We start from the raw sequence: 57671 nt of genomic DNA on the forward strand, positions 1-57671 counted from the left end.
CCGGGTCGGCCTTGGCCGTGGGGCACAGCGCCCAGGAGCGGCCGAGGAACAGGTCGGCGCGGGCGGCGCTCGGGCCGTGCTTCTCCCGGCCGCCCATCGGGTGGCCGGGGACGAACGTGGACATGTCGCAGCCGCGCCGCACGGCCTCGGCGATCACGCCGTCCTTCACGCTGGCGGCATCGGTGTAGACGTGGGCCAGGCCGCGGCGCTGCGCGTCGGCCACGACCTCGGGGACGGCCGCGGGCGGTGCCGCGATGATCGCGATGTCGGCGGGGCGTTCACCGGCGTCGGAGTCGAGCGGCCGACCGGCACCCAGGTCGCAGGCGAGCCGGAGCGACGCGGAGTCCGGGTCGGTGAGGCGCACCTCGACACCGCGCTCCCGCAGCGCGAGCGCGATCGATGTGCCGATCAGCCCCGCGCCCATCACGACGGCGCGCTCGATGCCGGTCACCGGCCACTCCCCCTGTTCGTTCCCCGGGCCTGGATCCCTCCAGCCTAGAGCAGGCGGCCAGACACCGGCGCCCCACGCACACGGGGCGGGATGTGGGGCCTGCGCAGGGTAATCATCTGCTCAGCGGCCGAGACGAGCCGAGAAGCGCACCGGAGCACGCCGCGACGCCGCCGCCCCACACCGGAGACTCAGCGGCAGGAAAGACGAACCGGAAAGCAACCGGGGGCCGGGATTGCGTGCCTGCGCCGCCGATCGGCACCAGTGCCGATCGGCGCGGCTACCGGGGTGGGCCGGTGCCGGAAACCGCGCGCCGAGACCCGGGCACGGCCGGGGAGCCATACCGCGAAACACACGGGGCGGGCGGGACACGTGGTGTTCGTGTCCCGCCCGCCCGTCGCACGAGTGGGGGCCGCTACTGCGCGATGTCCAGGCGCAGGGCCTGGGCACCGCGCAGGTAGACGTGGTGGAGGTCGGCGCGCGGCCGGTCGGTCTCCACGTGGGCCATCAGCCGGACGACGCGCGGCAGCGCGTGCGGCACGGCGATCTCGGTGGCGCACATCAGCGGCACGTCGGCGAATCCGACCTTGCGCGCGGCCAGGGCCGGGAACTCCGAGGTCAGGTCGGGCGTGGCGGTGAACAGCACGCTGACCACGTCGTCGGTGGTCAGGTCGTTGCGCCGCATCACCTCGGTGACCAGCTCTGCGGTCGCCTCAAGAATCAGGTCGCGCTCGTCAGCGTCCACCTGAACCGCGCCGCGAATCGCACGTATGGCCACGTCACACCCGTCCTTGTCGCCCATTGCGGAAACCTGCCGGGAGCATCCCCCTTCGCGGAGACTACATGCCCGCGGCGGAGTACAGCTCGCTGACCTCCTTGGCCGTGAGCGCCCGCATGGTCCCCGGCTTGAGCGCGTTCAGGTCGATCGGGCCGACCTGGGTGCGGGCGAGGTCGGAGACCGGGTGGCCCACGGCGTCCAGCAGGCGCCGCACGATGTGCTTACGGCCCTCGTGCAGCTGGATCTCGACCAGGGCCTTGGGCTCCATGTTGTCGACCACGCGGAAGGAGTCGACCTTGACGAAGCCGTCCTCCAGTTCGATCCCGGACCGCACCTCGCGGATGACCTCGCGCGGGACCGGCCCCGGCACCTTGGCGATGTAGGTCTTCTTGACCTTGTAGCGCGGGTGGGTGAGCCGGTTGGCGAGCTCTCCGTCGTTGGTGAGCAGGATCAGGCCTTCGGTCTCGGTGTCGAGACGGCCCACGTGGAACAGGCGCTCCTCGGTCTGGCCCGAGTAGTCGGCCAGCGTGGGGCGCCCCTCGGGGTCCCACATGGTGCTGACCACGCCGCGCGGCTTGTTCAGCGCAAAGTAGAGCAGGTCGGGAGCGGTGGCGACGAGCATGTCGTCGACACGGATCTCCGACTTCTCCGGGTCGACTCGGGCGCCGAAACGCCGGACGACCTGGCCGTCGACGCTGACACGCCCGGCCATGATCATCTCCTCGCTGGCGCGGCGGCTGGCCACGCCGGCCTGCGCGAGCGCCTTCTGCAGTCGGATACCCCCCGGCACGTCGACGTAGGTGTCGCGCGGGGTGTCGCTCCGGTCGTCATCTCTCGGGTCGTACTCGGCGCGCAGCGCTTCGAGCCGCATCCGCGCAGCGACCGACAACTGGTTCTCGCTCTTGCGCCCGGACGCGTGGTTCTCGCGCCGGACCGGGCTCCGGCCGGTGGAGCGGGCCTCCTTGCGCCGCTTGGGCGCGCCGCCGGAACGGGGCTGCTCGGTACGGCGGTCATCGCGGCCGCGGTCACGGTCGTGCCCGCCGCGCTCGGGGCGGCCGGGTCCCTGCCCCCGGCGGTCGTCACGCCGGTCATCGCGACGGAACGGGCCGCGGTCATCACGGCCGCCCGCGCGGGCGGGGCGGCGGTCGTCACGACGATCATCACGCCGGAACGAACCACGGTCATCACGACGGTCGTCCCGCCCACGGCCACCGTAGCCGCCGCGGTCATCACGCCGGTCGTCACGCCGGTCGTCACGCCGGTCATCGCGCCGGTCATCGCGACGGAACGGGCCGCGGTCATCACGGCCACCCGCACGAACAGGCCGACGGTCGTCACGACGATCATCACGCCGGAACGAACCACGGTCATCACGACGGTCGTCCCGCCCACGGCCACCGTAGCCGCCGCGGTCATCACGCCGGTCGTCACGCCGGTCATCGCGACGGAACGGGCCGCGGTCATCACGGCCACCCGCACGAACAGGCCGACGGTCGTCGCGGCGGTCGTCACGGCGGTAGGGCGTCCGGTCGTCTTGCCGGTTGCCGTACCGGTCGTTGCGGTCGCCTCGGCCGTCGCGGTCGTCGCGGCGCTGGAAACCCTGGCCGCGGCGGTCGTCGCGGTCGCCGGAGCGGTAGGAGCCCCGGTCGTCCCGGCGGAACCGGTCGCGCCCGCCGCCGCGTCCCGTCTGTCGTCGGTCGTCGTACTGGCCGTCCCGGCGCGGGCCGGAGCGGTGGGAGCCACGCTCACCGCGCGGCCGGTAGGAGTCGCCGCGCTCACCGCGCGGGGCGTCGTCCCGCGCACCGCGGGACCGTGCATCATTACGAGGTGTGTTCACCGGTGTCGTCTAAACCTTCGATGTCGTCAGGCAGGAAAGGTGCCAGATCGGGAAGTTCGTCGAGGCTGCGGAGGCCGAGGCGCTCCAGGAAGTAGCTTGTGGTCCGGTACTGCAGCGCACCCGATTCCGGGTCGGACCCGGCCTCTTCGACCAAGCCTCTCAGTACGAGGGTACGCATAACCCCGTCGCAGTTCACACCGCGCACGGCCGAGACCCTGCCCCGGGAGACCGGCTGGCGGTAGGCGACCACCGCCAGGGTCTCCAGCGCAGCCTGGGTGAGCCGCACCTCCTGGCCCTCCTTGAGGAAGTGCTCGACCACGTCGGCGCACTCCGGGCGGGTGTAGATCCGCCACCCCTCGGCGACCTGGCGTAGATCGAAACCCCGGCCCTGGGCGGTGTATTCCTCGGACAGCCCGGTGAGCACGGCCTCGATGTCGCGCACCGACCGGTCGAAGGCGCGCGCGAGGTCGTAGGCGGCGACGGGCTGGTCGACCACCATCAGCACCGCTTCGAGGTCGCGACGCAGCCGGGCGTGGGCATCGTCACCCTCCGGACGCGCCGCCTCAACCGCTACCCCCGGCACCGCCGCTGTCGGAGTGTCCTCGCTCACACTCACGTGCCCTCCCCGCTCTCCTCGTTCTCACGGTCGTTCTTCGCCTGCTTGGCCTGTTCGTACTCGTCGGCGACCGCCACCTCGCCGTCGTGCGAGCCGGTCCAGGTCACGGTGAGCCCGGCGAGCGGCTCGGGCTGGTCGAAGCCGACGTTCTCGGCGCGGTACAGCTCCAGCAGGGCGAGGAACCGCGCAACGATCTCGAAGGTACCGGTGCAGTCGGCCGTCAGTTCGGCGAACGTGAGCGTGCCGTGCTCCCGCAGCGCCTCCACCACCAGCGCCCCCTGCTCGCGCACGGAGGTCGTGCTCTGGTGGATGTGCGCGACCGGGACGCTGGGCGGCTCCTTGGGCGTGAACACCCGCGCCGCCAGCACCGCGAACTCCTGGGGGCCGAGCTTGATGAGGACGTCGGGCCGCGACTCGGCGAACCGCGGTTCGAGCCGCACCGCGCGGGCGAAGCACCGACCCTGTGCGCTGATGCGCCCGGAGAACAGCGCCGCGACCTCCTTGTAGGCGCGGTACTGCAGCAGTCGAGCGAACAGCAGGTCGCGGGCCTCCAGCAGGGCGAGGTCGGCTTCGTCCTCGACCTCGCCGCGCGGCAGCAGCCGCGCCGCCTTGAGGTCCAGCAGTGTGGCCGCCACCAGCAGGAAGTTGCTCGTCTGTTCGAGGTCCCAGTTCTCACCGTGCGCGGTGATGTGCGCGATGAACTCGTCGGTGACCTTCGACAGCGACACCTCGGTGATGTCCAGCTTGTGCTTGGAGATCAGGCCCAGCAGCAGGTCGAAGGGGCCTTCGAAGTTCTCCAGGCGCACCTGGAAGCCGCTCTCCTCGACCTCGTCGGCCACCGCCTGCTCGCCCGGGGCCGGTGCCGTGCTGCTCATGGCACCGGGGTCGGGTTGGTTGTGCTCATCCCCCCAGGGTGTCACCGATCCGCACCTGCCCGGTCCGCCTCGTCCGATGCCGCCAGCGGCTCCTCCCCCGGGGCGCGCCGGTGCACGCGGCGCTTCAGTCCGATTCCGTGTCGGCCAGCAGCCGCTGCACCAGCATGCTGGACTCCCCGTGCTCCTCGAAGTCGGCGAGCAGCACCGCCACGGCCTCGCGGACGATCCGCCCGCGGTCGGCCGTCAGCCCGTGCTCGGCGCGCAGCGTCAGTCGGGTCTGCTCCAGGGCGAGGAGTTCGGGTGCGGAGATGTACACCGTGATCTTCTCGTCGTGGCGCTGGCGCCCGCTGGGCTGCGGCGCGCGCTTGCTCCGCTTGCGAGGGCGGGGCGGGGCCGGTTCCGCGGGCGCCGGGGCTTCGTCGGCCCGGCCGTCGCGGGCGGCCGGCGGCTCCGCGGGCGGGTTCGGCGGTGCAGGAGGTGCGGGCTCGGCCGCGGCGGTGTCGGACGGACGGAAGAAGAGCTCGTCCGCGCCCGGCAGGGTCACACGTCGTGACCGCTGTGTTGCCACCGAGCCAGCACCTCCTTGGCGAGTTCCCGATAGGCGTTGGCACCGGCGGACGACGAGTCGAACCGAGTGATGGGCTCCCCCGCCACCGTGGCGTCAGGGAACCGCACCGTGCGGTTGATGACGGTTCCGTACACCTTGTCGCCGAAACCGTCGATGATGGTCGCCAGCACCTCGCGCGCGTGCAGGGTGCGCGGGTCGTACATGGTTCCCAGGAAGCCCTCGATCACCAGGCGCTCGTTGAGCCGCTCCTGGACCTTCTGGATGGTGTCCATGAGCAGCGCGACCCCGCGCAGCGCGAAGAACTCGCACTCCAGCGGCACGATGACGCCGTCGGCGGCGGTGAGCGCGTTGACCGTGAGCAGGCCCAGCGACGGCTGGCAGTCGATGAGGATGACGTCGTAGTCGTCCATCACCGGGCGCAGCGCGCGGCCCAGCATCTGCTCCCGGGCCACCTCCCCGACCAGCTGCACCTCGGCCGCCGACAGGTCGATGTTGCTCGGGATCAGGTCGAGCCCGTCGACATCGGTCTTCAGCAGCACGTCCGACACGGTGACGTCGCGCTGCATGAGCAGGTTGTAGACCGTCAGGTCGAGCTCACGCGGATCGAGTCGGCCCAGCCCGACGGAGAGCGCCCCCTGCGGATCGAAGTCGACGAGCAGCACCCGTCGCCCGAACTCCGCGATGGCGGCCCCGAGATTGATGGTGGTGGTCGTCTTTCCGACGCCACCCTTTTGATTGCAGAGTGCGATGATCCGAGCGGGGCCGTGGTCCTCCAACGGCTCCGGCTCGGGAAACCGCACTTTCGGTCTGTTCGATTGCAGAGCCGCCCCCGTGCTGCGCGTTTCCCCCCAGGGGTTGATCGCCGATCTCTCCGAATCGCCCTCGTCGGTGCGGGCGTCGCCCGGCACCTCCGCATCATCGTGCTCCGACCAGCTCACAACCCTTTGACCTCCCTACGAACCGGCCGTGGCCGGACGTTTCATCCGTACCGGTTGACCGGCCGTCGGAAAAACTCAATATGTCGACAGCGACGAACCGTCGTGCCCGCGACTCTAAAACGTCGGCACAGGATCATTCAACGCGACACTCTACGGTGTCATCGATGCGTAACACCGCGGTTGCGTCTCAGCGCACCGCATTGGCACGGGGGTGGCTGGCGGCGTAGACCTCGCGCAGCCGGTCCACGGTGACCAGGGTGTACACCTGCGTGGTGGTGACCGAGGCGTGGCCCAGCAGCTCCTGGACGACGCGCACGTCGGCGCCGCCGTCCAGCAGGTGGGTGGCGAAGGAGTGCCGCAGGGTGTGCGGGGAGACCTCGCTGAGGCCGGCGCGATCGGCGGCGGCGCGCAGCACCGCCCAGGCGCCCTGCCGGGTGAGGCGCCCGCCGCGGGCGTTCAGGAAGAGGGCGGGTACGCCCCGGCCCGATGCGGCCAGGACGGGCCGGGCGCGCACGAGGTAGGCGTCGATGGCGGTGCGGGCGAACCGGCCGACCGGGACGAGGCGCTCCTTGCCGCCCTTGCCGCGGAACCGGACGACGGTGACGTCGGTGTCGACGCCGTCGGTGGTGTCGGCAGAGTCGGCGGCGCCACCGAGGCGGCCGACGTCGTCGACGTCCAGGCCGATCGCCTCGGAGATCCGCGCCCCGGTTCCGTACAGCAGCTCCAGCAGGGCGCGGTCGCGCATCGCGCGCGGGTCGTCGGCCGAGCCCACCGCGTCGAGCAGCGACTCCACGGCGTCCAGGGACATCGCCTTGGGCAGGCGGCGCGGCGGCGCGGGCGGGCGGACCTCGCTGGCCGGGTCGCCGGAGGTGATGCCCTCCCGTTGGGCGAAGCGGTGCAGGCCGCGCACGGCCACCACCGCGCGTCCGGCGGAGTTGAGGCCGAGCGGGGGGTGGTCGTCGTCGCCCTCGCGCAGGCGGCGGAGGAACTCGGCGACGTCGTCGGCGCCGACCTCGCCGAGCGAGGCCACCCCGCGGTCGGCGAGGAACTCCAGGTAGCGGCGGAGGTCACGGCGGTAGGAGGTGAGGGTGTTGGCGGCCAGGCCGCGTTCGACGGTGAGGTGGTCGAGGTATCCGCCTACCGCCGACACCAGCACGGGGGGTGCCGCGTCCTCGACTGCCATCGCATCCCCGATCTATCGCAACGTGGGCGTTCTCATCCGCCGGAACGGGCCGCGCGGGGTGGGCCGGGCACCACTGGGCGGGGCCGGGCCGGCGCGACCGCCGTCGGCCGCGCGGCACCGGGTCGGCCCGCCGCGGAGTGGGGCCGGGACGGGCGCGCGGCGGTCGTCGGGATCCCCGCAACCGCGGTCGTTTCCGAGCGCGATGATGCCACAGGACCAAGGGCCGCAACGTCACGACACGGCGATATCACCGCTATCTGCGGACGATCCGGATGATCGCCCCCGATTTCCCGAGATTCCACGCGCCCCGGCGCAGAGCGAAATGCCGCCTGGGACCCGCGGGTCCCAGGCGGCATTTCGCCGGTGAGAAGCGGCCCCGGTCCCGGAGCCGCCGAAGAGGGCCGGCTACACGGCCGGGCGCAGCCCGGCGAAGCCGTCGCGCGCCGCCGTGGCGGCGGCGAGGATGCCCACGACGGTGGCGCCGTTGTGCAGCCGCCCCTCCTGGACGGCCGTCACCGCTTCGTCCAGCGGCACCCACGCCGCGATCATGTCGGCCTCCTCGTGGACGCGTTCGAAGGCGATCTCCTCCGGCGGCACCTCGCTCAGCCCACGGGCCAGGAACACCTTGATCCGCTCGGTGGAGAAGCCCGCCGACGGGAAGAAGTCGGCCAGCTCGTACCAGTACTCGGCCCGGTACCCGGCCTCCTCCAGCAGTTCCCGCTGGGCGGTGCGGACCGCCGTCTCGCCCTCCTCGTCGCGCAGTCCCGCCGGAAGCTCCCACAGTCGGTGCCCCACGGCGTGCCGGTACTGGCTCAGCAGCAGCACCCGCTCCCGGTCGTCGACCGCGAGCGCGGCCACCGCGCCCAGGTGCACCATGTGCTCGCGGCGCACCAGCTCGGGGCCGTCGCTGCCGGCCATGGTCAGCCAGTCGACCCGCATCGCCGTCTTGGCGCCGCGGAACGGCTCGGTGCTCCTCTCGACCGGCCACCGCTCCGGCCGGTCCGCCACGCGCACCGAGGTGGCCGCCTCGTCACCCGACGGTCCGCTCATGCGCGCGGCTTCTTCACCGCGCCCTGCCGCTGCAGGGCGGCCGACACCAGGCCGGAGAACAGGACGTGCGCACGGGTCGGGCGGGAGCGCAGCTCGGGGTGGGCCTGGGTGGCGATGTAGAACGGGTGCTCCTCGCGCGCCAGCTCCACGTACTCCACCAGTTTGGCGTCGGGCGACAGGCCGGAGAACACCAGCCCGGCCTTCTCCAGCTGCGGGCGGTAGGCGTTGTTCACCTCGAAGCGGTGGCGGTGCCGCTCGGAGGCCCGCGCCGTGCCGTACAGCTCGCGCGCCAGCGACCCCTCGGCGAGGTCGGCCGGGTACAGGCCCAGCCGCATCGTGCCGCCCATGTCGCGCTCGCCGGCCACGACGTCGGTCTGGTCGGCCATGGTGGCGATGACCGGCTCGGCGGCCTTGTCGTCGAACTCGGTGCTGTTGGCCCCGGCCAGCCCGGCGACGTTGCGCGCGTACTCGATGACCATGCACTGCAGGCCCAGGCAGATGCCCAGGGTCGGGATCCTGTTCTCCCGGGCGTACTTCAGCGCGCCGAGCTTGCCCTCGATGCCGCGCACGCCGAACCCGCCGGGGATCAGCACACCGTCGACGTCGCCGAGGCGGCGCGCGGCCCCCTCCTCGGTGGCGCACTCGTCGCTGGGCACCCAGCGGATGTTCACCCGGGTGTGCTCGGCGAACCCGCCGGCGCGCAGTGCCTCGGTCACCGACAGGTAGGCGTCGGGCAGGTCGATGTACTTGCCGACCAAGCCGATGGTGACCTCGTGGTCGGGGCGGTGGACGCGGCGCAGCAGGTCGTCCCACTCGGTCCAGTCGACGTCCCGGAACGCCAGGCCCAGGCGGCGCACCACGTAGGCGTCCAGGCCCTCGCCGTGCAGCACCTTGGGGATGTCGTAGATGGACGGCGCGTCGGGTGTGGAGACCACGCCGCCCTCCTCCACGTCGCACATGAGGCTGATCTTGCTCTTCATGGACCGCGGGATCGGCCGGTCGGAGCGGCAGACGATGGCGTCGGGCTGGATGCCGATGCTGCGCAGCGCGGCGACGGAGTGCTGGGTCGGCTTGGTCTTGAGCTCGCCGGACGGAGCCAGGTAGGGCACCAGCGAGACGTGCAGGAAGAAGCTGTTGTCGCGGCCGATCTCGTGCCGGATCTGGCGCACGGCCTCCAGGAAGGGCTGCGACTCGATGTCGCCGACGGTTCCGCCGATCTCGGTGATCACGACGTCGACGTCGGCCGACTCCATCGCGTAGATGCTGGCCTTGATCTCGTTGGTGATGTGCGGGATGACCTGCACGGTGTCGCCGAGGTAGGCGCCCTGGCGCTCTTTGGCGATGACGCTGGAGTAGATCTGGCCGGTGGTGACGTTGGCCGACGCGGACAGCTCGGTGTCGAGGAACCGCTCGTAGTGGCCGATGTCGAGGTCGGTCTCGGCGCCATCGTCGGTGACGAACACCTCTCCGTGCTGGAAGGGGTTCATCGTGCCCGGGTCGACGTTGAGGTAGGGGTCGAGCTTCTGCATCGTGACGCGCAGCCCGCGCGCCTTGAGCAGCCGACCGAGGCTGGACGCGGTCAGGCCCTTCCCGAGACTGGAGGCGACGCCGCCGGTGACGAAAAGGTGTTTGGTGCTAGCGGCGGATGCCAAAGTGATGCTCCCGTGGTCGAATGGCTACGGCCCGCCCGGATCTTTTCCGGGCCGCCGTGCGGCGTCCGTCGCCGGCAGGACCGCCACCGGCCACTACCTCGGACTCCACGGGCCACCAGGATAACAGTGCCGAGCACCTGCGCGGGTATCGCGCCGGTGTGCGCGCCGTCGCGTCAGGCCGGGAAGCCCCCGGCGCGGCCCAGCAGCGCGGGCGGCGCCTTGTCCAGCCGCACACCGAGCCACTCCCCGAGTTCGGCGAGCGCTTCGAGTCCGGTGCCCGTCTCCATGCCGCTGCGGTGCAGCATGTACACCAGGTCCTCGGTGGCGATGTTGCCGGTGGCGTTCGGGGCGAACGGACAGCCGCCGAACCCGCCCACGCTGGAGTCGAGCACGGTCACTCCGCTCTCGACCGCCGCCAGCGCGTTGGCGTAGCCGGTGTTGCGGGTGTTGTGGAAGTGGCAGCGCAGCCGGGCACCGTCGGCGACCTCGCCGACGCGCCGCACCAGGTCGGAGACCTGCCGCGGAACGCCGACGCCGATGGTGTCGGCCAGGGCGATCTCCACCGCACCGGACGCGGCGGCCCGGCGGGCGACCTCCACCACGCGCTCGGGCGCGGTCTCGCCCTCGAACGGGCAGCCGAAGGCGGTGGACACGGTGACGCTCACCGGCATCCCCGCCTCCGCCGCGGCGCGGGCGATGCCGTCGTAGGCCGCCAGCATCTCCTGGACCGTGCAGCCCTGGTTGCGGCGGCAGAACCCGTCGCTGGCGGGGATCGCCACGTTGACCTCGTCCACCCCGGCGGCCAGCGCACGGTCCAGGCCCCGGTGGTTGAGTACCAGCCCGATGTAGGAGGCCCCGGCGCCGCGGTCGACCCCGGCCATGACCTCCTCGGCGCCGGCCATCTGCGGGACCCGCTTGGGGTTGACGAAGCTCACGGCCTCGATCCGGCGGACTCCGGCGGCGACCGCGCGGTCGATCAGCTCGATCTTCTCCGCGACGGACAGGACCCGGTCCTCGTTCTGCAGGCCGTCCCGCGGCCCGACCTCGACGATCTCCACCCGATCGGCCGCCATGGCGCGATCACCTCACTCCCGGGTCCGTGACGACGTCCTCGTCCTCGGTCGCCATCGCGCATCGTGTGCGGCGAATGGTGCCGATGATCACACCGCCAGCCTAATCAACGGCGGTTCGCCGGGCAGGGCCGGGGTTCGGTGTGACGCCGCCGAACGCGATGCGGCCTCCCGCGTAGCCGTCGGCCTCGGCGAACTGCACCGCACACTGGAAACCACCGGCGATCATCGGGTGTACTTCGCCGAGATCGACGGCAGGGCGGGGGCGCGGTCTTCAGCGCAGGGCCAGGGCGGGGCGGATCTCCCAGGTGGTCCACAGCGGCCGGTAGCCCATGCGGTTCCAGAACGGGCCCGACAGCGGGTTGAGCATCGCGTAGTTGAGCAGGGTCACCGCGATCCCGTAGCTGTCGAGCGCCTGGTGCACCTGGCTGACCAGTGCGGTACCGATGCCCTGGCCGCGTTCGTCGGCGGCCACCACGCCGTAGCCGATATGCGCCGCCGGGGAGGCGCTGACCAGCGGAGCCGCCCAGTGGGCGCGCTCGGGCGGGGACGCCCACACCAGGCCGACCGCACGGCCGCCGCGCTCGGCCAGCCAGATCCACGAGGGCGCGCGCCCCAGGGCGCGCGCGACCACGCCCCGGGTCTGCTCGGCGGTCTCGGCCTGGATGAACACGCCGCCGAAGGCCTCCTCGTAGCGGTGCTCCTCCATGAGGAGGCTGACGACCGCGGTCACGTCGCTCGGCCCGGCCAGCCGGATGGAGACGTCGCGCGGCGGCAGCGACGGCGGCACCCCGCGGCGGAAGCCGCGCGCCGCCAGGACGCTGTAGGGCTGCAGCCCGTGGCGCTGCAGCGGCAGCACGCCGCAGACGTCCCGGGAGGGCCAGGTGAGCATCGCCGCGGACTCCGAGCCGGTGCCGGTGGGCAGCGCTTCGAGCTGGTCGCGCCAGTGCGTGAGCAGCGAGTCGAGTGCGCCACCGGGGTCGGGGCCGCCCACGATGGGGGTGAGCCAGTGCTGGTCGGGCACGCCCCATGTGCGCCCGGGCTCGCCCGGCTGGTACCAGGAGTAGCGCATGGTCCCGGCGGCCACCGGCCGACCGGCGCCGTCACTGACCGTCAGCAGCGGGTAGGTGCTGGCGCGCGGACGAGCGGGAACGGGTAGAAGGGGGTCGACCTGATGCCAGCGCTGCGCCACCGAGCTGACCAGCAGATCGAACTCGGCGCTGCGGCTTGACAGGTCGTCATGCCGCACCCGGGCGACATAACCGCTCATCTCACACTCCCCGGCCGCGGTATCGCTACCTGCCCATGTCACGGCCCAGTGGCGCGGCGTGACCAGAACCGACGGGCGACCACGTAGCGTCGCCCCATCACCACTGCAGACCGTATCGCTTCGCTCCGGCTCCGTGCGGGGAGCCGACCGAAGTCACGGAAATCGTTCCGATATCGTCGCCATGCAATTGCACCGCGACAAACCCTGAAAGGGACTACGTTAGCCGATTTCCCAAGGGATCTCGCCACCGGCCCCACGGCGCACACCCGCGCGTGGCGACACGGTCACCCCGCGGCGTCGCCGCCCTGGGTGATTTCGTTGCCCTTTCCGATATCCACTACCCTGGGCTCCTCGCCCGAGTGGTACACGGTGATGTCCGAGCCCGCGAGGGTGACGGCATCGGCGGCGGCCAGATGGATCCGGTTGCCGCTGCCCGAGACGTTGACCGCGCCGCAGGACCCGTGCAGGACGACCGTGGCGTCACTGGACACGACGTTGACCATCCGCCCGGCGCAGTCGTCGACGGTGGTCTCGCCGGTGGAGGTGATGTTCACGGTGTCGCCGAACTCGACGTCGACGCCGTCCTCGGCGAGCGACACGCCGCCGTCCTCGTTGGTCGCGGTGACACCGTCCTCGCCGACCCCGACCCCCGTGCCGTCCTCCCTCTCGTAGGACACGCCGCCCTCATCGATCGACAGCCCGCAGCCCGCCCCCGCCAGGGCTATCAGTGCCGCGGCCGCCGCCACCGCCGGTCCCCGCATCCGCATCCGCATGCGCTTCCCTTCCCCTACCGGACGTCCCGGCGAATCCGGGTTGTCGAGCACGTTGGATGCAACCCTAGCGGGACCGGTTCCGCGATCGCCTACTGCAGACAGAATTCGTTGCCCTCCGGGTCGCGCATGACCATCGCGTACCCCGTGGGCTCATCGACCTCGCGGACCCGGGTGGCACCCAGCGCGACGGCGCGCTCGACCTCCTCGGCGACCCTGGCCCGGCGGCGGTCCCGCGGGAGCCCCGCGGCGACGTTCACGTCCAGGTGCACCCGGTTCTTCGCGGTCTTGACCTCCGGCACCTTCTGCAGGAAGATCCGCGGCCCCACCCCGTGCGGATCGGAGACGGCCCACGCACGGTCGCGCTCGCCCTCGGGGACGCCCAAGGCGTCGAGCGCCTCGTCCCAGGTCGCGAAGCCCGGAGGCGGCGGATCGTCGGTGTAGCCGAGCAGCTCGGCCCAGAAGGCCCCGAGCCGCTTGGGGTCGCGGGCGTCGAAGGTGACCTGGAAGGCGAGTGCCATGGCGGACCGGTCCCGTCTCGTCGCGCCGAACGCCGGAGAACGGCGGACGGCGACCATTGCGATGTCATCGAACGTACATTCGAACACCGTGGCGCGCAATCACCGACACACGACGCGAAACGTCCGGCCCGCAGAACCGGAAGCGCCGGCGACCGGGTCAGCCCACCCCGGCGGCGTCCATCCCGCGCAGCTCCCGCTTGAGCTCCTTGATCTCGTCGCGCAGCCGGGCCGCCAACTCGAACTGCAGGTCCGCGGCGGCCTGGTGCATCTGCTCGCCCAGCTGGTCGATCAGGTCGGCGAGTTCGGCGCGCGGCAACCCGGCGATGTCGGCCGAACGCCCCTCTCCCGCGGTGGCCGACAGCGCCGGGACCGGTGCCCTGCCCTTGTCCCCCTTGCGGTAGCCGGTGCCCAGCAGCTCCTCGGTGTCGACGTCCTCGCGGGCCAGCGAGTCGAGGATGTCGGCGATCTTCTTGCGCAGCGGCTGCGGGTCGATGCCGTTCGCCTCGTTGTAGGCCTGCTGCTTGGCCCGGCGCCGGTTGGTCTCATCGATCGCGTTGCCCATCGCCGCGGTGACCGTGTCGGCGTACATGAACACCTGGCCGGCGACGTTGCGCGCCGCCCGCCCGATCGTCTGGATCAGCGAGGTCTCCGAGCGGAGGAAGCCCTGCTTGTCGGCGTCCAGGATGGCCACCAGCGACACCTCGGGCAGGTCCAGGCCCTCCCGCAGCAGGTTGATGCCGACCAGCACGTCGAACTCGCCGACGCGCAGCTCCCGCAGCAGCTCCACACGGCGCAGCGTGTCGACCTCGCTGTGCAGGTAGCGCACCCGGATGCCGAGCTCGGCGAAGTAGTCGGTCAGGTCCTCGGCCATCTTCTTGGTGAGCGTGGTGACCAGCACCCGCTCGTCGCGCTCGGAGCGCAGCCGGATCTCGTGGACCAGGTCGTCGATCTGGTTCTCGGTGGGCTTGACCACCACCTCCGGGTCGACCAGCCCCGTGGGCCGGATGACCTGCTCGACGACGTCGCCGCCGCTCTGCCGCAGCTCATAGGGGCCGGGCGTGGCCGACAGGTACACCGTCTGGCCGATGCGCTCCAGGAACTCCTCCCACTTCAGCGGGCGGTTGTCCAGCGCCGAGGGCAGCCGGAACCCGTGGTCGACCAGGGTGCGCTTGCGCGACGCGTCGCCCTCGTACATGCCGCCGATCTGCGGCACGGTCACGTGCGACTCGTCGATGACGAGCAGGAAGTCCTCGGGGAAGTAGTCGAGCAGGGTGTTGGGCGCGCTGCCCGGCTCCCGGCCGTCGAAGTGGCGGGAGTAGTTCTCGATCCCCGAGCAGGTGCCGACCTGGTTGAGCATCTCCAGGTCGTAGGTGGTGCGCATGCGCAGCCGCTGCGCCTCCAGCAGCCGGCCCTGAGCCTCCATCTCGCTGAGGCGCTCACCCAGTTCGGCCTCGATCTCGCGGATCGCCCGCTCCATCCGCTCCGGCCCGGCGACGTAGTGGGAGGCGGGGAAGATGTACATCTCCTCGGCCTCACCGAGCACCTCCCCGGTGAGGGGATGCAGTGTCTGCAGGCGCTCGACCTCGTCACCGAACAGCTCGATGCGGATCGCCAGCTCCTCATAGACCGGGATGATCTCCACCGTGTCGCCCCGCACCCGGAACGTGCCGCGGGTGAACGCCATGTCGTTTCGGGTGTACTGCATCTCGACGAGCCTGCGCAGCAGGTCGTCGCGGTCGACCTCCATACCGACGCTCAGCATCGCCATCCGGTCCACGTACTCCTGGGGTGTGCCCAGGCCGTAGATGCAGGAGACCGAGGCGACCACGATGGTGTCGCGCCGGGTCAGCAGCGAGTTGGTGGCCGAGTGCCGGAGCCGCTCCACCTCGTCGTTGATCGACGAGTCCTTCTCGATATAGGTATCGGTCTGCGGGACGTAGGCCTCGGGCTGGTAGTAGTCGTAGTAGGAGACGAAGTACTCGACCGCGTTGTTCGGCAGCATCTCGCGCAGCTCGTTGGCGAACTGCGCGGCCAGCGTCTTGTTGGGCTGCATGACCAGCGTGGGCCGCTGCACCTGCTCGACCAGCCACGCCACCGTGGCCGTCTTGCCCGTGCCGGTGGCGCCGAGCAGGACGCTGTCCTTGTCCCCGGCGCCGATCCGCCGGGACAGCTCGGCGATCGCCGCGGGCTGGTCGCCCGCGGGCGACATCTCCGAGACCACCTGGAAGGGTGCCGTCTTGCGCTGGATATCGGTCACCGGCCGCACGTCGTGTCAACTCCCCGTCGATTCCACCCCGGACCCTCTCCACAGTAGCGGCGCACGGTGACGTTCCGGCGGGCCCAGCGCGCCCTCCGTTCGATCTCGGGGAGGCGGGCGAGAACCGCCGCCGGAGACCCGCCGCCCCCGGCACGGGCGGAGGGCGGGTCAGCAGGGCGGTGCGGCGGCGCGGTCCAGCAGGCGGCCCCACAGGTCGGCGACGGCCCGGTCGAGGTCGGCCACGGTTCCGGAGTTGTCCACCACCACGTCGGCCGCGGCCAGCCGCTCCTCGCGGGTGGCCTGCGCCTTGATCCGGGCGCGGGCCTGCTCCTCGGGCATGCCGCGCCGGGCGATGAGCCGCTCGATCCGGGTCTCCTCGGGCGCGTCGACCACCACGACCAGGTCGTAGAGCCCGCCCAGGTCGTTCTCGACCAGCAGCGGCACGTCGTAGACCACGATGGCGTCCTCGGCCGCCTGGGCCATCAGGCCCGCGGTGCGCTCCCCCACCCGGGGGTGCACGATGGCGTTGAGCCGGGCGAGCTTGTCGGCGTCGGCGAACACGATCTCGCCGAGGCGGGGCCGGTCCAGCGCCCCCTCGGGGGTGAGGACCTCCTCACCGAACTCCGCCACGATCTCCGCCAAACCCGAGGTACCGGGCTCCACGACCTCCCGGGCCAGCTTGTCGGCATCGATGACCAGGGCGCCGTGCGCCGCCAGCCGGCCCGACACCTCGCTCTTGCCCGAGCCGATGCCCCCGGTGAGTCCTACACGCAGCATGCTGCCGAGCCTACTCCTCGCCGCCCGCCGTCCCCGAAGCGCCCCCGGGGGCGGGTTTGCGCAGGTGCACGGTGGTGATGTGGTCGGCCAGCCGCTCGCGCCCGGTCTCGGTGTAGCCCAGCGCCCGGTACAGCCGCAGGTCCGCCGCTCCGCCGCGCCCCGTGACCAGGGCGAAGGACTCCAGGTCCGGCTGAGCGCGCAGGGCGTGCTCCTCCAACGCGGCCAGCAGCGCCCGGCCGATGCCCCGGCGGCGCACGTCCGGGGCGACCGCCAGCCGGTTGATGAGGAATCCCGAGCCGGTGCCGCGGCCGCGCGCGGCGCCCACGATCCGTGGGCCCAGCTCCGCCTTGAGCAGGATGCGGTCCGCACCCAGGTAGGCGCCGACCTGCTCACGCGTCTCGGCGAGCGGGGCGATGTAGGGGTCGCCGCACGCCTGGGCCTCGTCCAGGTAGGCGGCACGCTGCACGGTCCAGATCGCACCGATGTCGGCTTCCACGGCGGCGGAGATACGCGGAGTACTCACGCTATCGACCCTAGCGAAAAGGGCCGCCCCCCGAAGGGGAGCGGCCCTCAGCGATTCGCGTCGCTCACACGGTGTTCAGGCGAACTACTCGCCACCGCCCGCGAGCTTCTCACGCAGCGCGGCCAGCGCCTCATCGGAGGCGAGGGCACCACCGGAGTTGTCGGCGTTGCCGCCGCCACCACCGGCGGGCGCGCTCGGCGCGGCCTCGGCCTCGGCACTGGGCGCCTCGGCGGCCTCGGCCTCGGCGGCCTGGGCCTCCTCGACCTGCTTGCGGTGCGCCTCGAAGCGGGACTGGGCGAGAGCGTACTGCTGCTCCCACTCGTCGCGCTGAGCCTCGTAGCCTTCGAGCCACTCGCCGCTCTCCGGGTCGAAGCCCTCGGGGTACTTGTAGTTGCCCTGCTCGTCGTACTCCGCGGCCATGCCGTAGAGGGTCGGGTCGAAGTCGACCTGGTCCGGCGAGACGCTCTCGTTGGCCTGCTTCAGCGAGAGGCTGATGCGGCGGCGCTCCAGGTCGATGTCGATGATCTTGACGAAGATCTCGGTGCCGACCTGGACGACCTGCTCCGGAATCTCGACGTGGCGCTCGGCCAGCTCGGAGATGTGGACCAGGCCCTCGATGCCCTCCTCGACGCGCACGAACGCACCGAACGGAACCAGCTTGGTGACCTTGCCGGGAACGACCTGGCCGATCTGGTGCGTGCGGGCGAACTGCTGCCAGGGGTCTTCCTGGGTGGCCTTGAGGGACAGGGAAACGCGCTCGCGCTCCATGTCGACGTCGAGAACCTCGACGGTGACCTCCTGGCCGACCTCGACGACCTCGCTCGGGTGGTCGATGTGCTTCCAGGACAGCTCGGAGACGTGCACCAGACCGTCGACGCCGCCGAGGTCCACGAACGCACCGAAGTTGACGATCGAGGAGACGACGCCCTTGCGGATCTGGCCCTTCTGCAAGGTGTTGAGGAACGTCTGGCGAACCTCGGACTGGGTCTGCTCCAGCCAGGCGCGGCGCGAGAGGACCACGTTGTTGCGGTTCTTGTCGAGCTCGATGATCTTGGCTTCGAGCTCGCGGCCGACGTAGGGCTGCAGGTCACGGACCCGGCGCATCTCGACCAGAGAGGCCGGGAGGAAGCCGCGCAGGCCGATGTCGAGGATGAGGCCGCCCTTGACGACCTCGATGACGGTGCCGGTGACGACGCCGTCCTCTTCCTTGATCTTCTCGATCGTGCCCCAGGCGCGCTCGTACTGGGCGCGCTTCTTGGACAGGATGAGACGGCCTTCTTTGTCCTCCTTCTGGAGGACCAGGGCCTCGACATGGTCGCCGACGGACACCACTTCACCGGGGTCGACGTCGTGCTTGATCGAGAGCTCGCGGGAAGGGATCACACCCTCGGTCTTGTAACCGATGTCGAGCAAGACCTCATCTCGATCGACCTTCACGATGGTGCCCTCGACAATGTCACCGTCGTTGAAGTACTTGATGGTCTCGTCGATCGCTGCGAGGAAGGCTTCCTCGGACCCGATGTCGTTGACCGCTACCTGGGGTGTCGAGGTTGCCTCGGTGCTGCTCGTCATGTGTGGGTGGACTCCGGACACGGATATGGACAGAAATTGGGACGCTGCGAAATCGAACGGACACCCGGCCGACCCTCGGAAACGACGGACCTCCGGAGCCGTCAACGCCCCCGGGTCGCCCCGCGTATCCGCTAGTGCCGTGCGTCCGCCGCGCCCACCCGGGCCCCCGACGCTTCCGATGCCGAGGCGGTCGATCTGCCCCGCTCGGGATGAACCTCCGAGGTCGAGCTGCGCATGCGAATCCACAACGCTCCGGTCAGAATATGAGACGCGGGCGTCTTGGTCAATCGGAATCCCGGACGTCTAACGGACCAAGAGCGCAACCAGCGCATTCCACTCCCCCCGCGTCACGCCCGAATGTGGCCCATCTCATGCCCCGGCGGGCGCACGGACCGGCCCGTCAGTCGTCGAACCGCCGCGACCGGGTCCGCTTCAGATCGGACCGCCGCCGCTTGGCACCGAGTCTGCGCTCCTTGGCACCGCGGCTCGGCCGGGTGGCCCGGCGCGCCCGGGGCCCCGGCGCCGCCGCCTCGGCCAGCAGCACGGCGAGCCGCTGCCGCGCCAGCTCCCGGTTGCGGGCCTGGGAGCGGGTGTCGGCCGCGGTGACCGTCAATACCCCGCCGACCAGGCGGCCCTCCAGCCGCCGAAGCGCGCGCTCGCGCTGCTCCCCGGTGAGCGCCGCGGTCGCGGTGAGGTCCAGGGAGACCGACACACGGGTGTCGGACGTGTTGACGTGCTGCCCGCCCGGCCCTCCGGAGCGGGAGAAGCGCCACCGCAGCTCCTCGTCGACCAGGAATACCCGGACACAGCCCGATGCGGATGCCGCCACTGCCGCCTCCCCCTCTCTTGCTTCCACGGAATCCCGTTGCCCGAAAGCCGCCCGCTCAGTGCGCGGCGTCGTGCCAGTCGCGGCCGACGCCGACCGACACGGCCAGCGGCACACGGAGATCATAGGCGTTCGCCATCTTCTCCGACACCAGTTTTCGGACATCCGCCAACTCGTCCGAGGTGACCTCCAAAACGAGTTCGTCGTGAACCTGCAGCAGCATCCGCGAGGAGAACCCGCCCTCACGCAGCGCCGCGTCCACGTCCAGCATCGCCACCTTGATGATGTCGGCCGCCGACCCCTGGATGGGAGCGTTCAGTGCCATCCGCTCGGCCATCTCCCGGCGCTGCCGGTTGTCGCTGGTCAGGTCGGGCAGGTACCGGCGGCGGCCCAGCATCGTCTCGGTGTAGCCGTCCCGGCGCGCCTGCTCCACCACCGCGTGCAGGTAGTCGCGGACCCCGCCGAACTGCGCGAAGTAGTCGTCCATCAGGCGCCGCGCCTCATCGGGGGCGATCCCCAGCTGAGTGGAGAGCCCATAGGCGCTCAGCCCGTAGGCCAGGCCGTAGTTCATCGCCTTGATCCGCGCCCGCGCCTCGCCGTCGACCTCGTCCACCCCGATCCCGAACACCCGCGCGGCGATCTCGGCGTGGAAGTCGTGGCCCGTCTGGAACGCCTCGATCAGCGAGGCGTCCTGGGACAGGTGCGCCATGATGCGCAGCTCGATCTGGCTGTAGTCCGCGGTCAGCAGCTGCTCGTAGCCCTCCCCCACGACGAACGCGCGGCGGATGCGCCGGCCCGCGTCGGTGCGCACGGGGATGTTCTGCAGGTTGGGGTCGGTCGAGCTGAGCCGCCCGGTGGCCGCCACCGTCTGGTGGAAGGTGGTGTGAATGCGGCCGTCCTCGGCGATCGTCTTGATCAGCCCCTCGACCGTGGTCCGCAGCCGGGTCTGGTCGCGGTGGCGCAGCAGGATCCCCGGAAGCTCGTGGTCGGTCTGGGTCGCCAGCCACGCCAGCGCGTCGGCGTCGGTGGTGTAGCCCGTCTTGATCCGCTTGGTCTTGGGCAGCTCCAACTCGGTGAACAGCACCTGCTGGAGCTGCTTGGGCGAACCCAGGTTGAACTCGTGGCCGACCACCCGGTGCGCCTCGGACACCGCCTGGCGCACCGCCGCGGCGAACTCCTCCTCCAAGCCGTCGAGGTAGGCCCGGTCGACCGCGATACCGGTGCGCTCCATCGCGCCCAGCACCCCCACCAGCGGCAGCTCCAGATCCGCCAGCAGCCGCTCGGCCCCCCGCTTGCGCAGGTCGGAGTCGAGGCCCGCGGCCAGGTCGAGGGTGGCGCGGGCCCGCGTCGCCAGGTCGCGTCGGGCGGCCTCGGCCGCGTCGCCCTCACCCGTCACGTCCAAGGCCAGCTGCTCTCCGTCGCCACCGTGCTCGGCCAGCTCCCGGTTGAGGTACCTGCGGCACAGATCCGCGAGATCGACCTTGCGCTGCCCCGGCTGGACCAGGTAGGCCGCGATCGCGGTGTCGCTGCTGAGGCCCCGCAGCTCCCAGCCGTGCGCCGCCAGCGCGAGCATGGGGCCCTTGGCCTCGTGCAGGGCCTTGGGGGCATCGGCGTCGGCCAGCCACGCGGCCAGCGCCCGCTCGTCGTCGGCGTCCAGGGCGGTCGGGTCGATGTGGGCGGCCGCGCCGTCGGCGGCGGCGATCGCCAGTCCGCCGACGGACCCGGCACCGCGGCCCCACGTGCCGGAGACGGCCAGGCCGACCCGCTCCCCGGTGGAGGCGTGGCCGCGCAGCCAGGCGGCGACCTCCCCGGTACCCGGCGCGGCCAGATCGACCGAGAAGCCCTCGGGGGCGGCGTCGGCCTCCGCGCTGTCGTCGGCCTCGGCGCCGACCACCGCGAACAGGCGATCGCGCAGGGTGGAGGCGAACTCCAGCGCGTCGAACAGGGAGTCGATGGAGGCGCGGTCGGCCTCCTTCATGGTGAGCCCGGTGACCGGGGCGCCGACCTCGACGTCGGTGGCGAGCTCGTTGAGCCGCTGGTTGCGCAGGACGTCGTCGAGGTGGTCGCGGAAGTTCTGCCCGGCCTTGCCGGTGACCTCGTCGGCGTGGGCGACCAGCTCGTCCAGCGACCCGTACTTGGCGATCCACTTGGCGGCGGTCTTGGGACCCACCCCCGGGACGCCGGGGAGGTTGTCGGCCTTCTCTCCCACGAGAGCGGCCAGGTCGCGGTACCGGTTCGGTGGCACCCCGTACTTCTCCTCGACCTTCGCCGGCGTCATCCGGGTCAGGTCGGACAGGCTCTTGCCCGGGTAGAGCACGGTGCAGGTGTCGGTCACCAGCTGGAAGGCGTCGCGGTCGCCGGAGGCGATGAGGATCTCCATGTCCTCCTCACCGCCCTGGCGGGCCACGGTCGCGATCACGTCGTCGGCCTCGAAGCCGGTGGCGGACAGGCTGGTCACACCCATCATCCGCAGCAGCTCCTGGATCAGCTCCACCTGGGAGGGGAACTCCGGCGGGGTCTCCGAGCGCCCGTCCTTGTACTCCTCGTACACCTCGTGCCGGAATGTCGGCCCGGACAGGTCCCAGGCCACCGCGATGTGCGTGGGCTGCTCGTCGCGCAGCAGCTTGATCAGCATCGAGGTGAAGCCGTAGACCGCGTTGGTCGACTGGCCGGTGCTCGTCGCGAACTTCTCCACGGGCAGCGCGAAGAAGGCGCGGAAGGCCATGGAATGGCCGTCCAGCAGCAGCAGGCGTCGGCGGCCGGCGTTCTCACCCCCGGCGCCCGGGGAGGAACTGTTCTGGTCGGGGGTCTGTTGAGTCTTCACCACATGCAAATCCTAGGATGCGGTGCGGACGTTTTCGCGGTTCCCGGCGGACGGACCCGCCGGGAAACCCCGGCGCCCCGAACGAGCGGGCGCCGACGGCCGCGATCCACTCACGGGAGGGTGAACGACATGACGCTGGACGCCGAGCAGCTCGCCGAGCTGATGGGGGCCGCCAACGCCGGCGGCGGACTCGGGGAGGCCATGGGGCTGGAGATCAGCGAGGCCTCGGCCAAGCGCGTCGTGGGGCGGATCCCCGTGGCCAAGAACACCCAGCCCTACGGCCTGCTGCACGGCGGCGCCTCCTGCGCGCTCGCCGAGACCCTGGGGTCGGTCGGGTCCGCCATCCACGCCGGCGAGGGCCGGATCGCCGTCGGCATCGAGATCAACGCGACGCACCACCGCAGCGCGACCGCGGGGTACGTGACCGGCGTGGCCACCGCCGTGCACCTCGGCCGCACCCTGGCCACCTGGGACATCGTCATCACCGATGAGGAGGGGCGCCGCGTGTGCACCGCGCGGCTGACCTGCATGCTGCGCGACGCCTGAGCCGGACCCCGCAGTGGGGGTGGGTTCCGCCGATCCGGCGGAACCCACCCCCACTGTCGTTTCTTGGGGTGGCCGTGACCGACATCCGACGATCGAGTGACCCAGTGTGATCACCTGCGGCCACACCGTCGTACCCCACCCCAGCAAAACGTCATGAACTGCGACTTTGCCAAAGAAACATGACTACAGAGAGATAACGGCATGAACCCGACTCTGCACCGACATGACCAAGCGCCTTCCGGTTCGCGAACCCCAGTGATTAAGTCGCGCTAACGCCGGACATTAAGCGAAGCACCACACGAGGCTTCGAACGGCGACTCATCCCCATCGCTAACAGCCGGTTGAACGGAGAGTCCTCGATGCCAGGCAAGAAGGCGCTCAGCCTCACCGCGGCGGCCGCGGCCCTTACCCTTGCAGCCACCGCCTGCGGAACGGGCGACGGAACGGATTCCGACGCCCTGCAGTACGGGTACGTCTTCCCGGAGACGGGCGACCTCTCCCACCTCGGCCCGCCCCAGATCACCGCCGCCAAGTACGCGCTGCACGAGATCAACGAGGCGGGCGGCGTGCTCGACCAGGAGGTCCCCGCCATCCTCACCGGCGACGAGGCCAACGACGCCGCCCAAGCCAACGACTCCGCTCAGCGGCTCATCGACCAGGACGTCGACATCGTCCTCGGTGCGGCCAGCTCCGGCATGACCCTGGCCATCATCGACACCGTCACCGGTGCGGAGAAGGTCCAGTGCTCCGGCTCCAACACCGCGCCCGGGCTGACCGAGGAGAAGCCGACCGAGTACTACGTCCGCACCGCCCCCAGCGACATGCTGCAGGGCCCCGTCCTCGCGGAGAAGATCGCCGGCGACGGCCACCAGAACGTCGCCATCACCTACCGCGCCGACGACTACGGCGAAGGCCTGGCCAACGCCGCCGCCACCGCCCTGGAGGACAACGGCATCGAGGTCAAGTACCAGGAGGGCTACGACCCCAACGCCCCGAACTTCGACTCCGTGGTCACCGAGGTCGCCAACCAGGACACCGACGCCGTCATCATGGTCTCCTTCGAGGAGGGCGTGCAGATCATCACCGGCCTCATCGAGGCCGGTGTCAACGCCGACCAGATGTACGGCACCGACGGCCTGAACGACGAGACGCTCGGCAACTCCGTCGACTCCGACAACCCCGGCATCATCGACGGCTTCCAGGGCACCGCACCGGACGTCGGCGAGGCCGAGTTCATCAGGGGCCTGCAGGAGTTCGACGAGAACCTCGAAGTCCTGCAGTTCGCCGGCCAGGTCTTCGACTGCGCCATCGTGACCGCGCTCGCCGCCGAACAGGCCGAGAGCACCGACCCGACCGTGTTCGTCAACGAACTGGCCGCGGTCACCCAGGACGGCGAGCAGTGCTCCTCGTTCGCCGAGTGCCGCGACCTGATCCGCGACGGCAAGGACATCGACTACCAGGGTGTCAGCGGCCCCATCGCCTTCGATGACAAGGGCGACGTCAGCCAGGCCACCTTCCAGATCTACGGCTTCGAGGACGGCGGCAAGCACACCAAGCTCGACGCCATCACCGTCCCCTGACCGGACCCGCACCACCCCGCACACACGGCCCCCGGACCGCCGTCCGGGGGCCGTGTCCTTTCCGCCGGTCGGCACGGACACCCCCGCGCACTCGCGTGACAGCGCCGCGGCCGCACCCGCACACACCCGGACCACCCGGCCCCGGGCGCGCGCCCGAGGAGTGCGGGCGACCCGCCGGGTGGCGTCGCGCCCCATGGACATCGTTCAGGGGTTACCGGCGTTCATCGTCGCCGTCGTCCTCATCTCGGCCTCCCCCGGCCCTGCGATGGCGCTGATCTTCCGCAGAGCCGCCCTCCACGGGTTCCGCTCCAGCGTGGCGACGGTACTCGGGCTGGAAGCGGGAATCTACCTGTGGGCGCTTGCCGCCGGGGCCGGGCTGGCCGCCCTGTTGGCGGCCTCCCACACCCTCTACCTCACGATCCAGATCGCGGGTGCCTGCTTCCTGGCCTACCTGGGAATACGCTCCTGGGCCGCCGTGCTCCGGGACCGCCGCACCGATGCCGCCGACCCCGGCCGGGCCGATCCTCCCCCACCGCAGACGTCCACACGCGCCGCATTCGGCGAGGGGCTGGTCGTCCAACTCGCCAACCCCAAGGCCGCCGTCTTCATGTTCGCCTTCTACCCGCAGTTCATCTCCGCCGACCAGCCCCTCCTGGCGACCACCGCCGCCCTGGCACTCCTCCAGGTCGGCGTGGAGACCACGCTGTACCTGGCCCTGGCCGCCGGGGTGGCACGGGCCGGCACCCGGTTCCGCCGCCCCACCATCCGACGCCGACTCGAAGCGGTCACCGGCACCGTACTCATCGCCCTGGCCGGACGGCTCCTGCTCACAGCGCGGTGACGGCCTCCCCCTACCGCGGGGGAGGCCGTCACCGTCGAACCGCTCCCCTACCCCGCCTTGGCCAGGGTGCCCAGGTAGAGCTCGATCACGTTGGGGTCGTCCAGCAGCTCGCGGCCGGTGCCCGTGTAGGCGTTGCGGCCCTGGTCCAGCACGTATCCGCGGTCGCAGATCTGCAGGCAGCGGCGCGCGTTCTGCTCCACCATGATCACCGAGACGCCCGTCGCGTTGATCTCCTTCACGCGCTGGAACACCTCGTCCTGGAAGATCGGCGAGAGCCCCGCGGTCGGCTCGTCGAGCAGCAGCACCGACGGCTCCATCATCAGCGCCCTGCCCATCGCGACCATCTGCCGCTCACCACCCGACAGCGCCCCCGCCTTCTGCCTGCGCCGCTCCGCCAGCAGCGGAAACACCTCCGATACCGCCGCGAACCGCCGCTGGAACGCCTTCGGACGCAGAAACGCGCCCATCTCCAGGTTCTCCTCCACCGTCAGCGAAGGGAACACGTTCTGCGTCTGCGGAACATAGCCCACGCCGCGCGACACCAGCTCGTGCGCGCTGCGGTTGGCGATGCTCTCCTCGCGCAGCACGATCGTGCCCTCGCGCACCGGGATCAGCCCGAAAATGGTCTTGACCAGCGTGGACTTGCCCGCGCCGTTCGGGCCGATGATCCCGACGACCTCCCCCTCCCGCAGGGTCAGGGTGCAGCCGTTGAGGATGTTCACCTCCGGGACATAACCCGCCTTCACCTCGTTGGCGACCAGCAGGTACTCCGAGAAGTCCTCGACCGCCGCCACACCGGCGTGCTCCAGCACCTCCTCGCGCGCGTCCTGCAGCGCCGCGGCCTCCTCCGGCGTCTCCGGCCCATGGTCGTGCGGAAGGCCGTGCGGCTGACCGTGGCCGGAAGCGGGACCGGGGCCGTGCCCCTGACCGGGTGTGGATCGCGGGGTGTCCCCCGGGAACTCGCTCATCGTCCCTCCTCCTCGCCCGTCGCGGTACCCTCGGCCCCTGCGCCGGGGCCGCCGCTGCCCGGCTCATCGTGATGCGCCCCCAGGTAGGCATCGATGACCTGCTGGTTCGACCGAATGTCGTCGGGCGTCCCCTCAGCGATCACCTGTCCCTGGGCCAGCACCACGATCCAGTCGCTGATGCCCATGATCACGTCCATGTCGTGCTCGACGAAGAGCACCGTCATGCCCTCGTCGCGCAGCGCCGTGATGTGCCCGAGCAGCGACTGCACCAGCGCCGGGTTCACCCCGGCCATCGGCTCGTCCAGCATCACCATGGACGGCTCCACCATCAGCGAGCGCGCCATCTCCAGCAGCTTGCGCTGCCCGCCGGAGAGGCTGCCCGCGAGCTCGTCCCTCTTCGCATCGAGCTTGAACCGCGTCAGCAGGTCCATCGCACGTTCGACGTTGGCCTTCTCCTGCCCGGCCCATCGCGGCCGCAGAAACGCGCCGAAGAACCGCTCACCCGTCTGGCCCTGGGCCGCGAGCAGCATGTTGTCCAGCACCGTCATCCTGGTCAGCGCCTTGGTGAGCTGGAAGGTACGCACCATGCCGCTGCGCGCCACCGTGTGCCCGGGCATCCCGTTCAACCGGCGGCCCTCGAACGACCACTCGCCCGCGTCCACCCGGTCGAAACCGGTGAGCAGGTTGAACAGCGTCGACTTACCCGCACCGTTCGGGCCGATCAGCGCCGTGATCGTGCCCCGCTGCACCTCCAGGTGCTCCACGTCCACGGCCGTCAGGCCGCCGAACGAGCGGCGCACCCCGCTCGCCCGCAGGATCGGGTCCGGCTTGGCCACCCCCGGACGCGGCTCCACACCGGCCATCCGGTCGACCACGGCACCCGCGCCCGCACCCCGGGGTTCCATCGCGTCACTTGACATTGACCAGCATCTCCTTGCGGTTGCCGATGAGCCCCTGCGGCCGGTAGATGATCAGCAGCACCAGCGCGACACCCACGAACGCGTGCCGCAGCGCACCGATGTCGGCGGCGCCCAGGAACGGCAGCACCCCCGCCCCGGCCAGCGCCCGCAGCGTCTCGTCGAACGCCGTCAGCAGGAACCACATCACCACCGGGCCGATCACCGGGCCCAGCGTCCGGCCCGCGCCGCCCAGCAGCAGCATCGCCCACAGGTAGAACGTCACCTGCGGCATGAACTGGTCGGCCGTGATGTTCTGCTGGTTCAGCGCGATCATCGCGCCGGCCAGGCCACCGAACACACCGCCCAGCACCAGGCTCTGCATCTTGTAGGCATAAACGTTCTTGCCCAGACTGCGCACCGCGTCCTCGTCCTCGCGGATGCCCTTCAGGACACGGCCCCACGGGCTGTGGATCAGCAGCGCCGTGATCGCCAGCGCCAGCGCCACCAGGCCCCAGGCCGCCAGCATCAGCCACAGCTGGCGCGACGAGAACGACACGATCAGGAAGTCGTACCGGCCCGGCGGGAACGGATTCAGCTCGTTGAAGTCGACCGCGAAACCCTGCAGGCCGTACACGCCGCCGGTCACCGGCCGCGCGAACTCCGCCCGGTACAGCAGGCGCCCCACCTCGGCCACCGCGATCGTCGCGATCGCCAGATAGTCCGCGCGCAACCGCAGCGTCGGGATACCCAGCAACAGGGCCAGCAGCGCCGAACAGGCCACACACGTCAGCAGACCCACCCACAGCGGCTGGTCGTAGACCACCACCGGGATGGCCACACCGTAGGCGCCGACCAGCATGAAGCCCACCTGGCCGAAGTTGAGCAGGCCCGTGTAGCCGAAGTGCAGGTTCAGCCCGATGGCCGCCAGCACGTAGATGGCCGCGATCGGCCCGATCGCCGACTCCAGCGAGGTGGTGAGGATGTTCAGAATGTCCATCGTCGTTACTCCCCTACCCGACCCGCTCGCGTCGGCCCAGGATCCCCTGGGGCCGGACCAGCAGCACGATGATCATGATCGCCAGCGCCCAGGCGTTCATCAGCTGCGGAGAGAACCACAGCGTCGACAACTGGGCGATCAGGCCGATCGCCAGACCGCCGACCATCGCCCCATACGCGGTACCGAGCCCGCCCAGGATCACCGCGGCGAACATCAGCAGCAGAAGATGGAAGCCCATCTGCCAGTACACCGTCTGGTTCAGGCCGAGGAACACGCCGCCCAACGCCGACAGCGCACCGCCCAGACCCCAGACGTACAGCGTCACCCGGTCCACATCGATCCCGGAGGACTCCGCGAGATCCCGGTTGTCCGAGACCGCGCGCATCGCCTTCCCGATCCGGGTGAACTGCAGCATGCTCGCCACCAGCACCAGCACCCCGATCGACAGCAACAGGATCGTCAGATCGCGGGGCGTGATCGAGAACGGACCGATGTGCAGCATCTCCTGGATGCGGAACTCGGAGTACTTGGTGCGCCGGGCGCCGAAGCCCACCAGCAGCAGGTGGCGCAGGATCAGCGCGAGACCGATCGTCACGATGAACATCTGGATCAGCGCCACGTTGCGCCGCCGCAGCGGCCGCCACAGGAACCGCTCCATCGCCACACCCAGCACACCGCCGAGGACCACCGCCAGCACCGATCCCACGACCAGCGGGTTCGTGGCGAAACCCAGCACCGGGACGCCGTCGAAGACAGCGTTGAAAGCGGAGAACAGCGCCATGTTGCTGAACATCATCGCCATCATCGCGCCGAAGGTGACCATGTCGCCGTGGGCGAAGTTGATCATCCGGGTGGTGCCGAAGATCAGCGACAGGCCGACCGCGGAGATCGCGATGATCAGCCCGAAGATGACACCGGAGAGGGTCAGCTGCAGGACCTTCGTGGAGAAGGGCGTCCCGGCGTCGACGCCGGGTGCCTCGACGACCCCCTCGTCCTCGTCGCCGGCGGGTGTGGCGCCCTCCCCGGGCGCGGCGTCGTCCTCGGGGGACGGCGTCGCCGGAGTCGCCTCCGCCTCCTCCTGCCCGGCCGCGACCAGGGGGAAGACCACGGTGAAGGCCTGGCCCTCCCGCACCGTGACGTCTCGCTCGGGCCCGGGGGTCTCCCGCAGGGCGTACTGATCGGGTATGGAGTCTTCGTCCAGGACCACGCGGTAGTCACCCGGTCCGGGCACTTCCACGGTCCATTCGCCGGCAGAGCCGGTGGTCGCCGATTCGATCTCCGAGCCGTCCTGACTGACGGTGATGTCGATGCCTGCGACACCATCGTCGGTCCCTGGGGCCCGGATCTGTCCGGTCAGCGACTCACCGCCTTGGACGTCTGCCGCTGCGGACACCGGGACCACCAGGATTGCGGCGATCACGGCGAGCAGCACGGTCACGAGGCGTGTGCGCACGCGCACTCCTTGCGCATCTTGGGATGGCCGATCCGAGCAGTGCTGCCCGACCGGTTCTTTGCTGTTCGGTGGCGCGAGTTTAGCCCGGTTTACCCAGGTCATTCAGCATGCCTTAAGCCACGTGACCCAAACGTCACCCCTTTGTGTGCATACGTGACTGAATCGGGACACACCGCGCATTGACGGCGGATCAAAACCCGGCAAAGAGCCGAGGGCCCCATCCCCTGAACAGGCGGGACTCTCTGCCGCCAAGAGAACACGGAGCGCACCCGAGCGATCGCGGGCACCGTCTGCGCTCGTTGATTTCGGACGCCCTCGGACACCGGTCCGCATGACGATCGACGATGACTCTCCGTCACACCTACCCCGGACCCGGGCGTGTCGGCACGACAGGGAGCACGCGTAGGACCGGAAGGACGTGCAGGACGTGCAGGACGTGCAGCAGGCGGACGGCGCACACGAGGGCGCGCCTCCCCGCTCCGATCCGGGAAGGCGCGCCCTCGTACATGTCTCTCCGCTCCGGCCTCGATCCGCCGGAGAAGGCCGTCCTACTTCTGCGGCGGCTCCTGGCCCTCCAGCGTCTCGACGACGGTCTCGGCGACCTTGCGCATGGTCAGCCGCCGGTCCATCGAGTTCTTCTGGATCCACCGGAACGCCTCGGGCTCACTCAGCCCGTGGCGGCTCTGCAGCAGCCCCTTGGCGCGCTCGACCAGCTTGCGCGTCTCCAGGCGGTCCTGGAGGCCACTGACCTCCGCCTCCAGAGCCGAGAGCTCGGCATAGCGGCTGACGGCCATCTCGATGGCCGGAACCAGGTCGGCCTTGTTGAACGGCTTGACGAGGTACGCCATCGCCCCGGCGTCCCGCGCACGCTCGACCAGCTCCCGCTGGGAGAAGGCGGTCAGGATCACCACCGGCGCGATCCGATCGCCCGCGATCCGCTCAGCGGCCGACAGCCCGTCCAGGATCGGCATCTTGATGTCAAGGATGACGAGATCCGGCTTGAGCTCGTTGGCCAGACGTATCGCGGTCTCACCGTCACCCGCCTCGCCCACGACGGCATAGCCGTCTTCCTCAAGCATCTCCTTGAGATCAAGCCTGATGAGGGCCTCGTCTTCCGCGATCACCACGCGGCTCTGCGTCGTCGTCACGTACATGAGGGTACCGAGATCGGCTACGATGCTAGTCGTCCAGGGCGGCGATCCGCGGTAATCGTGACAGCACTGTTGACAGAGACCCTACCCGGAAATCTTTACCAAAAAGATGGCCAAGTAGCTTGACAAATTGACCCAGCCCCGGTAGTCCAATCGGCAGAGACCATGGCTTCAAAATCCATACAGTGTGGGTTCGAGTCCCACCCGGGGTACTTTCCGAAAAATCAGACGCAGACATCAACCCCGGAATGGCCCGGCCGGGCCATTCCGGGGTTATTTTTCTGTGGATAATCGAACATAGGTACGATGGACGCAGCATCCTAGTCCTATGTACCCCCGCGAAACCGTTGACAAGGCCCTGCATCTTCACTCCCAAGGATGGACCGATCACGCCGTGGCTCTCGTGTGCGGGGTCTCTGTCCAGTCAGTCCGCAACTGGCGCACCGGCCGGAGACGACGCTCCACGGAGGAGGAGTCGGCGAGCTACTGCCCGCAGTGTTCCGGAGCGAGCCTGGATCACCGCGCCTACGCGTACCTCCTCGGCCTCTACCTCGGCGACGGCTACATCGGCTATGTCGGAGCACGGGCGAAGCAGATCTGGGCGCTGCAGATCAGCTGTGGGAACGCCTGGCCCGGGCTGATCAACGAATGCATGGAGGCCTTGCGCGCAGTCCGACCGGATCGTCCGATCCACATCGTGGAGAGGGCCGGCTGCAAGGATGTGAAGGTCTACTGGAAGCACTGGCTGTGCCTGTTCCCCCAACACGGCACAGGCCACAAGCACAGCCGCCGGATCATCCTGGAGGAGTGGCAGCTCACGATCGTCGAGGCCTACCCTCGGGAGTTCATTCGCGGCCTCATCCACTCCGACGGCTGTCGGACGACCAACCGCGTTCGGCGGAAGGTCGACGGTGAGTGGAAGCACTACGAGTACCCGCGCTACTTCTTCTCCAACGCCTCCAGGGACATCCTCGGCCTGTTCGTCATCGTGCTGGACCGGCTCGGCGTCCAGTGGAAGTTCCGATGGTGCCCGGGGAAGGCAGGGCACCAGATCCAAGGCATCGTCTCGATCGCCAAGAAGCCCTCGGTCGCGATCCTGGACTCGTTCATCGGCCCGAAGTACTGACCCCGCCCCGCTCCCTGCGCCCCTCAGCAGGATCTTTGCGTTCGGCCGCGCACACAGGGCGATCAGGGGCGGTCACATCACGGCTACAACCTGGGCACAACCCGTGGGTTTGGTCGCCACGACGGGCTATAGTCCCCGATCCTGTAATCGGGAGTGGTTCGGGTAGCGGCATCGTCAGTCGACGTCGACGGCGTGCCGAATACCCGTTGCGAAGGGAGTACCGGGTGTTCACCGCGGTCGCCGGGGTGGTCGGGGCGCTGACGATCGGTGCCTGGGCCATCGTGGCCTGGGGATCGCAGCGGCGTCAGCCGTGGCTGATGGCTCCCCTCGCGCTGCTCATCGTCGCGCTCGTGGTGGCGAATCAGGGGGCGTGGGCGTTCCTTCCGATCGTCGCGCTCGCCGCCGGGTCCTTCGCCGAGCTGGTCATCGGGGCGCGGGAGGCCCCCACGCTGCGCACCAAGCACCCCGACGCGCCCCTGAGCACCGAGCGTTGGGCGGCGGCCGTGGCCGCACCGTTCCGGGTGGCGCTGGCCGAGCCGTGGGACGTGGTGGTCCGCCCGCAGCTGCGGCGGCGCTACCGCAAGGTCTTCGAGCTGGAGTGGGGCGTGGTCGACCGCGAGACGCTGCTGGCGACGGTGGACCGGCTGTGGGACGAGCTGCACGCCGGGGGACGCGCCGACCTGGTAGTCGATCTGCGTACGGGGACGGCGCGCAGCCGCGATCCCGAGGGCAAGCGGGACGAGCAGCGGATTCGGCTGACTCCTGCGCAGGTCGAGCGGATGCGGGAGATCACCGGGGCCGACGATTCGGCGGAGACCGTGGTCATCGGCGCCTACCAGTGGTGGAAGTCGGTGCACCTGATCCGGTTGACGTGCGGGGGTGCGACGCTGGATTGGTTGAGTCCGGTGGAGACGCACAATCTGCTGCGGCGGGTCGCCACCGATCTGCAGCGGCGTTACGCGAGCTGGCAGGAGTTGGCCGAGGCGTTCCACGGCGGTTACCTGCTGTGGCACGGGGGCGGCTCGGACGACGCGGGGTCCGACCGGGTGTGGACGGCGCTGGGCCTGCTCACGACCGACGACGCGAGTCCGTGGAAGCTGCTGCCGTGGGACATGCCGCTGGAGCGGGCGCCCTACGAGAACGGTGTCCCCAACGCCCAGCCGCATTGAGCCGCGCCGGGCTCACCGGCAGGGCACCGTTGCCGTCCGGTGGCCGGAGGGCGTCCGAGGAAAAGCCGGGGCCCGGCCTGGAAGGCGCGGGGCGCCTCCCGTGGCCGGGCCCGTGTGGGTTCTTACCGTGCGGTCACTTGCCGTGGGCGATGGCGTCGCCGAGGCGGTGGACCCGCAGTGAGTTGGTGGAACCGGGGGTTCCGGGCGGGCTGCCGGCGACGATGACGACCTTGTCGCCCTTGCTGTAGACGCCCATCTCCAGCAGTTCGCTCTCGACCTGGGCGACCATGGCGTCGGTGTGGTCGACCCAGGGCACGCAGTACGTTTCGACGCCCCAGGTGAGGGCGAGCTGCGAGCGGGTGCTGGGCTCGGTGGTGAAGGCCATGAGCGGGATGGGTGAGCGGTAGCGGGCCAGGCGGCGTGCGGTTTCGCCGGACATGGTGAACGCGACGAGTGCCTTGGCGCCGATGGTGGCGCCGACTTCGGCTGCGGCGCGGGCGATGGATCCGCCGGTGGTCTCCGGCACCCGGTTGAGGATGTGGGAGGCGCGGAGGGATTCCTGTTCGGCGGCGGCGACGATGCGGTCCATGGTCTGCACGGTTTCGACCGGGTACTGGCCGACGCTTGTTTCGCCGGACAGCATGACGGCGTCGGCGCCGTCGAGGACGGCGTTGGCGACGTCGGAGGCCTCGGCGCGGGTGGGCCGGGGTGCGCTGATCATGGATTCGAGCATCTGGGTGGCGACGATGACGGGTTTGGCCTTGTCGCGGCACCGTTCGATGGCGCGTTTCTGCACCATGGGGACGTTTTCGAGGGGCAGTTCGACGCCGAGGTCGCCGCGGGCGACCATGACGCCGTCGAAGACCTCGATGATGTCCTGGAGGCGTTCGACGGCCTGGGGCTTCTCGATCTTGGCGATGAGCGGGACGCGGACGCCGACTTCGTCCATGATGCGGTGGCATTCGTCGGCGTCGGCGGGGCTGCGCACGAAGGACAGGGCGACGGTGTCGACGCCTTGTTCGAGGGCCCAGCGGAGGTCGGCCTCGTCTTTCTCGGTGAGGGCGGGGACGCTGACGGAGACGCCGGGGAGGTTGAGTCCCTTGTTGTTGGAGACGGGTCCGCCGATGATGACGCGGGTGTGGACGTCGGTGCTGGTGGTCTTGGTGCATTCCAGCACGACGCGGCCGTCGTCGATGAGTACGCGGTCGCCGGGGCGGACGTCGCCGGGGAGGCCTTTGTAGGTGGTGGAGACTCGGCGCGCGTCGCCGGGGACGTCGTCGGTGGTGACGGTGAATTCGTCGCCGGGTGCGAGTTCGACGGGGCCGTCGGCGAAGGTGCCGAGGCGGATCTTGGGCCCTTGGAGGTCGGCGAGGATTCCGACGCTGCGTCCGGCGGCCTCGGCGGCGGCGCGTACGTTGTCGTAGTTGTTGCGGTGGTCCTCGTATGTTCCGTGGCTGAGGTTGAGTCGCGCTACGTCCAGCCCGGCGTCGACGAGCGCGCGGAGTGTGTCCGGGCTCGATGTGGCTGGGCCGAGGGTCGCGACGATTTTTGCTCGACGTGTCACGTAGTAACTCTACGACGGTTTGGGACCCAGGTGGTCTAAACCAGGTTGCGGCTAGGTGTCGGTGAGCTGGTGTTCCGGCGAATTGCGTTCCCCGCGGGGGTGGCGTGGTGGGGGTGGGGGGTAGCTTGGCGCGTTATGGCCGAGTGGTGTCGGGGTGAGGTGGTGGCGGCGCTGGGCGCGGAGGTGTCGCGTCTGGTGCGGGTTCTGTCGGGCTTGTCGGAGGAGGAGGTGGTGCGGCCGACGCGGTGTTCCCCGTGGGATGTGGCTGCGTTGGCGGTGCACACGGTGGGGGCGCTGGACCGGGTGGGGGTGATGTTGGGTGCGGAGGCGCCGGGGCGGGCCGTGGTGGGCGCGGCGGGGTATTACCGGCCGGATGTGCGGTTGTCGGCGGAGGTGGATGCGGATCGGGTGCGCAGCGCGGTGGAGGTCGCCGCGCGCCGGTCGGATGCGGGTGAGATGGGGCGTGTGTGCGCCGGGGTGTGGCGGGGGTTGGAGCCGCGGCTGGCGCGGGAGCCGGTGGATCGGGTGGTGCTGACGCGGCACGGTGACGCGATGCTGTTGACGGATTTCCTGGTCACCCGGGTGGTGGAGCTGGTGTTGCACGGCGTGGACCTGGCGGATGCGCTGGGGCGTGAGCCGTGGCCGGATGGGGCCGCGTTGGGCGTGGTGGAGCGGTTGGCGTTCGGCGGCGGTGATCCGGGGCTGCCTGCGTTGGATGCGGTGCGGGCGGCGACGGGGCGTGCTTTGCCGGGTGGGCCGGGGTGGGCGGCGCTGGCCGGGTCGGGGGTACGGGTGTTGGCGTTCGGTCGGCCGGATGCGGATGGTCGTGGGGTGTGACCGTGCGGGGGTTTCCGGGTGGACGGGTGGACGGTCGGTCGGATCCGGGTGGCCCGGTTCCGGCCGACCGTCGGTGAGGGCGGTTCAGACCTGGAGGACGGGGGTGGGGGCGGCGTCGATGCGGCCGTAGGCCCGCAGGGTGGTCAGGCGTTGGATGCTGATGATGCCGCGCCAGTCGCTGGTGACGGTGTCGACCCAGGTCTCCCAGTTGATGGGCCAGCCGCCGTCGTCTTGCTGCTGTCGGGTGAGGGCGTCGAGGTGCTTTTCGATTTCGGCGTCGGTGAAGAGGCGGCGCGCGATGTGGGTGGGTGTGGTCGCGAGGTCGAGGGGGGTGTGGACGTGCCCGGTGGCGTCGGGGTCGAGTTCGATGACGGCGCGGATCATGGGTGCGAGTCGTTCGAATTCGGCGTCGGCGCGGGGGCGGTCGGCGACGTGCTGGAGGAAGGTGCAGATCGCCATGGCTTCGATGGGTTCGGTCCAGTGGAGGCCGGCGATGCGGGTCCAGCAGAAGGCGGTGGCGCGGTCGCGCCAGGGGTGGGCGGCGTGGTGCTTGTGCAGGATGCCGGCGATGGATGCGGTCGGGGTGAGGGTGCCGCTGAAGTCGTCGGTTTCGCGCCACCAGGGTGCGGCTTCGGTGTGGCGGACGCTGGGCAGGACGTTGGGGACGCCGCCGTTGGCGTGGGTGATGGAGGTCAGGTATCGGCAGACGTCGGCGGTGGTGTCGCGGTCGATGCGCCCGAGCTCGTCGAGATATCGCAGGGCGGTTTCCACCGCGACGGGCTGGCTGCCGTGACCGCGCAGGTCGGGTTCCAGCCCATTGCCATAGCCACCGTCCACGTTCCGGTAGGAGTCGAGGGCTGCGAGTATGGGGTCGGCTGGCCCGCAGGTGAAGTGGAAGGCGTAGCGGTGCCGGTCGATGAGGCGTGCGTTGCGCGCGATGAAGTGTTCCGCTGAGCGGAGTTGGTCTTTGGTCAACAGGGTCATATCTCGAAGGTACGCCCGGGGGTCCCTGTTCAAACCTCGGTGAGCTACGTCATATGTCGGCGTTTGCCCAGTTCGCGGTGGTCGCTTCGCTGAGAATCGGGGATTTTGCGCGAAAGATTCTCACGGCTTCTTAACGTAGCTAGGGGAACTCTCACCCGACGCCGACCGTTGCGGATCGACGGCGGTGCATGAGGTAGGCGCCGCCCCACGACACGAAGATCAGCACCCCGACGACGAATCGCGCCTCGTCGACGTACTGCTCGGGGTAGATGACGCCGGTCAGGTAGTGGTCGATGAAACCCGTGGGCGCGAGCCCTTCTTGGCCGGCCCGAATCCGACCCCAGTCCTCGATGTGGGTCAGCGGGCACGGCCAGCCGATGAGGGTGATGAGGATGCCGTACCAGGCGCACACCAGGTGTGGCCAGATCAGCCCCGGCCACCGCCAGGCGAGGAACCCGCCCAGCGTGACGTAGAGGAGGAAGGCGAAGTGCAGGATCATCGCCGTCTCACCGATCAGCCGGTACCCCATATGTCCAGGATAGACGGCGCCGACCTGGGCTGACAGGGCTCGGAGGCCCGGTGGATACGGGGGTGCGGGGGCCGCCGCTCCGGGCGGCGGCCCCCGCGCTGTGCCTGTCGGTCGCGGATGTCCGCGGTCAGACCAGCGGCCGCTCGGTGGGCGGGATGGCCACCGGGAGTGCGGTCTCCTCGGTCAGGTAGCGGTCGATCCCGGCGGCCGCCGAGCGGCCCTCGGCGATCGCCCACACGATCAGCGACTGGCCGCGGCCCATGTCGCCGGCGCAGAACACACCGTCGACGGTGGTCGCGTAGTCGCCGTCGCGCACCACGTTCCCGCGCCCGTCGAGCTCGACTCCCAGCTGCTCGATCATGCCCTCCTTCTGCGGGCCGACGAAGCCCATGGCGAGCGTGACCAGGTCGGCCGGGAGTTCCCGCTCGGTGCCCTCGACCGGTTCGAAGCCCTTGTCGGTGCGCTTGACGTCGACGAGCTTGAGCGCCCGGACCCGGCCCTGACCGTCGCCGAGGAATTCCACGGTGTTCACGGAGTAGATCCGCTTACCGCCTTCCTCGTGCGCGCTGGTGACCTTGTACAGCGTCGGCATGGTCGGCCACGGCTGGGAGTCGGGGCGGTTCACCGGCGGCTTGGGCATGATCTCCAGCTGGGTGACCGACGCCGCGCCCTGCCGGTGGGCGGTACCCACGCAGTCCGCGCCGGTGTCGCCGCCGCCGATGACGATGACGTGCTTGCCCTCGGCGGTGATGGCCGGCTGCTCGTAGTCGCCCTCCTGCACGCGGTTGGCCAGCGGCAGGTACTCCATGGCCTGGTGGACGCCGTCCAGCTCGCGGCCGGGCACCGGAAGGTCGCGCCAGGCGGTGGCGCCGCCGGCGAGCAGCACCGCGTCGTGCTCGGAGCGCAGCCGCTCGACGGTGACGTCCACGCCGACGTCGACGCCGGTGCGGAAGTTCGTGCCCTCGGCGGCCATCTGTCCGATGCGCCGGTCGACGTGCCGCTTCTCCATCTTGAACTCGGGGATGCCGTAGCGCAGCAGCCCGCCGATGCGGTCGGCCCGCTCGAAGACGGTCACGTCGTGACCGGCGCGGGTGAGCTGCTGGGCGGCGGCGAGCCCGGCCGGGCCGGAGCCGACCACCGCGACCTTCTTGCCGGTGCGCACCTCGGGCGGCTGGGGGCGCACCCAGCCCTCCTCCCAGGCCCGGTCGATGATCGAGACCTCGACGTTCTTGATGGTGACGGCCGGCTGGTCGATGCCCAGCACGCACGCCGACTCGCACGGGGCGGGGCACAGCCGCCCGGTGAACTCGGGGAAGTTGTTGGTGGCGTGCAGGCGCTCGATGGCCTCGCCCCAGTCGTGCCGGTAGACGAGGTCGTTCCACTCGGGGATGAGGTTGCCCAGCGGGCAGCCGTTGTGGCAGAACGGGATGCCGCAGTCCATGCAGCGCGACGCCTGCTTGGTCACCGTGCCGCGGTCGAAGTCCTCATAGACCTCGCGCCAGTCCTGGATACGGACGTCGACGGGGCGGTGGGCGGGCAGCTCCCGCTCGGTGATCTTGAGGAAGCCCTTCGGGTCAGCCATGTGTGATTCCCTCCTTTCGTAGGCGCCGGCTAGGACTGGGCGGAGGCCATGACGGCCTCGTTGACGTCGCGGCCGTCGCGTTCGGCGGCGGCCTGGGCGAGCAGCACCCGCTTGTAGTCGCGCGGCATGACCTTGCCGAACCGCGCCGCGGCCGTGTCGAAGTCGGCCAGCAGGCGGCGGGCGACCCCCGAACCGGTCTCGGTGAGGTGGCGCTCCAGCACGTCGCGCAGGAACGCGCGGTCGTCCTCGTCGAGGCCCTCGATGTCGACCATCTCGTGGTTGACCCGTGCGGGGTCGAGGTCGAGCACGTAGGCGATACCGCCGGACATCCCGGCCGCGAAGTTGCGGCCGGTGCGGCCGAGGACGACGGCGCGGCCGCCGGTCATGTACTCGCAGCCGTGGTCGCCGACGCCCTCGGCGACGGCCAGCGCGCCGGAGTTGCGCACGCAGAACCGCTCGCCGACGATGCCGCGCAGGAACACCTCGCCGGAGGTGGCGCCGTAGGCGATGACGTTGCCGGCGATGATGTGGTCCTCCGGTGCGAAGGGGGCGTCCTCGGCGGGCCGGACGATGATGCGGCCGCCGGAGAGGCCCTTGCCGACGTAGTCGTTGGCGTCGCCGCTCAGGCGCAGGGTGACGCCGCGGGGCACGAACGCCCCGAAGGACTGCCCGGCCGACCCGGTGAAGGAGATGTCGATGGTGTCGTCGGGCAGGCCTTCGGCGCCGTGGCGCTTGGTGACCTCGTGGCCGAGCATGGTGCCGACCGTGCGGTTGACGTTGCGCACCGGCAGCTCCAGCTTGAGCGGCTCCCGGTATTCCAGGGCGCCCTCGGAGAGCTGGATGAGGGTGTTGTCCAGGGCCTTCTCCAGCCCGTGGTCCTGGTCGCGCACCCGGTGGCGGTGGTCGCCGCCCCACGGCTCGACGTCGCGCAGGATGGGCGCCAGGTCCAGGCCGGAGGCCTTCCAGTGGTCGACGGCCTCGGCGGTGTCGAGGACCTCGACGGCGCCGATGGCCTCGTCGAGGGTGCGGAAGCCCAGCGCGGCCAGGTACTCGCGCACCTCCTCGGCGATGAACTCGAAGAAGTTCACCACGAACTCGGCCTTGCCGGAGAACCGCTCGCGCAGCACCGGGTTCTGGGTGGCCACGCCGACGGGGCAGGTGTCGAGGTGGCAGACGCGCATCATGACGCAGCCGGAGACGACCAGGGGGGCGGTGGCGAAGCCGTACTCCTCGGCGCCCAGCAGTGCGGCGACGATGACGTCGCGGCCGGTCTTCATCTGCCCGTCGGCCTGCACGACGATGCGGTCGCGCAGCCCGTTGAGCAGCAGGGTCTGCTGGGTCTCGGCCAGGCCGAGCTCCCAGGGGGTGCCGGCGTGCTTGAGCGAGGTCAGCGGGGAGGCGCCGGTGCCGCCGTCGTGCCCGGAGATGAGCACGACGTCGGCGTGCGCCTTGGAGACCCCGGCTGCCACGGTGCCCACGCCCGCTTCGGAGACCAGCTTGACGTGGACCCGCGCCTGCGGGTTGGCGTTCTTCAGGTCGTGGATGAGCTGGGCGAGGTCTTCGATGGAGTAGATGTCGTGGTGGGGCGGCGGCGAGATGAGGCCGACGCCGGGGGTGGAGTGCCGGGTGTCGGCGACCCACGGGTAGACCTTGTGGCCGGGCAGCTGGCCGCCCTCGCCGGGCTTGGCGCCCTGGGCCATCTTGATCTGGATGTCGTCGGCGTTGGTGAGGTAGTGCGAGGTCACCCCGAACCGGCCGGAGGCGACCTGCTTGATGGCGCTGCGCCGCAGGTCCCCGTTGGCGTCGGGGGTGAAGCGGTCGGGGTCCTCCCCGCCCTCGCCGGTGTTGGACTTGCCGCCCAGCCGGTTCATGGCGATGGCCAGCGTCTCGTGCGCCTCGGCGGAGATGGAGCCATACGACATGGCGCCGGTGGAGAACCGCTTGACGATCTCGGAGACGGGCTCGACCTCCTCGATCGGCACCGGCTCGCGCACGCCCTCCTTGAGCCGGAACAGGCCGCGCAGGGTCATCAGGTCCTGGGCCTGGTCGTCGACCTTGGCGGTGTACTCCTTGAAGATGTCGTAGCGGCGGCCGCGGGTGGCGTGCTGCAGCTTGAAGACGGTCTCGGGGTTGAACAGGTGCGGTTCGCCCTCGCGCCGCCACTGGTACTCGCCGCCGATGGCCAGCCGCCGGTGGTCGGCGGGGTTGGCGGCATACGCGGTGGCGTGCCGCATCCGCACCTCTTCGGCCAGAACGTCGAAGCCGACGCCGCCCAGCTTGGAGGTGGTGCCGGTGAAGCAGCGGTCGATGACCTCCGGGCCGAGCCCCAGCGCCTCGAAGATCTGCGCGCCGGTGTAGGAGCTGACCGTGGACACGCCCATCTTGGACATGACCTTCAGCACGCCCTTGCCGAACGCCTTGATGGTGTTGCGTACGGCCGTGTCGGCGTCGATCCCGCTGATGACGCCGCGGGCGACCAGGTCGCGCACGGTGCCCAGGGCGATGTAGGGGTTGACGGCCGAGGCGCCGTAGCCCAGCAGGAGTGCCACGTGGTGGCACTCGCGGACGTCCCCGGCCTCCACGACCAGACCGACCTCGGTGCGGGTCTTCTCCCGTACCAGGTGGTGGTGGACGGCTCCAGTGAGCAGCAGCGAGGGGATGGGGGCGCGCTCGGGGCCGGAGCCGCGGTCGCTGAGCACGATGATGTGCGCACCCTCGGCGATGGCCTGCGACACCTCGCCGCAGATCTCCTCCAGCCGCGCCGACAGGACGTCTCCCCCGCCGTCGGCGGGGTAGGTGCCCTCGGCGGTGAAGACCCGGAAGGCCGGGTTGCCGCCGGGCCGCCCGGTGGCGGTGATCGCGGCGAGCTCGGCGTCGTCGATGACCGGCGTGGGCAGGGTGAGGCGCTGGCAGTCGGCGGGCTCGGGGGTCAGCACGTTGTCCTCGGCGCCCAGGACGGTGCCGAGGCTGGTGACCAGCTCCTCGCGGATGGCGTCGAGCGGCGGGTTGGTGACCTGCGCGAAGTGCTGCGAGAAGTAGTCGAACAGCTGCCGGGAGCGGCTGGACAGGGCGGCGACGGGGGTGTCGGTGCCCATGGAGCCGATGGGTTCGGCGCCGGTGCGGGCCATCGGGGTGAGGATGACGCGGAGTTCTTCCTCGGTGTAGCCGAAGGTCTGCTGGGCGCGGGTGAGGTCGTCGATGCCGGCGGGCTCGGCGGGGGGCAGGTCGGCGAGGTCGACGACGCCGTCGGCCAGCCACTGCGCGTAGGGGTGTTCGGCGGCGAGTTCGGCCTTGATCTCCTCGTCCTCGATGATGCGGCCCTGCGCGGTGTCGACGACGAAGATGCGGCCGGGCTGCAGGCGGCCCTTGCGCACGACGGTGGCGGGGTCGATGTCGAGGACGCCGGCCTCGCTGGCGAGCACGACGAGGCCGTCCTCGGTGACCCAGTAGCGGCCGGGGCGCAGGCCGTTGCGGTCGAGGACGGCGCCGACGAGGGAGCCGTCGGTGAAGGACACCGAGGCGGGGCCGTCCCAGGGCTCCATGAGCATGGAGTGGAACTCGTAGAAGGCCCGCACCTGCGGGTCCATCTCGGCGTGGTTCTCCCAGGGCTCGGGGATCATCATCAGCACGGCGTGCGGCAGGGAGCGCCCGCCGAGGTGGAGGAGTTCCAGGGCGGCGTCGAAGGACGCGGTGTCGGAGTCCTCGGGGTCGACGATGGGGAAGATCCGGTCGAGGTCGCCGGGGAGCAGGTCGCTGGCGAGCTTGGCCTCGCGGGCCCGCATCGTGTTGCGGTTGCCCTTGACGGTATTGATCTCACCGTTGTGGGCGACGTAGCGGAAGGGGTGGGCCAGCGGCCAGGACGGGAAGGTGTTGGTGGAGAACCGGGAGTGGACCAGTGCCAGGCCGGAGGTGTAGCGCCGGTCGGAGAGGTCGGGGAAGAACGGTTCGAGTTGCGGCGTGGTGAGCATGCCCTTGTAGGCGATGGTGCGGGGGGACAGGCTCGGGAAGTACACGCCGGTCTCGTGTTCGGCGCGCTTGCGGACGCAGTAGGTGTAGCGCTCCAGGTCGATCCCGCTGAGCCCGTCGGTGGGGGTGCCGGGGCGCCCGGCGAGGAAGAGCTGGCCGAAGAACGGCATGACCTCGCGGGCGGCGGGTCCGCAGTAGCGGGGTTCGACGGGGAGGTCGCGCCAGCCCAGGACGGTGAGGCCTTCGTCGTCGGCGATGGCGTTGATCCTGGCGATGGCGTCGGCGCGCTCGTCGGGGTCGGCGGGCAGGAAGCCGATACCGGCGGCGTAGGCGCCGGCGGCGGGCAGGTCGAAGTCGCAGACCTCGCGGTAGAGGGTGTCGGGGATCTGGGTGAGGATCCCGGCGCCGTCGCCGTCGTCGGGGTCGGCGCCCGAGGCGCCGCGGTGGTCGAGGTTGCGCAGCACGGTCAGTGCCTTCTCGACGATGTCATGGCTGCGACGGCCGGAGAGGTCGGCGACGAACCCGACACCGCAGGCGTCGTGCTCGTAGGTGCTGTCGTACAGGCCCTCGGGGGTGGTCTCGGCGTTCGGGCGGACGGACGAACGCTGCACCTGGCCAGCAGGCATCTACCCTCCTGTCGTCTTACGTCTGGGCTTCGTCAAAAGCGCATCCGGGACGACATTGGCCCTGCTGCGGTGTGCATCGAGGCAGGCCGCTCGGCACCGGTTCCACAGACGGCGTCGATTGCCGGACCTGCGTTCACATCCTTGTGGTAACCGGTGTTCGGCCGAGCGGCCGAGAAACTTCGCGGTAACTCAGGTTATACATCGTGGTCCGACCCCGATGCCACTCGGAGGTCTAGACCAACCGCCGCCACGGTGCGGTGGTCGTGGCGACCTGAGTCGCCTGGCGCGGATCACGCGCGGCCGGCCGGCACCGCCGTGGTGCGACCAAGGCGAGTGTTTCCACGCCCTGCTGTTCGCAAACATCATCAAACTAAGTGAAAACAGCCGGAAATACCCACATAACGCGGGTGTGCTCCCCGCCCTGCCGGGGGTCGGGTGCGGGCGGCGCCGACCGAACCGGCGTCACCGCTGGTCACGAGGGCGACCAGAGGGACAGCAGGAGCGCCGCGCACCACCCCCACGCTACCCCTCCCCCGCCCCGACCGGGCGGATATGCGAGATACACCACACGACCACCGGAGGCACGCCACACCGAAACACCGCGCGCACGCGCGGCCACGGTCGCGAGCCGCCCCCGCCGACCGCTGGGTCGGGACGGCGGCGCCCCGGGCTCCGCCGGGTGCGTGGGATGATCGGGGGCGTGATCGATCATCCGTCCGAGCTGTCGGACCTGCTCGCAGAACACGGGGCCGACGCCGCCCGCCTGCACGATGTCCTGGCCCTCCTCGCCGGCGGCGGCTGGTGGAGCACCCGGGACCTGGTGCGCGGCACCGCTGTCCCCCACCGCGTCGTGGAGCGCGTTGTGCAGGCCCTCGGCGGGGAGCTGGAGCGCGACCCGGGCGGCGGGGCCCCGGGGGCCGGCGGCGAAGCGCGGGTCAGGCTGCGATCCCCGGGCCGCTACACGGTGTTCGCCCGCCCCGCGCTGGCCGACCCGGTCGGCCACCTGCTCGACGGGCACACGCGGGCCGCGGACGAGCTGGAGCGGCTGGTCGCGCGGGCGCCCGCCTCCCGCGCCGATCTCGACCACGTCGCCGCGAGCGCACGCACGGCGCTGCGCCGGGGGGTCTATCTGGCGACCAGGTTCGCGCTTCCCGGGCGGCGGCTGCTGTGCGTCGGCGACCACGACCTGACCTCACTGGCCGCCACACTGGTGTGCCCGGACGCCGAGGCCCTCGTCGTGGACATCGACGAGCGCATGCTCGACTACATCGACGCGGCCGCGGCCCGGCTCGGCCTGCCGGTGCGCTGTCACTTCGCCGATCTGCGGCTGGGCCTGCCGGAGGCGGTACGGGGCCGGGCCGACCTCGTGTTCACCGACCCGCCCTACACCCCCGAGGGGGTCGAGCTGTTCGTCCGGAGGGGTCTGGAGGGCCTCTCCGACCCGCGGCGGGGACGGATCCTCCTGGCCTACGGCGCCAGCGAGACCACCCCCGCGCTCGTCGCCAAGACCCAGTCCCGGCTGGCCCGGATGGGCCTGGCCACCGAGGCGGTCTGGCCGGACTTCAACCGCTACCTGGGCGCCGAGGCGATCGGCGCCGCCAGCGACCTCTACGTGCTCCGCCCGACCTCCCGCACCCCCGCCCCCGACGCGGGCGGGTCCGATGCGGCGCGGATCTACAGCCAGGGCGCCAACGCCAAGGAAGCCGGTGCGGCGCTGCCGGACGAGGCGGCGCGGGCGGCGCTGCGGCGGATCGCGGGCGAGGGTGCCGACGGCGTCGACACCCTCGTCGGTGCCTGGCCGAAGGGGGCGGCCGAGAGCGCCGCGCGCCGGGTGCGGCTCGCGACGTGGCTGGGCTCCCCCACACCCGGAGACCGGGTGGCCCTCAACCTGACCGGCGGGTGGGACGCCCTCGTCGGCCGCGCGGTCCTGGCCGCGTCCGCGACGGAGGTGTACGCGGTCGTGCCGTCCTCCGCCGGGGCCGTTCGGGACGAGGCGGGCCAGACGGCCCTGCGCGCCCTACTGGAACCGCGCTTCACGCTGCGCTTCCTCCGCGGCGTGCCCGGACCGCGCACGACCCTCGTGGTGGCGCACGCCGAGGAACCCGACGGTGCGGCCACACCGGGGCAGCGCCTGCTGCGGCACTGCCAGGGCCGCGCGCACGGGCGGCTCACCAGCACGCTGCGTGAGGGGCTCGTCGCCGTCACCGCCGAACTGGGCCGCCCGCTGAACAAGAAGAGCGCGCGGAGCCGGGTGGCCGAGGCGGCCCCGTGGCTGCCCGGGCACACCCTGCTCGACCTGCCCGCACACCGCTTCGGCGAGCTGCGCGCCCTCACCGACCGGTTGGCCGCCGAGGAGCCCGGCACCTGAGCAGCCCCGGTATCCCCCAGATCGACGGAGGAGGGAATCGCTCTCCCGTGGACGGGTCCGGGTGCGTGCGGATCAGGGGCCGAGGTGCGACCGGAACAGCCGACCGGGGCAGAAAGGCGTCCGGGCGGCGGAGTGGCGGCTACCCGGCGTCGGCACCCTCGCCGGCCTGGGTGTCGGCGGCGTCCTCCAGTTGGGCCATACGGCGGAAGAGCAGGTCGCGGAAGGAGCTCAGGGCGATGAGCGGCGAGGAGAGGCTCTCCTTCTCCTCCGCCGAGGTCGAGCCCTGCGGCTGCGCCCATGTCACCAGCAGGTAGTGGCCGCTGACGGTGGCCTCCGCCTCGTTGTACCCGGCGCCCAGCGCGGCCGTGCCCTCGTCGTCGCCGGCGCCGGTCAGCACGAAGCCGCCCGCGTCGGAGTCGGGGTCGTCCGGCAGCTCCATGGCGTCGGCGACGGCCCGCGAGCCCTCGGTGTCGGCGAGGTTGAACAGCACCGCCAGCCCGACGTAGTCGTCGGAGGTGTAGGCGCCGCGCGCGGCCTGGGTGCAGCCCGCATCGGCGAGGGCCTGCTTCAGGTCCTCGCCCCACACCAGTTCCGAGCAGTCCTCGGTGAACGTCCGGTCGGCCAGGGTGAACGTGATGCCCTGGCTGCTGATCTCCTCGTCGCGGAAGACCTCACTCTCGTTGAGCGGGCGGCTGTCCACCTCTTGGGAGGCGAGCGCCTCGTTGAGGCCGTCTCCGGAGCCGATGACGGTGTAGGACACCGGGCGGCTCTGCTCGGGCGCGGCCGCGCCCGGCATGAACTGCAGGACCAGGGCGACGACGAGCGCGATCACCGCGACGCCCAGCGCACCGAGCAGGATCGGGATGGCACGCCCGAAGGACTTCCGGCCGGAGCCGCCCGCGTCGCCTGAACCGCCCGCCTTGCCCGGCCGCTCGGGGCGGCGGCGCCGGGAGCCCTTGGGCCGCGGGGACACCGGACCGGCGGTGTGCGCCTCTCCCGCCGCCCCGTCCTCGGGGCGCCGGGGGTCGGCGGCGAGGCCTTCGATGGCCTCGGCGTCGTCGTTTTTCCTCCGCCGACCACGACTGCCAGGCACGGACGATGCAGAAGAAGACACCAGGAACCTCTCGGAAAGCTTACGGGAGAACGGGGTCCTCCCGGTCGGACGGGGGCGGGGGGCCGGCCCGCGGGCGATTCCCCGCGGGTGCGCAAATCCTAGCCTGAGCCGCGGCGCGTGCGAACGCGCTCAGCCCTGCTGCTTCTTGGCGGCCCCGACCTCCTGGTAGACGTAGGTCGCGGCGTCCATGGCCACGACGTTCAGCGCCGCCATGCTGTCGTCGTTCCCGGGGTCGGCACCGTCGGTGCGGGCCACCCAGAACACGGCCAGGTAGTGGCCCATGACCTGCGAGGTGGCCTGGCTGTAGCCCTCGTGCAGGCCCGAGATGCCGTCCTCCAGCGGGAGGATGAACCCGGGCTCGGTGTTCTTCGGGTCGTTGATGTCGAGCGCCGCGGCGACCTTTCCGGCGGCGTCGGCGTCCTGCAGGTCGAAGAGCGTGAACTGCGCCACGAACTCCCCGTCCTGGTCCTGGTAGACGCCGCGGGCGGCCGAGCCGCAGGAGCCGTCGGCCAGCGCCTGCTGCAGGTGCTCGCCCCAGACCACGGCGGTGCAGGTGTCGGTGACCTCGGAGTCGTCGAGGAGCAGCTCGTAGCCCTGCATGCTGAGCTTTTCCGCGGGTCCGAAGACCGCCTGCTCGGTGAGGGGCTGGGCGTCCGTGGGCCGCTCGGCGATGGGCGCGAAGACGTCGGAGCCTTCGGTCTGGCCCTGGTAGAGGCGGGGGACGAGGGTGGGGTGGCCCTTGGGGGGCTCGATGATGGCGTTGGCGCCGTCGCCGTAGCCGCCGACCTCGCCGCGGATGAGCTGGACGATGAGCACGCCCAGCAGTGAGACGAGCGCCACCGCGCACAGGGCGAGCAGGGTGCCGAGCACGACCGTGCCGCGCTTGCGCTGGCTCTGCTCGGCCAGGGTGTAGACCACCTGGTTGGGGCGTTCGCCGAGGACGCTGACGCGCCGCAGCGCTGAGGCGGAGAACTTGGAGACCGGGTCGGTGCGGCCGGAGCCGCGGCGGCCGCGGCCGGTCGCGCCCTTCTTGCCCGCGGATCTGCGCCCGCGACCGGACGAGCCGCGGCCGCGCCTGGACTGCTCCTCGTCGGTCGCGTCGGCGGACTCGGCAGCCTCGGCTGAGTCGTCCGCCGGGTCGGGAACGCATGCGTCAGCAGTGGATTCGTCGTCGGCGACGCCGACGGCACCGCCCTGGTCGGTGCCGTCGTGGACGTGCTCGTCCGGTGCGGCGCGCCGCGCGTCGCGGCGGCCCTTGCGGCCGACGGAGTCGGATCTACTCACGTGTACGTACTCACCCGTTCAGCGGGGCCCGCCGCGGCGCACAGCTGGCGTCGCGGCGGGCCGTCGCGGTCGACTTGCGGCGTTACGGCCCCTTGCTGTCAGAGGTTCCGGAACTCGTCCCACCGTTTCGGGAATCGGTCCCGGTGGACGAGGTGCCCGCGTCCGACCCGCGGGCGCCCGAGGGGCCGCGGTCGTCCGACGAGGCGGGGTCGGTGTCGATCACCTGCGTTCCCACATCGTGCCCGACGGGCACGACGCGCGTCGAGAAGCGGTCCAGCCGCCGCCCGGCCCACACGAAGTAGGCGAGGGCGCCGAGGAACACCAGGAGTGCGGTCCAGTTGTTCAGTCGGAAGCCCAGGATGTCGTTGGCGGGGTCCACGCGCAGGTACTCGATCCAGAACCGACCCACACAGTAGCCCATGACGTAAAGCGCGAAGAGCCGTCCGCCGCCGAGGCGGTCCCCCATCACCCTGCCGATCCAGGCGAGCAGCACGGCGAGTGCGAGGCACCACAGGGACTCGTACAGGAAGGTGGGGTGGTAGGTGAACACCCCCGGTTCCATGCCCGGTCGCAGCACGCCGTTGGGGTAGGGGGAGATCTCCAGCGCCCACGGGACGTCGGTGGGGCGGCCGAAGAGCTCCTGGTTGAAGTAGTTGCCCCAGCGCCCGAAGGCCTGGCCGAGCGGGATGGTCGGGGCGATGGCGAAGGAGAGCTTCGACATCGACAGGCCGCGGCGGCGGGCCACCCACCACACGCCCAGTGCGCCCAGCGGGACCGCGCCCCAGATGCCCAGGCCGCCCTCCCAGATGAACAGCGCCCGGATGGGTTCCCGGCCCGGACCGAAGTACAGCTGGTAGTCGGAGATCACGTGGTAGAGGCGGCCGCCGACGAGGCCGAGGAGCACCGCCGGGACCGCGAGGTCCATGATGGTGCCCTTCTCTCCGCCCATGGCGGCCCACCGGCGCTCTGCCCAGAACACGGCGGCGATGACGCCCGCGAGGATGCACAGGGCGTAGAAGTGGATGGTGAGGGGCCCGATGGGAATCGAGCTCACCGTCGGGCTCGGGATGGCCGCGTAGGTCATGGTGCGGTTCTATTCCTTGGCGTCGGGGGATTCGTCGGTCTGCGGTGCGTCGCCGGAGTCGGGTGCGTCGGCCTCCGGCGCCGCGGGCGCGTCTCCATCGTCCGAGGCCAGCGGCTTGGTGTCCACTTCTCCGGGCGACGCGTCGAGGATCGCCTTCTTGAGCTGCTGGGGGTTGAACGCCTCGTTGCCCAGTTTGCTTCCGTTGATGTAGATCGACGGGGTGCCCTCGAACTTGTCACCGCCCGAGTAGCGGGCGTAGGCGGCGTTGGTGGCCTCCAGGGTCTCCTTGACGTAGGTGCCGTCCATGAAGGAGCCGTCCACGCCGTTGTCGTCGCCCCACGCGATGAGCTCGCCCACGGTCATGGTGGACAGCTCGTTCGTGCCCAGCTCGTCCTGGGCCTTCTTCATCAGGTCCTTGGTGTAGTCGCCGGTGTAGGTGTCGACGACCTTGTCTTCGGCCTCCACCCGCTCGGCGAAGGCCGGGTCGTCGATGCCGACGTCCTCGCCCCAGGACACCAGGTCGTCCACCGAGAATCCGGGCTTGCCCTCGGCCGGCTGGTTCTTGAAGAGGATGTCGTTGTACTCGACGTACTTGCCGTGGTCGGCCGCGGCCCGCGCCGCGGCGGCGGCGCGCAGCGAGTTGCTGCTGATCGGGTCGGGCTGCTGGGAGAAGATGCTCACCGGCCGGTAGTGCACGATCGCCTCGCCGTCGGCCGCCAACTGCTGCAGGGTGCTGCCGGCCGCGGTCTCGAACTGCTTGCAGGCCGGGCACTGGAAGTCGGCGTACACGTCGACCACCGGCGCCTCGGCGCCGCTCTTGGCGAGCACGATGCTGCCGTCCTCCTGCAGGGTCTGCGGTGGGAGGTCGGCGGTCAGCTCGTCGCCGGTGGTGGACTGGGTCAGGAACCAGTACCCGCCGCCGACGACGACCAGGGCGACGACGAGCGCCGCCCCCACGACGCCGACGATCCTGTTGCGTTTGGCGCGCTGCTGCGCCTTGAGCCGCTCCTGCTTGAGTCGCTCGCGGGACGCGCGACGCTCCGCCTTGCCCATCAGCCGTTCACCGTTCTTCATTGGAAAATGTCGTTCCCGGCCCAGCCGGGGATGCCGTTCGGGTTCGGGTGCTCGGGTCCCGAGCGCACCTGGCCGCCTCTCGCGCGGTCGATCCGCGGGGTCCGCAGGGCCCCGGTGCGGGGCGCGGTGCGGCCCTTCCGGGTCAGCGGTACAGGCCGAAGACCCGGTCGAGCGAGAGGGGGGAGCGCGGCCAGATCATGACGATACCGGCCAGCGCGAGGAAGCCGATATCGCGGAGGATGTCCACCCCGTAGGCGGTGTCCTCCGGGGCGACCGGTCCGCCGGTGCCGAAGCAGCCGCAGTCGATGGCGAGGCCGCGCGCCCAGGCCGAGGCGATGCCCGCGATGAACACGATCATCAGCAGGCCCGTCGCCGCACCCACGTACCGGGTGGCCAGGCCGATGAGGAGCAGCAGCGCCAGCGCGAACTCGACGAGCGGCAGCAAGTAGCCGATGAGTTCGGCCATGCCCGGGGAGAAGAGCTGGTAGGCCTCGACCGCCTGGACGGACAGCGCCGGCGGCAGCTTGGTGTAGGCGGCGAAGCCGAGGATCCCGGCCAGGGCGACGCGGCAGACCAGGGTGACCCACGGCTGGGCGGCGGTCCAGCGCCGGGCGAGCGCGGATGCCGGGGCCGGCGCGGCCCCGGGGGGCTGCGCCTCCTGTGTGCCGGAGTCCGGTCCGGACGACTGCTGTGCTTCGGTGTCCACGGCGACTTCCCTGGGGGTGGAGGCTGGTTGATCTGCCCGTTCTCCGCGGGCGACGCTCATGGCGCCCGCATGCCGAGACAGATCTTACTCGGCGTGACCACAGGTCCACAGCGGGCTGTGCGTCCGGTGTGTCCGGCGGCCGTGCACCCGCACTCTAGGCCACCGGACACACCGGGCGGTGTCACCCGTCCACCTCGGGATCGCCGTTCACACCGGATTCTTACTCTCCGGGGCGCCTCACCCGGCGCCGGAGCGGACCCCCGCGGCGAGCTCCTCGGCGAACGCGCGCACCGCCCGCAGACCGGTCTCCAGGTCGGGCGCGTCCAGGACCCGCTGGCAGAACCCGGCGCCGACGATCACCCCGTCGGCGAACCCGGTGACCTCGGCCGCCTGCGCGCCGGTGGAGATGCCCAGACCCACGCAGACCGGCAGGTCTCCCGCGGCCTCCCTGGTCCGCGCGACCAGCTTTTCGGCGCCGCTGCTCAACCGGGTGCGCGCGCCGGTGACGCCCATGAGCGAGGCGGCGTAGACGAACCCGCGGCAGGCGCCGGCGGTGCGGCGCAGCCGCTCGTCGGTGGAGGACTGGGCGACCAGGAAGATCCGGTCCAGCCCGGCGGCGTCGGTGGCGGCGACCCAGTCGTCGGCCTCCTCCGGCAGCAGGTCGGGGGTGATGACTCCGGAGCCGCCCGCGGCGGCGAGGTCGTCGGCGAACCTGGCCGTCCCGTAGCGCTCGATGGGGTTCCAGTAGGACATGACGAGGGCGGCGGCACCGGTCTCCGCGGTGGCGGCGACCACCCGCAGCACGTCGGCGGGGGTGGTGCCCGCCTCCAGGGCGCGCGCGGCGGCGCGCTGGATGGTGGGGCCGTCCATCATCGGGTCGGAGTAGGGCAGGCCGACCTCGACCACGTCGCAGCCCCCGGCCACCATGGCCCGGATGACCTCGATGGAGGAGTCCACGTCGGGAAAGCCCGCGGGCAGGTAGCCGATGAGCGCGGCCCGCCCTGCGGCCTTGGCATCGGCGAGCTTGGCCTGAAGGGTGGTGGGTGCCGTCACGCCTGCTCCTTGTGCTCGTCGATGAGGTCGAAGTACCTCGCGGCGGTGTCGACGTCCTTGTCTCCGCGGCCGGAGAGGTTGACCAGGATGACGGCGCCCGGGCCGAGCTCCGCGCCGATCGTGCGGGCTCCGGCGAGTGCGTGGGCGCTCTCGATGGCGGGGATGATGCCCTCGGTGCGGCAGAGCAGGCGGAAGGCCTCCATGGCCTCGGCGTCGGTGACGGGGGCATAGGTGGCGCGGCCGCTGTCGGCCAGGGCGGCGTGCTCCGGGCCGACCGCCGGGTAGTCCAGTCCGGCGGAGATGGAGTGGCTGGGGATGGTCTGGCCGTGCTCGTCCTGCATCACGTAGGTGCGGGCGCCCTGGAAGACGCCGGGGGACCCGCCGGTGATGGAGGCGGCGTGGCGGCCGGTCTCCACTCCGTCGCCGCCCGCCTCGAACCCGTAGAGGCGCACATCGGTGTCGGGGATGAAGGCGGCGAAGATGCCGATGGCGTTGGAGCCGCCGCCGACGCATGCGGCCACGGCGTCGGGAAGCCGCCCGGTCAGCTCCAGCACCTGGGCGCGGGCCTCCTCGCCGATGACGTAGTGCAGGTCGCGCACGAGCCCGGGGAAGGGGTGCGGTCCTGCGGCGGTGCCGAAGAGGTAGTGGGTGGACTCGACGTTGGCCACCCAGTCGCGGAACGCCTCGTTGACGGCGTCCTTGAGGGTGCGGCTGCCGATGGTGACGGGGACGACCTCGGCTCCGAGCAACCGCATCCGGGCGACGTTGAGCGCCTGGCGGCGGGTGTCCTCCTCGCCCATGTAGACGACGCAGTCGAGGCCGAGGAGGGCTGCGGCGGTCGCGGTGGCCACCCCGTGCTGTCCGGCGCCGGTCTCGGCGATGAGCCGGGTCTTGCCCATGCGCTTGGCGAGCAGTGCCTGGCCGAGCACGTTGTTGATCTTGTGCGAGCCGGTGTGGTTGAGGTCCTCGCGCTTGAGCAGGATGCGGGCGCCCCCGCAGTGCTCGGCGAATCCGGCGGCGTCGGTGATCGGGCTGGGCCGCCCGGTGTAGCTGCTCAGCAGAGCACGCAGGGTGGCCTGGAACTCGGGGTCCACCTTGGCCGTGGACCAGGCCGCCGCGACCTGGTCCAGGGCGGCGACGATCGCCTCGGGGCTGAACCGGCCGCCGTAGCGGCCGTAGTGCCCGCCCGCGTCGGGTGACGGCGACGCGGCCGCGGCGGGTTGCGGGGTCGGTGTCGATGGCATGTGGTGACTTCTCACGGGATTCGGGGCGGTCGGCACGCCGGTGCATCGGACGCGTGCCGACCGGCCGGTGGGCGTCGGTCGGTCCGCGGGCGAGGGGAGCCCGGCGCGGGAGGCGGCTCACCTCCCCTCCGGGCTCCCTAGAGCCATCGGCCGGGTGCGGGCACCGGCCGGCCGCGACGCGGCGTCCAGCGTGAGGGGCGCGTCATCAGTGCCGGTCCCGCAGGGCGGGGTGCGCCCCCGCGGTCACCAGGTCGGCGACGGCTTCGCGCGGGTTGCGCCCGCGCACCAGGCTCTCCCCCACCAGCACGGCGTCCGCCCCGGCACCGGCGTAGGCCAGCAGGTCGTGCGGGCCGCGCACACCGGACTCGGCGATCTTGATGCGGTCGTCGGGGATGAGCGGGGCGATGCGGGTGAAGGTGTCGCGGTCGACCTCCAGCGTCTTGAGGTTGCGGGCGTTGACGCCGATGACGGTGGCTCCGGCGTCCAGGGCCCGCTGCACCTCCTCCTCGGTGTGCACCTCCACCAGCGGGGTCAGCCCCAGCGACTCGGCGCGCTCCACCAGGGAGACCAGGGCGTCCTGTTCGAGGGCGGCGACGATCAGCAGGACGGCGTCGGCACCGTGCACCCGCGCCTCCCACAGCTGGTAGGAGCTGACCACGAAGTCCTTGCGCAGCAGCGGGGTCTCGACCGCGGCGCGGACCGCCGCGAGGTCGGCCAGGCTGCCGCTGAAGCGGCGCTGTTCGGTCAGCACGCTGATCAGGCACGCGCCCCCCGCCGCGTAGTCGCGGGCGAGCGCGGCGGGGTCGGCGATCGCGGCGAGCGACCCCTTGGACGGGCTGGAGCGCTTGACCTCGGCGATGACCTGGACGCCCGGGCTGCGCAGCGCCGCCACGACGTCCTTGGGCCACGGCACCGCCCCCGCCATCTCCTTGAGCCGCTCCAGGGGCGTAGCCGCCTCCCGTTCCGCGAGATCGGCGCGTACCCCATCGAGGATCTCGTCGAGCACGCTCACGTGGGACTGCCCCCTCCAGTTAGCCGGACATCTTGCGGCCGCATTCGGCCGGACGTATCGGGAACCCGGGAGCGGGGCCGAACGGCCCTGTCGCCCGCGCCGATACACGAAAGGCACAGCACCCCGCTCGGGCTCCGGTGAGACCGGGGGTCCTGTGCCTTCGATCGTAGCCGTGTTCCGGGTGAGGGCCACCACCGCCCTCCCCGTGTGTGTCACCCCGGTGCGAGGAACGACGCGAACGGCAGGTTGCGCACCACCCAGAAGGTCAGGATCACCCCGAGCAGCAGCCACAGCCAGAAGGGGTGTGCCATCTTCACCCGACCGGTCGGCGGACGGACGGCGTAGTAGACCCACTGCCCCCAGGAGTATGCCAATACCGGGATCAGGGCGACCGTCAGGACGTTCATCTGAAGGGCGCCGACCAGATCGAGGTTGGTGAGCGCGTTGACGGCCCGCATGGTGCCGCAGCCGGGGCAGAACGTGCCGGTCAGCATCAGCCACGGGCAGGTCGGGTAGTGCCCGGGCTCGTGCGGGTCGACGAAGTGGACCATGACCGCCCCGGCGATGCCCACCGCGCCCAGCAGCAGCGGCCCGGTGGCGGGGTGCATGCGGCGCCGGATCCTGGTGAGGAGCGGGGTGTCGGTCATGGGTGCTCCCTGCTGTCCACGGATTCGCACGGGCCGTCAGAGTTCGCCGGTCACGGCGAGGATGGCGGACGCGGCGCCGAATACCACGACGAAGAGCACCGGCACCGAGATCACGGAGGCCAGCGTCCACTTCTTCGCTTTGTCGGCGGAGTCCTGGGCGCCCGCGTAGTCGCCGGTGTTCCACTTGTCGTTGACCTGTGCGGCGAAGACGATACCCACGATGCCGAAGGGCAGGCAGCAGAAGATCGTGGCGAGGATCGAGGGGACCAGCCAGTTGGACGGCGGGGCGCCACCGGGAGGCGGGCCGTAACCGGCCGGGGGCGGCGGGTAGCCGCCGGGGGGTGGACCGTAGCTCATGGGTGTCTCGTCTCTCTCGACGCCCTCGAAGACGGGGTGGCGAGCGCTCTCCTTGCGGGGAACGGCTCCGGTACCGGCCGCACGACGCGGCGGCACCGGAGCCGGACCCGGTGTCACGGCAGGGGTTCTAGTACGTGCTGTACGTCGCGGTCGTGACCGCCGAACCCATCATGACGAAGAACCAGATGGTCCAGAAGATCGCCGAGACCACACCCAGCCCGACGGCGATCAGCGTCCACATCTTGGCCTTGCCGGCGGAGTCCTGGGCACCCGCGTAGTCGCCGATGTTCCACTTGCTGTTCACCTGCGTGGCGAAGATGATGCCGACGATGCCGAAGGGCAGGCAGCAGAAGATCGTGGCGAGGATCGAGGGGACCAGCCAGTTGGACGGCGGCTGGCCGCCGCCCATCGGCTGGTGCATTCCGGGGTAGCCGCCGGTACCGCCGGGCGGCGGGGGCGGGCCGTAGCCGCCACCGGGCGGGGGCGGCGGAGGGGAACCGGGGGGAGGACCGTAACTCATGCTCGGTGTGTCTTCCTGACGACGGAATAAGGATGCTGCCTAATCCGCGGGCCATAAGAAGCGCACCAACAGGGGTCAGGGCTGGGGGGACAGCGCCTCACGCGCATCGCGGGCAGATAGGGATCATGCCAGATCTTGTCCCGCAAAGCCGACGGCATGCGGCGGTGGACGTGCACTGGCGCCGCCCATTTACCCACATGAGACCGGATTCGTCCACTTCCCGATGCGCCACCGTTACTTGGCGGCGGCGGTGGCGGGCTCCTTGTCGCCCTCTTCGTCTCCCTTGGTGTCCTCGGCCTTGCCGTCGGTGGTCGCGGCGGCGCGCTCGGCCTCCCACTCCTCACGGGTCTGCGGCGTCGGGCGCGGCTCGGTGCGGCCCATGCCCGCCTTCTTCATCACACCGGCGATCACGGCGAAGATGACGCTGGCGACCAGGGCGATGACCGTCCACAGGACGACCTTGCCGTCGGCGACGATGATGGCCACACCCGCGATGGTCCAGACCACGATCCAGGAGAGGGTCAGGAACCACGCGGCCAGCGTGTTGCCGTGGTCTTCGTGTGCTTCGTCGTGCTGTGCGTCGGCCATTCAGTTCTCCTTCGAATCCGCCGAGTCCGCGTCGCGGTCGTGCTGTGGCACACCGGACGGCGCCGTGGCGCCCCTCCCGGGCGCGGCGCTGTCCGATGCGGGGTCCAATGTGGGGTCGGTGCCGTTGTCGAGCGACTTCCACAGCTCGGCGGGGTCACCGGCGCGGGCCGTGCTCGGGGCACTGTGGCGATCGTACCTGCTGCCCATGCCGGGCCAGGCAGCACCCCGGATCACCGCGGCGGCACCGGCGGCCAGCAGGAGCACCGCGCCGATGGTGGCCACAACCGGCCACTGTCCGACCAGGTCGAGCGTGCTGAGGTCGCCGCTGGCGGTGGTCTGGTCGGCGGCCGCGCGGGCCAGCGTGTCGGGGCGTGTGCCGCGCCACAGGTCGTAGGCGGCGGTGGCGCCGAAGATCACGATGAGCGCGCCGACGGCGCGGCGCGCCCAGCCGCGGGTGGCCAGCAGCGCGCCGAGCGCGGCGAGCGCGGCCCAGCCGAGGGCTGCGGCCGCGGGCGCGACGTCGGAGCCGCCGAGTTCGACCGGGGCGGGTGCCGAGGGGCCGGGCACGGCCACCTCTCCGGTGGCCCAGGTCTGGGCGGCCGCGGCCAGCAGGGCGACCGCTCCGGCGGCCGTGGCGGCCAGGCCGATGCCGAACTCCCGGCGCACCCCGCGCCCGGCGCCCGGCGCGGCGCCATCCGCGTCGCGCCCTCCGGGCGCGGGCGGACGCGCCGGTCCGCTCACCTCCGGCGTGCTCACGCGCCCTCCCCCACCAGCGGAAGCGGGTCGGCGTCGAAGCAGGTGCGGGCACCGGTGTGGCAGGCCGCCCCGGTCTGGTCGACCTTGATGAGCAGGGTGTCGCCGTCGCAGTCCAGGGCGGCGGAGACGACCCGCTGCACGTGGCCGGAGGTCGCGCCCTTGACCCAGTACTCCTGGCGGCTGCGCGACCAGTAGGTGGCGTCGCGCGTGGCCAGGGTGCGGTGCAGGGCCTCGTCGTCCATCCACGCGAGCATGAGCACCTCGCCGGTGTCGTACTGCTGGACGACGGCGGGCACCAAGCCGTCGGCGGTGCGCTTCAGGCGTGCGGCGATGGCGGGGTCCAGGTCCGCAGCGGGCCCTGGTGCGCCGCTGGGTCCGGGGGCACTCGTGCTCATGGCTCCCAGCCTATGGGCGGGTCGGCGGAGGTCGTCGCAGGCCCCGGGGGCGCGGGCGCGGTCGGCGGGTGACAATGGCCATAGGCCCGCCCGCTCGGGGGCGAAGGCGGGCGCGCAGCCGACTAGGGTTCCATTGCCCGGCCGTGCGCGGGCCGGTGCGCCGCCCGCCGCCGGGGGCGGGTGCTCCGTCATGTTCGACCCAGTCAGGAGTGCTGTGACCGCCGAGTTGCTCTCCGCCGACCTTGCGGGCAAGGCCGGGGCGATGTCCGCGCTGGCCGACCGGCTGACGCGCCGCG

At 71.0% G+C, this 57671-nt stretch carries 53 protein-coding genes and 1 tRNA gene (2 of these 54 only partly in view); 9 read left to right on the forward strand and 45 right to left on the reverse strand.

All coding sequences use genetic code 11. The features are described 5' to 3' along the window. The 21 genes from HNR23_RS11895 to polA form a co-directional block, all read right to left on the reverse strand. Positions 1–424: the 5' end (the start) of a prephenate dehydrogenase gene (locus tag HNR23_RS11895; RefSeq protein WP_221308576.1), read on the reverse strand. It extends 665 nt beyond the left edge of the window; the window shows 424 of its 1089 coding nt (coding positions 1–424); its start codon is at positions 422–424; its stop codon lies off the left edge, out of view. Between the two features lie 439 nt (positions 425–863). Next, positions 864–1226, reverse strand: coding sequence for a chorismate mutase (gene aroH, locus HNR23_RS11900; protein ID WP_184075640.1), 363 nt, complete (start codon positions 1224–1226; stop codon positions 864–866). Positions 1227–1287: 61 nt separating this feature from the next. Further along, positions 1288–1944 (reverse strand): pseudouridine synthase, encoded by a 657-nt coding sequence (locus tag HNR23_RS27780; protein ID WP_343070749.1) that lies wholly within the window; start codon positions 1942–1944, stop codon positions 1288–1290. Further along, positions 1941–2738: a hypothetical protein gene (locus HNR23_RS27785; RefSeq protein WP_343070527.1), complete on the reverse strand. Its 798-nt coding sequence runs from the start codon at positions 2736–2738 to the stop codon at positions 1941–1943. Before HNR23_RS27785 ends, HNR23_RS27780 begins: the two co-directional genes overlap by 4 nt. 308 nt (positions 2739–3046) lie before the next feature. Further along, positions 3047–3646: an SMC-Scp complex subunit ScpB gene (gene scpB / locus HNR23_RS11910; protein WP_184080221.1), complete on the reverse strand. Its 600-nt coding sequence runs from the start codon at positions 3644–3646 to the stop codon at positions 3047–3049. 29 nt (positions 3647–3675) lie between these two features. Beyond that, positions 3676–4554, reverse strand: a complete 879-nt coding sequence (locus HNR23_RS11915; protein ID WP_184075642.1) for a segregation and condensation protein A — start codon at positions 4552–4554, stop codon at positions 3676–3678. Positions 4555–4678: 124 nt separating this feature from the next. After that, positions 4679–5122, reverse strand: a complete 444-nt coding sequence (locus tag HNR23_RS11920; RefSeq protein ID WP_394353768.1) for a hypothetical protein — start codon at positions 5120–5122, stop codon at positions 4679–4681. Next, the gene (locus HNR23_RS11925) at positions 5095–6060 is read right to left on the reverse strand and encodes a ParA family protein (RefSeq protein ID WP_394353769.1); all 966 of its coding nucleotides are present in this window, start codon (positions 6058–6060) and stop codon (positions 5095–5097) included. Before HNR23_RS11925 ends, HNR23_RS11920 begins: the two co-directional genes overlap by 28 nt. 187 nt (positions 6061–6247) lie before the next feature. Further along, positions 6248–7243 (reverse strand): site-specific tyrosine recombinase XerD, encoded by a 996-nt coding sequence (locus HNR23_RS11930; RefSeq protein ID WP_184075643.1) that lies wholly within the window; start codon positions 7241–7243, stop codon positions 6248–6250. Between the two features lie 405 nt (positions 7244–7648). Next, a complete protein-coding gene (locus HNR23_RS11935; protein WP_184075644.1) occupies positions 7649–8293 on the reverse strand; it encodes an NUDIX domain-containing protein in 645 nt (214 codons plus the stop codon). Continuing rightward, positions 8290–9945 (reverse strand): CTP synthase, encoded by a 1656-nt coding sequence (locus tag HNR23_RS11940; protein ID WP_184075645.1) that lies wholly within the window; start codon positions 9943–9945, stop codon positions 8290–8292. The genes HNR23_RS11935 and HNR23_RS11940 overlap by 4 nt, the downstream gene beginning before the upstream one ends. 173 nt (positions 9946–10118) lie before the next feature. Then, positions 10119–11018 carry a hydroxymethylglutaryl-CoA lyase gene (locus tag HNR23_RS11945; RefSeq protein WP_184075646.1) on the reverse strand — a complete coding sequence of 300 codons (900 nt, stop codon included), beginning with the start codon at positions 11016–11018 and terminating at the stop codon, positions 10119–10121. Positions 11019–11289: 271 nt separating this feature from the next. After that, on the reverse strand, positions 11290–12285 hold the full coding sequence (locus HNR23_RS11950) for a GNAT family N-acetyltransferase (RefSeq protein WP_184075647.1): 996 nt from the start codon (positions 12283–12285) through the stop codon (positions 11290–11292). Positions 12286–12569: 284 nt separating this feature from the next. Further along, the gene (locus tag HNR23_RS11955; RefSeq protein WP_184075648.1) at positions 12570–13058 is read right to left on the reverse strand and encodes a DUF3060 domain-containing protein; all 489 of its coding nucleotides are present in this window, start codon (positions 13056–13058) and stop codon (positions 12570–12572) included. 89 nt (positions 13059–13147) lie between these two features. After that, the gene (locus HNR23_RS11960; protein ID WP_184075649.1) at positions 13148–13576 is read right to left on the reverse strand and encodes a VOC family protein; all 429 of its coding nucleotides are present in this window, start codon (positions 13574–13576) and stop codon (positions 13148–13150) included. Positions 13577–13733: 157 nt separating this feature from the next. Continuing rightward, positions 13734–15842, reverse strand: coding sequence for an excinuclease ABC subunit UvrB (gene uvrB, locus HNR23_RS11965; RefSeq protein WP_184075650.1), 2109 nt, complete (start codon positions 15840–15842; stop codon positions 13734–13736). Positions 15843–16001: 159 nt separating this feature from the next. Next, positions 16002–16610: a dephospho-CoA kinase gene (coaE, locus tag HNR23_RS11970; RefSeq protein ID WP_184075651.1), complete on the reverse strand. Its 609-nt coding sequence runs from the start codon at positions 16608–16610 to the stop codon at positions 16002–16004. Positions 16611–16620: 10 nt separating this feature from the next. Next, entirely contained in the window at positions 16621–17133 is a 513-nt protein-coding gene (locus tag HNR23_RS11975; RefSeq protein ID WP_184075652.1) for a GNAT family N-acetyltransferase, read from the reverse strand. Between the two features lie 84 nt (positions 17134–17217). Further along, positions 17218–18705 (reverse strand): 30S ribosomal protein S1, encoded by a 1488-nt coding sequence (gene rpsA, locus HNR23_RS11980; RefSeq protein ID WP_184075653.1) that lies wholly within the window; start codon positions 18703–18705, stop codon positions 17218–17220. Positions 18706–19105: 400 nt separating this feature from the next. Continuing rightward, a complete protein-coding gene (gene arfB / locus HNR23_RS11985; RefSeq protein WP_343070530.1) occupies positions 19106–19534 on the reverse strand; it encodes an alternative ribosome rescue aminoacyl-tRNA hydrolase ArfB in 429 nt (142 codons plus the stop codon). Positions 19535–19589: 55 nt separating this feature from the next. Next, the gene (gene polA, locus HNR23_RS11990; RefSeq protein WP_184075655.1) at positions 19590–22358 is read right to left on the reverse strand and encodes a DNA polymerase I; all 2769 of its coding nucleotides are present in this window, start codon (positions 22356–22358) and stop codon (positions 19590–19592) included. Positions 22359–22484: 126 nt separating this feature from the next. Here polA and HNR23_RS11995 point away from each other — a divergent pair, with 126 nt between their 5' ends. The 3 genes from HNR23_RS11995 to HNR23_RS12005 all read left to right on the forward strand — a co-directional run bounded on the left by HNR23_RS11995 (position 22485) and on the right by HNR23_RS12005 (position 25322). Further along, positions 22485–22901 carry a PaaI family thioesterase gene (locus HNR23_RS11995; RefSeq protein ID WP_184080227.1) on the forward strand — a complete coding sequence of 139 codons (417 nt, stop codon included), beginning with the start codon at positions 22485–22487 and terminating at the stop codon, positions 22899–22901. 359 nt (positions 22902–23260) lie between these two features. Then, positions 23261–24481, forward strand: coding sequence for an ABC transporter substrate-binding protein (locus tag HNR23_RS12000; RefSeq protein ID WP_184075656.1), 1221 nt, complete (start codon positions 23261–23263; stop codon positions 24479–24481). Positions 24482–24674: 193 nt separating this feature from the next. Beyond that, complete coding sequence (locus HNR23_RS12005) at positions 24675–25322, forward strand: LysE family translocator (RefSeq protein ID WP_184075657.1); 648 nt, start codon at positions 24675–24677, stop codon at positions 25320–25322. Positions 25323–25369: 47 nt separating this feature from the next. Here HNR23_RS12005 and HNR23_RS12010 read toward each other — a convergent pair whose 3' ends face one another. The 5 genes from HNR23_RS12010 to HNR23_RS12030 all read right to left on the reverse strand — a co-directional run bounded on the left by HNR23_RS12010 (position 25370) and on the right by HNR23_RS12030 (position 30793). After that, a complete protein-coding gene (locus tag HNR23_RS12010) occupies positions 25370–26290 on the reverse strand; it encodes an ABC transporter ATP-binding protein (RefSeq protein ID WP_184075658.1) in 921 nt (306 codons plus the stop codon). Then, on the reverse strand, positions 26287–27210 hold the full coding sequence (locus tag HNR23_RS12015; protein ID WP_184075659.1) for an ABC transporter ATP-binding protein: 924 nt from the start codon (positions 27208–27210) through the stop codon (positions 26287–26289). Before HNR23_RS12015 ends, HNR23_RS12010 begins: the two co-directional genes overlap by 4 nt. After that, positions 27200–28186, reverse strand: coding sequence for a branched-chain amino acid ABC transporter permease (locus tag HNR23_RS12020; protein WP_184075660.1), 987 nt, complete (start codon positions 28184–28186; stop codon positions 27200–27202). Before HNR23_RS12020 ends, HNR23_RS12015 begins: the two co-directional genes overlap by 11 nt. Positions 28187–28199: 13 nt before the next feature. Next, positions 28200–29639 (reverse strand): ABC transporter permease subunit, encoded by a 1440-nt coding sequence (locus tag HNR23_RS12025; protein ID WP_184075661.1) that lies wholly within the window; start codon positions 29637–29639, stop codon positions 28200–28202. Positions 29640–30187: 548 nt separating this feature from the next. Continuing rightward, a complete protein-coding gene (locus HNR23_RS12030) occupies positions 30188–30793 on the reverse strand; it encodes an ANTAR domain-containing response regulator (RefSeq protein ID WP_221308100.1) in 606 nt (201 codons plus the stop codon). A gap of 135 nt (positions 30794–30928) precedes the next feature. On the opposite strand from HNR23_RS12030, the gene HNR23_RS12035 reads away from it, so the two are divergent. From HNR23_RS12035 to HNR23_RS12045, 3 genes are all read left to right on the forward strand, one after another. Continuing rightward, a tRNA-Leu gene (locus tag HNR23_RS12035) sits at positions 30929–31002 on the forward strand. Between the two features lie 182 nt (positions 31003–31184). Then, positions 31185–31916, forward strand: coding sequence for a hypothetical protein (locus tag HNR23_RS12040; protein ID WP_343070531.1), 732 nt, complete (start codon positions 31185–31187; stop codon positions 31914–31916). Positions 31917–32140: 224 nt separating this feature from the next. Next, complete coding sequence (locus HNR23_RS12045; RefSeq protein ID WP_184075663.1) at positions 32141–33085, forward strand: DUF1266 domain-containing protein; 945 nt, start codon at positions 32141–32143, stop codon at positions 33083–33085. A gap of 133 nt (positions 33086–33218) precedes the next feature. Here the strand turns inward: HNR23_RS12045 and pyk are convergent, their stop codons facing one another. Beyond that, entirely contained in the window at positions 33219–34649 is a 1431-nt protein-coding gene (gene pyk, locus HNR23_RS12050) for a pyruvate kinase (RefSeq protein WP_184075664.1), read from the reverse strand. A 135-nt stretch (positions 34650–34784) separates the two neighbouring features. Here pyk and HNR23_RS12055 point away from each other — a divergent pair, with 135 nt between their 5' ends. Continuing rightward, positions 34785–35486 (forward strand): maleylpyruvate isomerase family mycothiol-dependent enzyme, encoded by a 702-nt coding sequence (locus tag HNR23_RS12055; RefSeq protein WP_184075665.1) that lies wholly within the window; start codon positions 34785–34787, stop codon positions 35484–35486. Between the two features lie 84 nt (positions 35487–35570). On the opposite strand, the gene HNR23_RS12060 is transcribed toward HNR23_RS12055, so the two are convergent. The 4 genes from HNR23_RS12060 to gltB form a co-directional block, all read right to left on the reverse strand. Then, complete coding sequence (locus HNR23_RS12060; protein ID WP_184080231.1) at positions 35571–36461, reverse strand: prenyltransferase; 891 nt, start codon at positions 36459–36461, stop codon at positions 35571–35573. Between the two features lie 160 nt (positions 36462–36621). Next, the gene (locus HNR23_RS12065; protein WP_184075666.1) at positions 36622–36999 is read right to left on the reverse strand and encodes a DUF2784 domain-containing protein; all 378 of its coding nucleotides are present in this window, start codon (positions 36997–36999) and stop codon (positions 36622–36624) included. Between the two features lie 127 nt (positions 37000–37126). Continuing rightward, positions 37127–38581, reverse strand: a complete 1455-nt coding sequence (locus tag HNR23_RS12070) for a glutamate synthase subunit beta (RefSeq protein ID WP_184075667.1) — start codon at positions 38579–38581, stop codon at positions 37127–37129. Between the two features lie 29 nt (positions 38582–38610). Further along, positions 38611–43173, reverse strand: coding sequence for a glutamate synthase large subunit (gene gltB / locus HNR23_RS12075; protein ID WP_184075668.1), 4563 nt, complete (start codon positions 43171–43173; stop codon positions 38611–38613). 688 nt (positions 43174–43861) lie between these two features. Between gltB and HNR23_RS12080 the strand changes: the two genes are divergently transcribed. Beyond that, positions 43862–45541 carry a bis-aminopropyl spermidine synthase family protein gene (locus HNR23_RS12080; RefSeq protein ID WP_184075669.1) on the forward strand — a complete coding sequence of 560 codons (1680 nt, stop codon included), beginning with the start codon at positions 43862–43864 and terminating at the stop codon, positions 45539–45541. Between the two features lie 139 nt (positions 45542–45680). On the opposite strand, the gene HNR23_RS12085 is transcribed toward HNR23_RS12080, so the two are convergent. The 14 genes from HNR23_RS12085 to hisI all read right to left on the reverse strand — a co-directional run bounded on the left by HNR23_RS12085 (position 45681) and on the right by hisI (position 57375). Further along, positions 45681–46634 (reverse strand): hypothetical protein, encoded by a 954-nt coding sequence (locus HNR23_RS12085; RefSeq protein WP_184075670.1) that lies wholly within the window; start codon positions 46632–46634, stop codon positions 45681–45683. A gap of 150 nt (positions 46635–46784) precedes the next feature. Then, positions 46785–47939 carry a hypothetical protein gene (locus HNR23_RS12090; RefSeq protein ID WP_184075671.1) on the reverse strand — a complete coding sequence of 385 codons (1155 nt, stop codon included), beginning with the start codon at positions 47937–47939 and terminating at the stop codon, positions 46785–46787. 82 nt (positions 47940–48021) lie between these two features. Continuing rightward, positions 48022–49023, reverse strand: coding sequence for a prolipoprotein diacylglyceryl transferase (lgt, locus tag HNR23_RS12095; RefSeq protein ID WP_184075672.1), 1002 nt, complete (start codon positions 49021–49023; stop codon positions 48022–48024). Between the two features lie 9 nt (positions 49024–49032). Next, the gene (locus tag HNR23_RS12100; RefSeq protein WP_184080232.1) at positions 49033–50076 is read right to left on the reverse strand and encodes a DsbA family protein; all 1044 of its coding nucleotides are present in this window, start codon (positions 50074–50076) and stop codon (positions 49033–49035) included. Positions 50077–50239: 163 nt separating this feature from the next. Then, entirely contained in the window at positions 50240–50803 is a 564-nt protein-coding gene (locus HNR23_RS12105) for a MauE/DoxX family redox-associated membrane protein (RefSeq protein ID WP_343070532.1), read from the reverse strand. A gap of 237 nt (positions 50804–51040) precedes the next feature. Then, on the reverse strand, positions 51041–51856 hold the full coding sequence (gene trpA, locus HNR23_RS12110) for a tryptophan synthase subunit alpha (RefSeq protein ID WP_184075674.1): 816 nt from the start codon (positions 51854–51856) through the stop codon (positions 51041–51043). After that, on the reverse strand, positions 51853–53100 hold the full coding sequence (trpB, locus tag HNR23_RS12115; protein WP_184075675.1) for a tryptophan synthase subunit beta: 1248 nt from the start codon (positions 53098–53100) through the stop codon (positions 51853–51855). The genes trpA and trpB overlap by 4 nt, the downstream gene beginning before the upstream one ends. 205 nt (positions 53101–53305) lie before the next feature. Continuing rightward, on the reverse strand, positions 53306–54112 hold the full coding sequence (gene trpC / locus HNR23_RS12120) for an indole-3-glycerol phosphate synthase TrpC (protein WP_184075676.1): 807 nt from the start codon (positions 54110–54112) through the stop codon (positions 53306–53308). 212 nt (positions 54113–54324) lie between these two features. Next, on the reverse strand, positions 54325–54759 hold the full coding sequence (locus HNR23_RS12125; RefSeq protein ID WP_184075677.1) for a DUF2752 domain-containing protein: 435 nt from the start codon (positions 54757–54759) through the stop codon (positions 54325–54327). A 36-nt stretch (positions 54760–54795) separates the two neighbouring features. Then, positions 54796–55116, reverse strand: a complete 321-nt coding sequence (locus HNR23_RS12130) for a CD225/dispanin family protein (RefSeq protein ID WP_184075678.1) — start codon at positions 55114–55116, stop codon at positions 54796–54798. 127 nt (positions 55117–55243) lie between these two features. After that, positions 55244–55636, reverse strand: coding sequence for a CD225/dispanin family protein (locus tag HNR23_RS12135; protein ID WP_184075679.1), 393 nt, complete (start codon positions 55634–55636; stop codon positions 55244–55246). Between the two features lie 234 nt (positions 55637–55870). Then, positions 55871–56224, reverse strand: a complete 354-nt coding sequence (locus HNR23_RS12140) for an HGxxPAAW family protein (RefSeq protein WP_184075680.1) — start codon at positions 56222–56224, stop codon at positions 55871–55873. Further along, the gene (locus tag HNR23_RS12145; protein ID WP_343070534.1) at positions 56225–56980 is read right to left on the reverse strand and encodes a Trp biosynthesis-associated membrane protein; all 756 of its coding nucleotides are present in this window, start codon (positions 56978–56980) and stop codon (positions 56225–56227) included. Further along, positions 56977–57375 carry a phosphoribosyl-AMP cyclohydrolase gene (hisI, locus tag HNR23_RS12150; protein ID WP_184075681.1) on the reverse strand — a complete coding sequence of 133 codons (399 nt, stop codon included), beginning with the start codon at positions 57373–57375 and terminating at the stop codon, positions 56977–56979. Before hisI ends, HNR23_RS12145 begins: the two co-directional genes overlap by 4 nt. A 214-nt stretch (positions 57376–57589) precedes the next feature. Between hisI and HNR23_RS12155 the strand changes: the two genes are divergently transcribed. Next, positions 57590–57671, forward strand: partial view of an SIS domain-containing protein gene (locus tag HNR23_RS12155; protein WP_184075682.1) — the 5' end (the start) only. The gene runs 899 nt beyond the window's last position; 82 of the gene's 981 nt are visible here — the first part of the coding sequence; its start codon is at positions 57590–57592; its stop codon lies off the right edge, out of view.

Source organism: Nocardiopsis mwathae (assembly GCF_014201195.1).
GTDB classification, from domain to species: domain Bacteria; phylum Actinomycetota; class Actinomycetes; order Streptosporangiales; family Streptosporangiaceae; genus Nocardiopsis_C; species Nocardiopsis_C mwathae.

Bases quoted from the DNA above. Each gene is read 5' to 3' on its own strand.
- HNR23_RS12100 (WP_184080232.1), bottom strand. From the start codon at position 50,076: ATGGGCAAGGCGGAGCGTCGCGCGTCCCGCGAGCGACTCAAGCAGGAG.
- HNR23_RS12135 (WP_184075679.1), bottom strand. From the start codon at position 55,636: ATGAGTTACGGTCCTCCCCCCGGTTCCCCTCCGCCGCCCCCGCCCGGT.
- HNR23_RS12130 (WP_184075678.1), bottom strand. From the start codon at position 55,116: ATGAGCTACGGTCCACCCCCCGGCGGCTACCCGCCGCCCCCGGCCGGT.
- HNR23_RS12000 (WP_184075656.1), top strand. From the start codon at position 23,261: ATGCCAGGCAAGAAGGCGCTCAGCCTCACCGCGGCGGCCGCGGCCCTT.
- HNR23_RS27780 (WP_343070749.1), bottom strand. From the start codon at position 1,944: ATGATCATGGCCGGGCGTGTCAGCGTCGACGGCCAGGTCGTCCGGCGT.
- HNR23_RS12015 (WP_184075659.1), bottom strand. From the start codon at position 27,210: ATGTCAAGTGACGCGATGGAACCCCGGGGTGCGGGCGCGGGTGCCGTG.
- HNR23_RS12065 (WP_184075666.1), bottom strand. From the start codon at position 36,999: ATGGGGTACCGGCTGATCGGTGAGACGGCGATGATCCTGCACTTCGCC.
- HNR23_RS12080 (WP_184075669.1), top strand. From the start codon at position 43,862: ATGATCGGGGGCGTGATCGATCATCCGTCCGAGCTGTCGGACCTGCTC.
- trpB (WP_184075675.1), bottom strand. From the start codon at position 53,100: ATGCCATCGACACCGACCCCGCAACCCGCCGCGGCCGCGTCGCCGTCA.
- HNR23_RS11995 (WP_184080227.1), top strand. From the start codon at position 22,485: ATGACGCTGGACGCCGAGCAGCTCGCCGAGCTGATGGGGGCCGCCAAC.
- HNR23_RS11960 (WP_184075649.1), bottom strand. From the start codon at position 13,576: ATGGCACTCGCCTTCCAGGTCACCTTCGACGCCCGCGACCCCAAGCGG.
- HNR23_RS12020 (WP_184075660.1), bottom strand. From the start codon at position 28,186: ATGGACATTCTGAACATCCTCACCACCTCGCTGGAGTCGGCGATCGGG.
- HNR23_RS12030 (WP_221308100.1), bottom strand. From the start codon at position 30,793: ATGTACGTGACGACGACGCAGAGCCGCGTGGTGATCGCGGAAGACGAG.
- HNR23_RS11915 (WP_184075642.1), bottom strand. From the start codon at position 4,554: ATGAGCAGCACGGCACCGGCCCCGGGCGAGCAGGCGGTGGCCGACGAG.
- HNR23_RS12055 (WP_184075665.1), top strand. From the start codon at position 34,785: ATGGCCGAGTGGTGTCGGGGTGAGGTGGTGGCGGCGCTGGGCGCGGAG.
- HNR23_RS12125 (WP_184075677.1), bottom strand. From the start codon at position 54,759: ATGACCGACACCCCGCTCCTCACCAGGATCCGGCGCCGCATGCACCCC.
- HNR23_RS11950 (WP_184075647.1), bottom strand. From the start codon at position 12,285: ATGAGCGGTTATGTCGCCCGGGTGCGGCATGACGACCTGTCAAGCCGC.
- HNR23_RS11945 (WP_184075646.1), bottom strand. From the start codon at position 11,018: ATGGCGGCCGATCGGGTGGAGATCGTCGAGGTCGGGCCGCGGGACGGC.
- HNR23_RS12010 (WP_184075658.1), bottom strand. From the start codon at position 26,290: ATGAGCGAGTTCCCGGGGGACACCCCGCGATCCACACCCGGTCAGGGG.
- HNR23_RS12140 (WP_184075680.1), bottom strand. From the start codon at position 56,224: ATGGCCGACGCACAGCACGACGAAGCACACGAAGACCACGGCAACACG.
- HNR23_RS12070 (WP_184075667.1), bottom strand. From the start codon at position 38,581: ATGGCTGACCCGAAGGGCTTCCTCAAGATCACCGAGCGGGAGCTGCCC.
- gltB (WP_184075668.1), bottom strand. From the start codon at position 43,173: ATGCCTGCTGGCCAGGTGCAGCGTTCGTCCGTCCGCCCGAACGCCGAG.
- HNR23_RS11955 (WP_184075648.1), bottom strand. From the start codon at position 13,058: ATGCGGATGCGGATGCGGGGACCGGCGGTGGCGGCGGCCGCGGCACTG.
- coaE (WP_184075651.1), bottom strand. From the start codon at position 16,610: ATGCTGCGTGTAGGACTCACCGGGGGCATCGGCTCGGGCAAGAGCGAG.
- rpsA (WP_184075653.1), bottom strand. From the start codon at position 18,705: ATGACGAGCAGCACCGAGGCAACCTCGACACCCCAGGTAGCGGTCAAC.
- HNR23_RS12005 (WP_184075657.1), top strand. From the start codon at position 24,675: ATGGACATCGTTCAGGGGTTACCGGCGTTCATCGTCGCCGTCGTCCTC.
- HNR23_RS11930 (WP_184075643.1), bottom strand. From the start codon at position 7,243: ATGGCAGTCGAGGACGCGGCACCCCCCGTGCTGGTGTCGGCGGTAGGC.
- hisI (WP_184075681.1), bottom strand. From the start codon at position 57,375: ATGAGCACGAGTGCCCCCGGACCCAGCGGCGCACCAGGGCCCGCTGCG.
- HNR23_RS11935 (WP_184075644.1), bottom strand. From the start codon at position 8,293: ATGAGCGGACCGTCGGGTGACGAGGCGGCCACCTCGGTGCGCGTGGCG.
- lgt (WP_184075672.1), bottom strand. From the start codon at position 49,023: ATGACCTACGCGGCCATCCCGAGCCCGACGGTGAGCTCGATTCCCATC.